Consider the following 46,574-nt stretch of genomic DNA (forward strand, 5'->3'; position numbering starts at 1 on the left):
TTTTAGTCGATGGGGGTCGAGAACGCGGAGGCCATGGCTTTGGTGGTGGCGAACCTGAAAGGACATTACGGCCACAAACGGACAGAGCCCCGGATTCCACTGGAATCCGGGCCTCTGTCCGTTTCTGCTGACAATGATGTAATTCAGACCGCCTGCAATGTGAGCCATGCTCCGACGACGATCACCATCGCGGCCGTGCCGACGGGTGCGTAATGCGACAGGGCGCGGGTGGCACGGCCGTCCAGGAATTTCTCGACGCGCTCGCGGGCTTTCACCAGCAGCAATCCGACGGCGGTGAGGGTCGTGGCCATGCCGAATCCGTAACCGAGGACCAGCAGGACGCCGAACCACGTTCGGCCCAGGGCCATGGCACCGAGGAGTACGACGAGCGCGGACGGTGACGGAACCAGTCCGTTGGCCGCGCCCATGCCGATCAGGCTTGCCCGGCTGTACCCGTGACCGTGCCCGGTTCCGTGCCCATGACCGTGTCCGTGGCCATGACCGTGCCCATGTCCGTGGCCGTGACCCACGCCGGCACCGACGAGTGCGGACTCGCGCGTCATGGCCGAGCGCAGCAACAGCACGCCGATCACGGTGATGATCAGGCCGCTGACCAGCCCGAGCCAGCGCAGCACCTGCTCGCCGGCGAACGCCGACGAAGCGCTGATGATCAGGCCGAGCACCAGCACGCCACCTGTGTGCGTGGCGGTGACCGACGCGCCGACGATGAACGCGTCCTTCGGCCTGCCCTCACGGCCGGCGAGGTACGCCGCGATGAGCGTCTTGCCGTGACCGGGCAACGCCGCGTGCGACGCGCCGAGGAGCAACGAGAGCAGCACAGCCAAAAATCCGAGCCACGGGGTGAGCTCGGAGCTGCCCAGGATGTCGTTCAGGGCGGACGCGGTGACGCTCAACGACTGGATGGGGGAGCCGGAGGCCTTCTTCGGTTCGGAACCGCTGCCGGGAGAGGCGTTGAAGGTGACGGACCGGACGTCCATCGGATTGCTGAGCAGGTCCTCGGGATACGCCCGGAGCTCGTTGCTGATGCTCTCGGTCGGCACGGACGAATCGGTCAGCTTGATCCCGGAACCGGCCGCGGTGATCTCGCGCCAGCCCACCCGGTCGATGTTCGACACGTCGCGGAACTGCAGCTGAGCCGGCCGGTCGAGGTCGACCTTGGCGGTGAACTCGCAGACCAGGCGGGTCGTGGAGAGATCCGCCTGGCCTTTGGGGTGATCCTTGGTGGAGCTGGAGAGCGTCCAGGTGATGCGACGCCCGTCCACTGTGGACTCATCGGTCTTCGCGACCTCGACACACCACTGCTTCGCATCCCGCGCCTTCAGGTTCTCCTGCAGCGTCGGGATCTCCGCGACGTCGACCACGGATCTCAGGTCGATGCGGTCCGGGTGCAGGTGCAGGCCGTGGTAGTGGTTGACGCTGAAGTTGCCCAGCGGGTGCGCGGACGCCTCGCCGTGGATGAAGAAGATGCCCGCCAGCAGGAGGGCCACGACCAGGACGGGCCGCACGACCCAGTTGGACAGACTCACCGGCCGCCTCGCAGCTCGGCGAGCTTGCGGCCCGCCTTCAGCGACTGCAGCGGGGAGAAGTTCGCGTTCAGCCGCAACGCCTGCACCAGGGCCTCCTGGGCTTCGGCGACCCGGCCCAAAGCAGCGAGGATCATGCCGCGGTGGTAGGAGAACGTGGCGTTCTGCCAGCCCAGCGCGTTGGCGCGGTCCGAGTAGGTGAGCGCTTCGGCGTCGCGGCCGTTCACGTGCAGCGCCCAGGCCATCGCGTCGGCCACGAAGACGCTCTGGCGGCGGCTCCACTCCGCTTCGGCCCGGCGCAGCGCCTGCATGCCGTCGCCGCGGTCCGCGGCCACGAGAGCAGCGGCGAGGTCGTCGGACGCGCCCTGCGACTCCATCAGCCGCTGCTGCTCGGACAGCACGTCGTACTGCCGGGCCGCTTCCTCGGCCTTGCCGTTGGCCTCCAGCAGCTCCGCGTACTCCTGCAGGTACTGCGGCAGGGGAGCGCGCGCCACCAGCTTGCGGTAGGCCTCCAGGGCGACCGGGGCCTCGCCCCGTGCCACCGCGACCTTCGCCTTGCCCTGAGTGAGAGTCATGTCGTCTCCTCTCGCCGCCAGTCCCTGCTCGTAGTGCTGAGCGGCTTCGTCGAGCTGGTTGTGGTCGAACGCGAGTTCGCCCAGCCGGTACTGGCAGAACGCGATCTCCTCGGGCGTCGCGGCAGCGGTCAGCGCGCGCGTCATCGCGTCGCGGGCGCCGTCGACGTCGCCGTGGAGCTCGAAGTGGAAGGAAGCGCGGGCGAACGACGCCGTGTTGGGCTTGAGGTCCAGCATCTTCTGCACCGCGTCCTGGGCGCCCGCGTCGTCGCCGAGCTGCGTCAACGCGTCCGCCAGCACGCCGTACGCCTGCGCGGAGGACGGCAGTGCGGTGATGGCCTTGCGGGCCCAGTCGCGGGCCGCGGGGAAGTCGTGCCGGGCGTTGGCCAGCGTGCCCATGCCGATGGCGGCGAGGCCGGTGTCGCCCGCGTTCTTCAGCGCGCCCTCGGCCTTCGCGTAGTACGTCGGGTCGGCCGTGACGCGGGCCAGCTCCACATAGGACGCGCCGAGCTTCGCCCAGGAGTCCTTGTCCTGGGGCAGTTCGTGCAGTCGCTGCTGCAGCTGGTGCACCACGCGGTGCATCTCGTTCTGCTGCGCTACAACGGGAACTGCCTCCGGAGTCGGGGGCGCGCCCCCGGCCCTGCTGTCGGCAGGACCGGAGGCGGCGAGGTGGGCAAGCGCCGCGGTGACCAGGAGAACCACCGCGACGGCCTGCCGTTGTTGGTACTTCACTTCGAGTGCGACCCGTACTTGCGGATGTGCTGCTGCCGCTTGCGCCACAGGAAGAACGCGGCGCCGAACACGAGCGCGGAGCCCACCGCGGTGGTCATCGCCATCGGGTCGAGGTTGCCGATCTTGCCGACCGTGTTGACCGCGACGTTCGCCGTGTTGCCGTTGGTGTTGACGGCGGTGCCGTTGCGGGGCAGGCCCACGTACGGGAAGTTCGCCTCGAAGGGCTGGTCGTTCGCGTCGACCTTGTCACCCGTGGCGAGCGCGTCGACGAGCTTGCCGGACGCCGCGGCACCCTCCATCGCCTGCACGGCGATGTCCACCACGTCGTCGGTGAGGCGACGGCCGTTCGGGAAGCCCTGCGTGTCACCGGCGAGCAGGCCGAGACGGTTCGGGTTGGCGTTCGGGTCGATCATCAGGTTCAGCCGCAGCATCTCGCTGGGGCGGAACCGGTGCTGGTCGACGTCGGCGTTGTTGACCTGCGAGTTCAGGTCGGCGTTGATCTGCGCGCCCAGCTTCTTGGTGATGCCGGTCAGGAAGATCTCGGCCAGGTCGTCGCGCGGGCCCTGCGGTGCCGGGATCTTGTAGATGCCCTCGATCAGCTTGGGCAGCTCCGGGTTCACCACCCGGTCGACCAGGTCCTTCACGCCGGCGTCCTGGTCCGGACGCAGGCCGTTGAACGCGTCCTTGAGGCCCGCGGGGGCCACGACCTCGTTCACCAGCGGGTTGCCCAGGCGCGAGACCTGCACGAAGTCGCCCTGCGGCTCCGCCTTGCCCGGCGAGAGCTTCAGGCTGCGCCGCGACGTGGTGCTCCAGACGCCGATGTTCGGGTTGCGGTGCACGTCGTTCTTGAGCGCCAGCGCGTGCTTGGGCAGCTGGATCGCGATGGTGTTGACGTTGTAGCCGCGCAGGGTGTCCTGGCCGACCTCGCTCAGGTTGCCGCCGTAGAGCAGGTCGAACACGCGCAGGTCCGCGAAGAACGCGTCGTCGGACGGGCCGGCGTAGACCTTGCCGCCGCCGGGGATCTGCACGATCGCCTGGTCGCGCAGCTTCTTGTAGTCCGGCATCGACGCGGGCCCGTTGGGCGACGGCGCGACCGGGGCGTTGTTGGCGAGCTTGACCTTCTGGCCGTTCTGGTAGATCGCCTCGAGGTCGTAGCGCTGGCGGAACAACAGGTTCTCGTCGTCGAGCGAGTCCACGACACCGTTGGCGTACAGGAACGTGTTGTTCTTGCGCCGGTCGTCGTTGTGGAACATGAACCGCAGGATGACGTCGGGCTTGGCGTCACCGTCGTTGTCGACGTTGAAGTCGTACTGGGCGTCCTCGGCCCACGGGAAGAAGTTGGGGCCGCCGTTGGGCTCCTGGAAGCCCGACCAGTTGCCGACGAGCGTGACCGTGTCCTTGTGGTCCGGGCTGACGAACGCGTAAAGGTCCGTGTTGTCGACGGCCGGGTCACCCGCGATCAGCGGTGCTTCGCGGTGTGACGACGCCGTGGCGTTCGAACCGAACATGGCCGCGTTGAGCAGTGTGGCGGCCACCAGCGCGGCCGCAGCCACCTGGCCGCGCCGACCGCTGAGGACGTGCGGTGATGACATTTCAGGAGACCTTTCGGTAAGCATTTCAGGCGCTGTGCATGAGCAGCGACGGTTCGCTGGCGTGGCTTGAGGAGTGGTCGGTCCACCTCGCTTGGGTGAAGTCGCGGATGCCTTCGACCAGCCGGTCGACGTCCTGGTCCGGCCGCACCACCAGGCGCGCGAAACGGCTGCTCATGCCGAGCTTGTTGCCGCACTCGCGGATGAAGACCTGGTGCCGGGACAGCAGGTGGTCGCGCAGTTCGCGGCCGTCCATGCCGCCACCGAGCTTGACCAGCAGGAAGTTGGCCTGCGACGAGTACACGGTCAGATCGGGGATGCGGGAGAGCTCCATGCCCATGCGGTAGCGGTCCCGGCTGAGCAGCCGCAGGCTCTCGGCGTACTCGGCCTCGTGCTCGGCCAGCATGAACACGACGGTCTCGGCGAGGGAGTTGAGGTTCCACTTCGGCAGCGTCTGGCGCATCTTGCCCGCCAGTCCCGGGTTCGCCACCAGGTAGCCGAACCGGATGCCGTGCAGACCGAAGTTCTTGCCGAGGCTCTTGAGCACGACCACGTTGGGCCGGATGGACGCCTCGGCGGCGACCGACGGGTTGCGCTCGACCTCGACGAAGTCGATGAACGACTCGTCGATGACGACCAGGTCCAGGTCGGCCAGCTCGTCCATGAACCGGACGATCTCCCGGCGCGACAGGTAGCCGCCGTCGGGGTTGTTCGGGTTGCAGATCACGGCCGTCCTGCTGCCGCGGGCACGGATGAACTTGATGTACTCGTCGACGTCGAGCTCGAAGTTGTTGCTCTCCTGGAGCAGGAACATGTCGACGCGCTTGTTGCTCTCCATCGGCTGGTCGGTCCACCGGCCGAAGGTGGGGATCGGGATGGCGATGCTGTCGTGGATCCACATGTGGTCCATCCACGTGATCAGCTCGGTGCTGCCGTTCGACATCGCGATCGTGGCCGGGTTGAGCCCGAGCACGGTGGAGAGCTGCTGCGCGATCTTGGACGAGTCGCTGGGGTAGAACTTCAGGACCGATTCGAGGTTCTTCGAGAGCTCCTCGAACATCTCGGGCGTGGGGAAGTACGGGTTGCACGGGATGCAGAAGTCGACGAGCTCACCGGCACCGGTCCGCGACAGCTCGAAGTAGGACGGGCTGTGCGCGGTCTGCTGGAACAGCCCCGCCGAGTCCACACCATGGCGCACGCGTTCGCTCCGTCCCTCGGTCCGTTGTTGACACCGGGGCATACGTGCCGATGTTCATCCCGGTTCACGGGTCAGTGTCGGGAAGGTCTCGACCAGGTCACGCGCGCAACCCGGAGCCGTCCGATGCATCGGCCCGGCATCGGCTCGGCGGGCGCGGGCTCGGCGGGTGATCGAGAGGTCGTCGCCGGCATGATCATCGACGTTCCCGGGACCGTGACTGTCCACACCGGACAGATCGGCGGAGTGGCCGTCGCCGGCGAACGCGGTTGCGGGGTGCGCCGGTCTGGTCACGGGTGCGCGAGCTGGGGATCACGGGGGCCCGGGTGGGCCCGGCGGCGGTCTGGTGGCCGCACCCGTCCGGGCACTCCGCGGCTCATCGCGGACGTGACGTGCGCCAACTCCTCGTCCACCACGCGAGTCACTACACGCACACGGGCGCGGTGGACTTCGTCGCTTTGCCCGACCTGGAGCACGGGTCTCGTTTGGGCGGCGGCCGATCGCGGAACCCCGGGCTTTGGCTGGTCAGCACGGCCGTCCGGGCCGCGACGAGACCGTGCCGCCGGGCTTTGTGACGCACCACCCAGGGCGGTTTCCACGTCCGTGACGAGCGTCCTGCGAAATATTGTCGGTCCAGGCGGATACCCTGCTGGCAGTCCGCACACAACCAGGGAGAAATACCCGTGACCGCAGAGACCCTGTACGGGGCCGACGACCTGACGCACCTCGAAGGACTCGAGGCCGTCCGCAAGCGGCCTGGAATGTACATCGGGTCGACCGACAGCCGGGGCATCAACCACCTCTTCAGCGAGATCGTCGACAACTCCACCGATGAAGGCGTTGCAGGTCATGCAACGAAGATCGTGGTCACGCTGCACGCCGACGGCAGCGTCCAGGTCGACGACGACGGCCGGGGCATCCCGACCGACGTGCACGCGAAGTCCGGTCTGTCCGGTGTGGAACTCGTCCTCACCAAGCTGCACGCAGGCGGCAAGTTCGGCGGCTCCGGCTACAAGACCTCCGGCGGCCTGCACGGCGTCGGCGCCTCGGCCGTCAACGCCCTCTCCCACCGGTACGACGTCACGGTGCGGCGTGGCGGCAAGGTGCACGAGATGTCGTTCGCGCACGGCGTGCCCGGCGTCTTCGACGGTCCCGGCCCGAAGGCGAAGTTCACGCGCCAGGCGGGTCTTCAGGTCGTCGGCAAGATGAAGCGCAACGAGTCGACCGGCACCTCGACCCGCTACTGGTACGACGCCCGCTACTTCGAGAACGGCGCCGCGCTGGACGTGGAAGCCGTCCGCCTGAAGATGCGCAACACGGCGTTCCTCGTGCCGGGCGTGACCTACGTGCTCCGGACGGCGCTGGAAGACTCGATCTCCGAAGAGGTCTTCCACTACCCGCACGGCCTGACCGACATGGTCGACTTCCTCGCGCCCGCCGGCGACCGCGCGGTCTCCGGCACCCTGGTGATCACCGGCTCCGGCACCTACTTCGAGAACGCCGCCGACGAGAACGGCGTGATGCGGTCCAAAGTGGAGCGTCAGGCCGAGATCGAGGTCGCACTGCGCTGGGGCACCGGCTACGAGCGCACCGTCGAGTGCTTCACCAACACGATCCGCAACATGCACGGCGGCACTCACCGCCGCGGCTTCGACCGCGCGGTGCTGAAGGCCGTGCAGGACGCGATCTCCAAGACGCGCGGGTTGTTGAAGCCCAAGGAGGACCCGCCGACGCTGGACGACGTGCTCGAAGGCATGACGGCCGTCATCCACGTCCGCATCCCCGAGCCGCAGTTCACCTCGCAGACCAAGGACGAGCTGTCCACCGCGGGCATCACCAAGGTGCTGCAGGGCATCGTCGACGCGCAGATCCGGGCGTGGACCGAGGACCGCAAGACCAAGACCGAAGCCAAGACGGTGCTGCAGAAGGTCGTCGACGCCTCCCGCGTCCGGCTCACCCAGAAGCAGCAGAAGGACGCCGCGCGCCGCAAGACGGCCCTCGAAGGCGCCGCGATGCCCGCGAAGCTCGTCGACTGCCGCACGACCGGGGTGTCCCGTTCCGAGCTCTTCCTCGTGGAAGGCGACAGCGCCCTCGGAAGTGCCAGAATGGCTCGCGTTTCGGAGTATCAGGCGCTGCTTCCCTTGCGCGGCAAGATTCTCAACGTGCAGAAGGCGTCGCTCGCCGACACCCTCCGCAACGCTGAGATCGCTTCCATCGTGCAGGTGCTCGGCGCCGGCACCGGCCGCACCTTCGACCTTTCGCAGATGCGATACGGCCGAGTGATCCTGATGGCGGACGCGGACGTCGACGGCAGTCACATCCGGACGCTGCTGATCACGTTGTTCGCCAAGTACATGCGGCCCGTGATCGAGGATGGCCGCTTGTACGCCGCCATGCCTCCGTTGCACAAGGTCATGACCCGCGGGCGCAACGCCGAAACGCACTTCACCTTCACCCAGCGTCAGATGGAGCAGACGGTCGCGAAGCTGGAAAAGGCGGGCAAGACGGTCGTCACGCCGGTGCCCCGGTTCAAGGGGTTGGGCGAGATGGACGCGGACGAGTTGTGGGAGACCACGATGAATCCCACCAGCCGTTCCGTCCGGCGCATCACGATGGACGATGCCGAAGCGGCTGAGGAAGCACTCGAACTGCTGATGGGCGAGAAAGTCGAGCCGCGCCGCAATTGGCTCATCGAGTCCTCCGCACGGGTCGACCAGTCGGCCATCGACCTCTGAGCCTTGAGACAGAAAGAGCTGGAACAGTCATGGCACGCCGCAAGGGACCCACGACCAGGGTCGACCCCGCCGCATTCGACCGCGCCGGCGCCACGGTTCTCGACAACTCGTTGAAGACGGAGATCGAGGACTCGTACCTGGAGTACGCCTACTCGGTCATCCACTCGCGGGCGTTGCCCGACGCGCGCGACGGCCTCAAGCCCGTGCACCGCCGCATTCTCTACTCGATGCACGACAACGGTCAGCGGCCCACTTCCCCATACGTGAAGTCGTCCCGCGTGGTCGGCGACACGATGGGTCGCTACCACCCGCACGGTGACACGGCGATCTACGACGCGTTGGTCCGCCTCGCGCAGGACTTCTCTCTCAACGAGCCGTTGATCGACGGGCACGGCAATTTTGGGTCCCCGGACGATGGGCCGGCCGCGAGCCGATACACCGAAGCACGCATGTCCCATGCGGCGATGCAGCTCGTCGGCGAGCTGAACGAGGACACGGTCGACTTCCGGCCGAACTACGACGGCTCGCTGGAGGAGCCGTCGGTGCTCCCGGCGGCGTTCCCGAACCTGCTGGTCAACGGCACGTCCGGCATCGCGGTCGGCATGGCCACCAACATGATCCCGCACAACCTGCGCGAGGTCATCGGGGCGGCGCGGTGGCTGATCACGCACCCGAACGCGGACCTCGACAAGCTCATGGAGTTCGTGCCGGGGCCCGACCTGCCGACCGGCGGCATCCTGCTCGGCCTCGACGAGGTCCGGAAGGCCTACGAGACGGGCCGCGGCGTGGTCCGCATGCGCGCGAAGGTCGAGATCGGGCTGCTGGAAGGTTCGCGCGGGCGCCAGGCGATCACGGTGACCGAACTTCCGTACGGCGTGGGTGCGGAGCGGATCGTCGAGAAGATCACCGACGAGGTCAACAAGTCCAAGCGGCTCACCGGCATCGCGGACGTCAAGGACCTCACCGACCGCGAGAACGGCATCCGGCTCGTCATCGAGTGCAAGGTCGGGGTGAACCCGCAGGCGCTGCTCGCGGACCTCTACCGGCTGACGCCGATGGAGCAGTCGTTCGGCATCAACAACCTGGTGCTGGTCGACGGGCAGCCGCAGACGCTCGGCCTGAAGGAGCTGCTGGAGGTCTTCCTCAAGCACCGCTACGAGGTCGTCACGCGGCGCACGAAGTTCCGCCGGCGCAAGCGCGAGGAACGCCTGCACCTGGTCGAGGGTCTGCTGCTGGCCCTGCTCGACATCGACAAGGTCATCAAACTCATCCGCAACAGCGAGAACGCGGCCGCCGCCAAGGACGGCCTGATGAAGCAGTTCAAGCTGTCGGAGATCCAGGCCGCCTACATCCTCGACACGCCGCTGCGCCGCCTCACCAAGTACGACAAGCTCGAGCTGGAGAGCGAGCAGGAGAAGCTCCGCGCGGAGATCGCCGAGCTGACCGCGATCCTCGACGACGAGACCGTGCTCAGGAAGCTCGTCTCCACCGAGCTGGCGACCGTGGCCAAGGATCTCGGCGGCGACCGGCGCACCAGCCTCATCGACGGCGACCTCAAGGAGGTGCTGGCGGCGTCCAAGCCCGCTGGGCCGCTGGAGGTCGCGGACGACCCGTGCCAGGTCATCCTCAGCGCCACCGGGCTCGTCGCGCGCACCGCGGCCGAGTCCGAGGAGGTGTCCGAGGGCAAACGCCGGGCGGGCCGGACCAAGCACGACGCCGTGTCGGCCGTGGTGCATTCGACGGCGCGCGGCCAGGTCGTGCTGATCACGAACCTGGGCCGCGGGTTCAAGACCGACGTGCTGCCGTTGCCGGTGCTGCCCGAGCAGAACGGCACGGTGTCGCTGAGCGGCGGCATGGCGGCGAGTGAGCTGGTGCCGCTGGACAAGGGCGAGAAGGTGATCGGCATCGTGCCGCTCGATCCCGGCGAGTCGCCCGGTGTCGCGCTCGGCACGAAGCTCGGCACGGTCAAGGTGTGCTCGCCGGAGTGGCCGGTGCGGTCGGACGAGTTCGAGGTCATCACGCTCAAGGACGGCGACGAGGTCGTCGGCTGCACCTGGCTCACCGACGGCAGTGAGACTCTCGTGTTCGTGAGCTCTGATTCCTCGTTGCTGCGCTACGACGCGAAACTGGTGCGGCCGCAGGGTCTCAAGGGCGGCGGCATGGCGGGCATCAACCTGAGCGGCGACGCGCACGTGGTGTTCTTCGGCGCGATCCGCACGGACGACGACGAGCACGGCGAGCCGATGGTCGTCACCTCGTCCGGGCAGAGCGTCAAGGTCACGCCGTTCAGCGAGTACCCGGCGAAGGGCCGCGCCACCGGTGGTGTGCGGTCGCAGCGGTTCCTCAAGGGTGAGTCGCACCTGGTGCTGGCGTGGATCGGCTCGCGTCCGGCGGGTGCGGACGAGAAGGGCGCGCCGGTCGAGCTGCCGGACATCGACAACCGGCGGGACGGCTCGGGGCACGCGCATCCCGGCCCGGACGTGGTCGGGCACCTGATCGAACGGGACTGAGAGCGGGGCGCGGCCGGGTCACAGCTCGGCCGCGCTCCTGCCTCCCCGGCCGCGCCGGCCGAGAGCCGCGGTGTCGGCCAGCGTGACGGTCGACGAGACGGTGAGCGGCATTCCACTGCGGAACGCCCGTGCGTCCGGCCAGTGCCGTGCCACCGCCGATCACCGCGCTGTCCGCGTCGACGTCTGCTCCCGCAGATACCAGCACCGCCGCAGTCTGAGCCCCGTTCGGGAACCCGGCGGGCCAGTCCGTCAGCACGTGCAGCATGGTGCGCCGGCAGCCGCGCTCGTCCACGATCCGCGCGGTCGCCAGATCAGGGTCGTCCGCCGGCGCGACCCGGTGAAGGTTGCCGTTGTGGATGGCGGTCGTCTTTCCGCGTTGCCGCACGGCACGTCGATCTCCGGACGTAGCATCCGTCGAAAGGACCTTGGGGGAGTCTGATGACGTTCGCGAAGCGCTTCGACCACGTCGGCATCACCGTCGCCGATCTTGACGCCGTGACGGCCTTCTTCGTCGGTCTCGGTCTGGAAGCAGGCGAGAAGATGCCGGTCGAGGGCGAGTTCCTGGACACCGTGATCGGCATGACCGGTGCCCGCGTCGAGATCGTCATGCTGCACGCGCCCGCGGGTGGCACGACGGTGGAACTGTCGAGCTTCACGCGGCCGGACCACCTGCCGGGTTCGCCCGCCGCGCCGGCCAACGAGCTGGGCCTGCGCAACGTCGCTTTCGAGGTGCACGACCTCCAGGCGGCGGTCGATCACGCCGCGGCCCAGGGCTTCGGCCTGGTGGGCGGGATCGGCGAGTACGAGGGCGTGTGGCGGATGGCTTACGTGCGCGGGCCCGAGGGAATCATCGTGTCGCTGGCCGAACAGATCAGGGGGACCTCATGAGCGTGACCGACGAACAGATCCAGGCTCTGGCCGCGACCGCGAAGCCGTTCAGCCTGGCCATCCTGCACTGGGCGAACAGGACCGCGGACAGCGCGGGCGCGATCGAGCTCGAACACCAGCGGCGCATGGTGTCGCTGCGCGCCGAGGGCACCATCGTGATCCTGTGCCCGGTCGCGTCCGACGACGTGTGCGGCGTCGCGATCATGACGGTCTCGCCGGAGGAGGCCGCGGAGATCATGGCCGCGGACCCCTGCGTGCAGGCCGGGATCATGCGCGTCGAGGTGCACCCGTGCCACGGCTTCCCCGGAGACGCTCTGCCCGTATGAGCGACCGGGTGGAAACCCGGTCGCCGAGGCTCTGGGGGAGATCGGATCCGATCGTTACGTTCGGATCATGATGGTGAGCCGTCGTTCCGTGCTGATGTCGCCCGCGCTGATGGTGCTCCCGTCGCACCGGACTCCCGCGCCGATCGCGTTGCAGATGTGGTCGTTGCACGAGCAGGCCGAGAAGGACCTGCTGGGAGTGCTGGGCGAGGTCGCGGAGATCGGTTACGTCGCGATCGAGAGTTATGAGCTGTACGGGAACTCGCCGAAGGTCGTGAAAGCGCGTCTCAACGCGCTGGGGCTCGGGTTGTGCAGCTCGCACGCGCCGTTCCCCTCGGGTCCGGACACAACCGAGATCCTCGATCAGCAGGCGGAACTGGGCGCGCGGACGCTGGTGTGGAGTCTGGAGCCGGAGGAGTTCGACTCGGTCGACGCGATCAGGCGCGGGGCGGAGCGGATCAACCAGGCCGTGGTGAACGCCGCCCGGTACGGCATGCGGATCGGGTATCACAACCACTTCGCGGAGTTCCGCAAGGTCTTCCACGGGCGCAGGGCCTACGACATCCTGGTGCGCGAGCTGGATCCGCGCGTCGTGCTGGAGCTCGACACGTACTGGGCCGAGGTCGGCGGGGTCGATCCTGCGAAGGTGGCCGCGTCGCTCGGCCGGCGGTTGGAGTACATCCACATCAAGGACGGGCCCGCGAAGGGCATGGACGACTACATGGTCCCGTACGGCACGGGCGTGATCGACGTGCCCGGTGTGGTGCGCGCCAACCCGGCGGTGAAGTGGAACATCGTCGAGATGGACCGCTCGCACCACGACATGTTCTGGCTGTTGCGGAACTGCTACGACTACCTGGTGAGCCGCGGCTTGGCCACCGGGCGGCGCAAAATATGATCCCGGGGTGCCGGACAAGCTGACCGTCGATCTGCACCCGGTCTTCCGCAGCGACCAGGACATCGCGCTGGCGGTGCGCACCGCGCTGTTCCGGGCCGCGGCGCAGCGGGTGCCGCTGGTCGAGATCATCACGGGCAAGGGGTCCGGCAAGCTCAGGAGCCGGGTGCTGGCGATGCTGAAGCAGCCCCACGTCAAGAAGCTGTACCGGCGGGTGGAGACGGCTCCCGGCAACGACGGGATGGTGCTGGTGCACCTGCGCTGAACCCGGGTCAGGTCAGGGCTGGGTCCGGCGCATCACGCGGTCGAGCAGCTCGGCGTCCTCCAGGCCCTCCTCGTCCGACGACGTGAGCGCGAGCAGGAAGACGATGATCACGCTGAAGCCGGCGCCGCCGATGATCAGCGACATGATCAGGTCCTCGGAGTTGTCCGCGATGACCGAGGCGCGCTGGTTGACCACGACGCTCATGGCGTGCATGCCGGTGTAGTGCATGCCGGTGACGGCGAGGCCCATCACCAGGGAGGCGCCGAGAACGGCGAGCGGGCCGCTGACCTCCCTCGTGAACCAGAGGGCCGCGGTCGCGGCGACGACGGCGATCGCGATCGAGAGCACGACGACGGCGGTGTCGTAGCTGATCTCGGCGTTGATCTCGATCGCCGACATGCCGGTGTAGTGCATCGCGGCCACCCCGAGCCCGGTGACCAGCCCACCCGCGGCGAGTGGCCAGAAGCGGTCGTCGTTGTTGCGGCGCAGCGCCAGGATCAGGCCGATGCCGACGACCACGATGGCGACGATCATGCTCAGCAACGTGACCGGGATGTCGTAGGCGACGTTCGCGCCCATCCACGTGCCGAGCATCGCGGTGAAGTGCATGCCCCAGATGCCGAGGCCCCCGATCGACACCGCCGCCACCGCGAGCCACCACTTGCGCGACGTCCCGACCGCGCTGCGGGCGCGCTCGCTCGACAGCAGGCCGAGTGCCGAGCCGAGACAGGCGACCAGGTAGGCGATGATCGGTGTGGAACTCCCCATGTCCATGCGCGAAATGGAAACATTTCGCGCCAATGGACCGCAATAGCCTTCGCGGGTGAATAGGGGAATTTAATAGGTGAAGCCGGGCGGAGATTCTTCGGGTATCTCCGCCCGGCTTTCGGCTGTGTTCAAACAATGGGGGGTCAAACGACCTGCCGCGTGACGGCTGGGGAATGCTCGGCGCTCAACCGACGAAGTCCCAAGTCACGCCGGACACGTTGCCCAGGTCGTGATTCGCCAGGGCGCCGAACGCCGGCTTGCTGAGGTCGAGGTGGGTACGCGCGCACGACGGGCACATGTCGCGCACCGGCACCGTGATCGTCTTTCCCTTGTACGTGACCCGGACCGACTTCTTGCAGATCGGGTCCTTGTTGGGGTTGGAGTTCGTGAACCAGGACTTCGGCACGGCCACGAGCATCTGCGTCTTCGCGTTGATCTGCGTGCCGCAGGCGCCATATCCGCTGTCGTCGTACCAGGTCATGTTCCCGTTCTGCGCGGCAGAGGCCGTGCCGAAACCCGGGAAGAGGAAAACGACGAGTGCGGACAAGACTGCAGTGAATCGCATGGGTTCCCTCGTGCTGTTGGGCGGCGGGGGCTGTCCCAAACGATCCAGAGTTAAGTCTGGGGAATCACCTAGTCGATTCTTGCGCCATGCACCTTCGCTTCTGCGATAATGCGCTCCGCTTCGTCGATGGCGACATTTCGCAGTTCTGCCAGGGCTCGCATGGCCTCGGCCCGGCGTGCCGACATGGCGAGCCGGAAGTCCTCGCGAATCTCCTCGCGCTTGGCCGCGGCCTCCTGGTCCAGGTTGCGGGCGCGCTGCTCTGCCTCGCCGACGATCATCAACGCCTTGAGCTGCGCGTCCCTGATGACTTCCCGGCGTTCTTCCTCGGCCAGCGCGACCATCCGGGCGAGCCGTTCCGGCAGGCCCTTCGGGTCGATGGGGGTGAGGCAGATGCGGTGCAGGCCGTCCTGCAGCCCCGCGTTCTCCTCCTGAACGGACATCAACCTGCTGGCCAGGGCGTCGGCCCTGGCTTCTGACGCGTCCCGGTCGGCGGTGACGAGGCGAAGCTCGGCCTCCAGCTCGGCGACGTAGTCGTCCACCTCATCGCGGTCGTAGCCGCGCCAGCGCAGCCCGAACCACGTGCGCAGCGGTACGAGCTCTGTCCTGCTCTCGACACTCACTTGCCGTCTCCTCTGCCTCCCGCGAGTCAGTCTTGACAAGGGGTACGTATGAGGTGCGGCATCGGTTCTAACGGGTTCACCAGGCACAATGTGGACGTGAACAACAAACTGTGCCCCTGCGGCACCGGCCAGTCCTATGTGGACTGTTGCGGTGCGCTGCACTCCGGGGCCCGCACCGCGGCCACCGCCGAGCAGCTGATGCGGTCGCGCTACAGCGCTTTCGCCGTGTCCGATGAGGACTACCTGCTGCGCACGTGGGCTGCGAAACACCGCCCCGCGAGCGCCGGGATCGACGCGACCGACCGCTGGCTGAAGCTCGAAATTCTGTCAACGGAAAACGGCGGATTGCTGCAGAACGAGGGTGTCGTCGAGTTCCGGGCGCACTACGTCGGGGGCATCGTGCACGAGCGGAGCCGGTTCGTCCGGGAGAACGGCCAGTGGGTTTACGCGGAGGCGCTGTCATGACCCCCGCCGGCATGACCACGGTGACTGTTCTGAGCAGGTTCAACGGCCCGCCCGGGATGGGCAACGGCGGTTACTCCGCCGGTCTGCTCGCCGCGCACGTCGACGCCGCGACCGTCAGTGTCCGTTTGCGCAAGCCCGTGCCGCTCGACCGCGAGATGGAGGTCCGCGGCGGCGACCTGCTCGACGGCACGACCGTGATCGCGAGCGCCGAGCCCGCCACGCTCGACCTCGACGTTCCCGCTGTTCCGACGCTCGACGAGGCGCGCAAGGCGGCCGCGAAGGTGCCGTGGCGGGAGAAGCACCCGTTCCCGACGTGCTTCGGGTGCGGTCCCGGTCGCGAGGACGGCATCGCGGCGCTGCTCGGCCCGCTGGACGGCCGCGAGGAGTGGGCCGGCGTGTGGCGGCCGAGCGACCTGCTGCCCAACGACGGCGTGCACGTGCTGCCGGAGATCGTCTGGGCGGCGCTCGACTGCCCGTCGGCACAGCCCGTGGCCCCGGACGGCGGTCCGGCGTTCGTGCTGGGCACTTTTGTCGCCCAAGTGGAGCAGCCGGTGGAACTGGGCGTGGACCACGTGCTCATCGCGTGGGAACTTGGCCGGGACGGACGCAAGGCTTACTCGGCGTCAGCCATCATCGGGCCTCACGGAGTGTGCGGAAGAGCGCGCGCCGTGTGGGTCTCGATCGGATGAGACCAAATCACCTGACTGGGTGACGGGCGTGCGCTGCGTCTTGGTAGCGTGCACGACCGTTGCCCGGTTAAGCCGAAAGGGCGAGTGAACGGGATGGCACGGAGGTGATCAGGCGCTTGATGGGCCGACGTGCCGCCGCCCATGGCGACCAAAAGACGCAGACCCGCGGTTCGCAGGGTTCGAACCCCGCGACGAACACGGATCTGTACCCCGTCGAGCAGCCACCGGCAGCAGCGCCGCCGCCGGAGCCCTTGCCGCAACGGACGCCGTTCGCGGCGAACTTCGTCGGCGCGACGCTCGTCGTCTCCGCACCTGAGGGGCCGAGCCAGGCCGCGTCCGGCCTCGCCCGCACCCTGCCGGTCGACCGGGGCCGCACCGTGGTCGTGGTCGACTTCCCGAGCGGCGACCAGAGCACCTTCTGGCCGCACGTCGTGACCGCGCTCGGCGGCCGCGGGCCAATCAGGCTCGCGGTGTCGCACGCGGGCACCATGCGGCCTACCGCACCGGCGCAGTGGCTCGCCGAGCAGCTGCAGTCCGAGGTCGTGGCGCCCGACGGCGTGCTGACCACCGTGCCCGGCGCGGCGTTCGTCGTCGGCACCCAGGGCTACGGCAGCTGGGTGCGGTTCCAGCCGAACGCGTCGCCGATGCCGTTCGGCCGCCGGTTCCCGGTGCCGCAGTGGGAGGCGATGGACCCGAACTCGCCGTGGCCGACGGGTGAGATCGGCGTCTCCGAGCCCATTCCGGCCGGGCTGTGGCTGCGCGCTCAGCAGCCGCCGTTCGACCCGGCCGCCCAGGACGCGCGCCCGATCGTGGCGCTGCCGTGCCGCGACAACGTGCTGACCGTCGTGGTCGGCGGGCCCGGCCAGTCGGCGATCCCGACCGACGAGGTGTGCCGGCTGCTGACCGCGCTGCCCCAGGCGGCCCGGTCGCGCGTGCGGCTCGTCCCGTACGGCATCGACACCGCGCTCGGACAGCTGGTCGCGGACCAGCTCGGCGAGCCGATCGCGATGTTCACCGGTCTGCCGGTCGGCAACCTGCGTTCGGGTGGACCCGCGGTGATCGCGGTCGACCCGCGCGGGCAGCAGACGTGGCGGCCGTTCGTGACCGAGGTGGTGTGCTCGCCGCACGAGTCGGTGCCGGTCGTGTCCGGCTACCGCGCGCCGGTGCAGGGCCTCACCGAGGTCGAGCCCGGTGTGTTCTCCCTCGGCGACGGCGTTGTGCTCGAAGTCGTGCCGTCCGGTCTGTGGGTGCGTGAGCACGACGAGCCGTACAACGCGGCCGATGTGCGCTCTCAGCCCGTTGACCCGGAGTGGGCGCGTCTGACCGTGGGCACGCCGGGGCGCACCACGCCCGGTGCGGTCGCGGTGCACGGTGCTGCTCTCGTGGAGCGCCTTGAACCCGAGGTACGGAAGCTGCTGCGGGTCGTGTTCTGCGACTCCAAGGTGTCGGCACCTCCGCCACCGGCTCCGGCCACCGCCCCGGTCGTTCCGCAGCACGCCGCGCCCGCGCACGCCGTGGCCGAGGCCCCTCAGCCGACGTTCGGCACGCAGCACAACCCCTCGACGATCGGGGCTGCGCTGGGTGCCGCCGCCCAGGCGTTGTCGAACCGCGACTCGCCGGGCAACGGCACGGGCCTCTTCGCCGCGAACATCCCGGCCGAGCCCGAGCCCGCCTACGTGCAGCTGCCGCCGTCCGAGACCGCGACCGTCACGGTGTCGGCCCAGGTCGTGGCCGATGCCGAGGAGGCGGCGTTCCCGTCGGCCGATCCGGACGCGGCCGCTGTCCGGTTCCGGGTCGACGGTCCGCTGCCGAGCCAGCCGCTGGCGTCGTGGGAGCTTCCGGCCCAGAGCAACGGTGAGCGCGAGACCGTGCTGCCGGACCACAGCAGCTCGGATCTGGAGCGGGACGCCGTCCGGCGCGCTCTGGGCGAGCGCTACGGCGTGCACGCGGCGACCGTGTGCCGGCTGCTGGCCCAGCGTCCGGACGCCGAGGAGGACCCGGCCGCGTTCGAGGCCATGGTCACGGACCTGACGGCACTGCTGGCGTGTGTGTCGCAGGACGAGGACATGGTCGTCGACACGCTGCGCATGGGCCGGCTCGGCCGGCTGCGCCCGTACGTCGCGTGCATCGTGTCGGGCCTGAACCGCCTGCCGCTGCACAACGGTGTGGCGGCGGTGTGGGGGCAGAGCGGCCCGACCGGTCCGCGTCGCTACCGCAGCGGCGACGTGCTGGTGGAGCACGGCCTGCTCGACGCCATCGCGAACCCGGCGCAGCGCGTCGAGGGCGCCACCGAGTACCTGCTGTGGTCGGTCACCGGCCGCCGGGTCGAGGTGGCGGACCGCGTCGCCGTGGCCACCGAGGAACGTGTGGTCTTCCCGCCCGGCACGGCTTTCCGCGTGCTGGCGGTCGCCGACGCCGAGGGTGAGCACCCGCAGCAGGTGCTGATGCAGGAGATGGCCGGCGCCGCGGCGGACCAGGAGATCGCTTCGCTGCGGCCGAGCGTTCTCTCGCAGCTCGAACGGGCGGCGGCGAACCTGCGGGTGCTGCCGTCGGTCCCGGTGCCGGTGGAGGCTTGAGCCCCCACCTGGGCATCCGTTACGCCGAAGCCGCGGTCGGCTCGCTGCGCCTCCACCCACCGGTGGACTGCGACGGCGAGCCGGCCGGCGCGTTCGGGGACTCGCACACGCTGAACGTGTGGTCCACAGTGGACTCTGGTGCGCCGGTGCTGCTGTGGGTGCACGGTGGAGCGAACACCGTCGGCTCGTCCTCGCAGCCCGAGTACGCGGGTGATGTGCTGGCCTCGCACGGGGTGGTGTTCGTCAGCTGCAACTATCGGCTCGCGGCCGACGGATACGGTGCGTTGGAAGGGTTTTCGCACAACCGCGGGCTGCTCGACGTCGTTTCGGCGTTGAGGTGGATCCAGCGGAACATCGCGCGCTACGGCGGCGATCCGGGCAACGTCACCGTCGCCGGGCAGTCTTCCGGCGCGCAGACCGTGGCGTCGCTGATGGTGATGCCTGCCGCGAAAGGCTTGTTCCACAAGGCGATCGCGCACAGCTTGGCCGGGCGGTTCTTCACTCCGGACGAAGCTGTCGCGGTGCAACGGGCTGCCGATCCGGATGTCGTGCTCTACCAGCCGATCGTGGACGGCCTTTCGGTGCCGCGATCGCCGTTGGAAGGCCCGTACGACGTGGATCTGCTGGTGTGTCACACGGCTGACGAGGATCCCGAGCTGTTCCAGCGGCCCACTGTGCGGCTCGCGGACGAGCACGGGCGGGCGTTCCGGTCGATCTACGCGGGCCCGCCCGCGCATCACGGCGCGGACGTGCCGTCCATGTTCCGCGGCGACATCGCCGCGGCGTGGGCTTCCTTTGCCCGCAACGGTGATCCGGGCTGGCCGCTTGGAGAAGTGAAGCGCTGGGTCAGCCCTCGGTCGTGAGGCCGAGCGCGCCGTCGAGCCTCGGCAGGCACGTGCCGTCGCGCTTGTCGGTCGCCAGGAACTCGGTGAGGCAGCGGCCGATCTGCTCGTGCCCGAGAGCGTTGGGGTGGAACGATTCCTGCAACGCGTGCGGTGCGCGTTTGTCGTTCTTCAGGCCTTCCCAGTCGACGGTCAGGCGCGTGAACCACTCGTTCTGCGGCTTGCTCACGCACGCCTCGTGACCCTCGCCGGCGCGGGAGAGGTCGAGGAACCTCGCGTTGACCTTCTCCGCGGCCGTGCGCAGGCCGTTCGACAGCTCCGGCACCGCCTCGTCGACGACCCACTCCAGGTCGGAGGGGCGCAGCGGGCAGCCGGACAGGTTCTGCAGTGAGCGCGGCATCTTCGGCGAGACCGGCGCCGCGTAGGACTGGACGACCAGCTGGTAGTCGGCGTCCCGGTGGCCCGCGTCGCGCATCGTCTGGCGGATGGCGTTGAGCGTGTTCTCGACCTTGGGGACCATTCGCCGCACGCGCTTCGACCACTCCGCCGCCACCGACGACGTGCAGTCGCTGCGCTTGCCCCACGCCTCGAAGCACTTGTTGAGCACCTCGGCGAAGTGCGGGTCGTCGTTCGCGCCGATGGCGACGACGATCGCGGTGACCCGGTTCGACCCGGCGATCTTGCGCAGCTGTGGCAGCTGGTCGTTGCGCAGCTTGTCGGAGTTCGCGCCAGAGCACGCCAGGTTGATCTTCCGATCGGCCTGGATCTGGGCCTTCATGATCGACGCCGCGGTCGACCGGTGGCACCAGTTGCCGCCGTCCTCGCCGTTGGTGCCCGGCTCGTAACTGCCGGCGCCCTCACCGGACATCGTGCTGTCGCCGAGTGCCACGACCGCGGTCCTGGACTCGCGGTCGGGATCCGAGGGTGGCGGGAACGGGTGGTCGCTCACGATCAGCAGGATCGCGAGCAGGCCGATCACCGCGAGGGGCAGGACTTTCCGCATCGCCGGCGAGTTTACCGGCCGCGCGTGGCCCGGGAAACGCAGGCCGGGTCACCCGCCGCCCGCGAATTCGGCCACGGCAGGGCGTGCGGGTCCGATGTGGACTACCGGCGCGCACGTGGTTCGCCGGCTCACGCAGGTGGCCGAATGCGAGGGGGATAAGGCGTTGCCGCCACCACCCGTGGTGAGGAAAGTGGAGGTGTGGGGAATCTGAGGGAAATAGTTGTGGTCGGCTACGACCGCACGGCGCTGCTGGACCTGGCGGGACCGATCGAGGTGTTCCAGGCAGCGAACTACGGGGGCGACCGGTACCGGGTCACGGTGGCCACGCTCGGGGGCGGCCCGTTCACCGCGACGGCGGGGGTGCGGATCGAGGCGGGGGCGGACCTGCGCGCGCTCGACCGCGAGATCGACACGCTGCTGGTCGTCGGCGGCTGGGGGTACGACGAGGCCGCGTCGGACGCGGTGCTCACGAGCAATCTGCGGCGGCTCGCTCTTCGCTCGCGGCGGGTTGCCGGGGTGTGCACGGGGGCGGTGGTGCTGGCCGGTGCCGGGTTGCTCGAAGGGCGTCGGGCGACGACGCACTGGGCGTTCACCGGCGAGCTGGAGAACCGCGGTGTCGAGGTCGAGCCGGACGCGATCTTCGTGTGCGACGGCCAGGTGTCCACGTCGGCCGGCGTGACAGCGGGGATCGACCTGGCTCTGGCGATGGTCGAGCAGGACCACGGGCCAACGCTTGCTCGCAGGATCGCCCAGTACCTGGTCGTCTTCCTGCAGCGTTCGGGCGGCCAGTCGCAGTTCAGCGTGCACACGCGGTCGAAGCCGGTGGCGGACACGTCGTTGCGCGCGTTGCTCGACGACATCCACGCCGACCCGACCCGCGAGTGGACCGTCCCGGTGATGGCCCGCAAGGCGATGATGAGCGTGCGGCACTTCGCCCGCGTCTTCTCGCGCAACGTGGGCGTCTCGCCCGCCGCCTACGTCGAACGAGCTCGCGTCGAGGCCGCCGCCGACCGGCTGGCTTCGAGCGGTGACTCGTTGGACCTCGTCGCCCGTCAGTCCGGTTTCGGCTCGGCCGAGACCCTGCGAAGGGCCTTCCTGCGCGTGCTCGGCGTCTCGCCGGGCAGCTACCGCGCCCGTTTCCGGACCACTGGGGTTGCCTGATGGAAGCCACGTTCGTGCTCTACCCGAACATGACCGCACTCGACTTCGTGGGCCCGTTCGAGGTGCTCGGCTCCGTGCCCGTGGTCTCTTGCCGGTTCGTGGCCGCATCGCTCGACCCGGTGAAGTCCGACAACGGGCTCTCGGTCGTGCCGACCGACACGTTCGCCTCGTTGAAGTCGACCGACATCATCGTCGTGCCGGGCTCCGGGCACTGGCGGGAGCTGCTTGCGGACTCCGGTGGCGTCGTCGAGTGGCTGCGGGAGGTCCACCCGACGACGAAGTGGACGACCTCGGTGTGCACGGGCTCGACGCTGCTGGCCGAAGCCGGGCTGGTCTCTCGGGCGACCACGCACTGGGCGGCGCGCGAGGATCTGACCGCGCGGAACGTCGAGGTCAGCACCGATCGGGTCGTGTTCGACGGCAAGGTGGTGACCGGCGCGGGTGTCTCGGCGGGCATCGACATGGCGTTGCGGCTGGTCGAGGCCGAGTTCGGCGAGATGGTCGCGCAGGCCGTGCAGGTCGGCATCGAGTACGACCCGCAGCCGCCGCGCTCCTACTCCTCGATCCCGCCGGAGATCGCCGCGGGCCTCAAGGCCGCCTTCGACTCACGTCAGGCCTGACTGGACCGCGAACACGACGAGCTGGGCGCGGTCGCGTGCGCCCAGCTTCACCATCGCCCGCGACACGTGCGTGCGCACCGTCGCGGGCGAGATCACCAACCGAGCCGCGATCTCGTCGTTGGACGCGCCGGACGCCACGTGGCGCATGATCTCCCGCTCGCGCTCGGTCAGCTTGTCCAGGTGCGGCACGGGGCGGGCCGAAGCGCCGGACGCGAACCTGTCGATCACGCGGCGCGTCACGGACGGAGACAACAACGAGCCGCCGTCGGCGACCACGTGGACGGCGCGCAGCAGGTCGGTCGGGTCCGAGTCCTTCACCAGGAAGCCGGACGCGCCAGTCCTCAAAGCCTCGAACACGTACTCGTCGAGGTCGAACGTCGTGAGCATGACGATCTTCACCTCGGCACAGGCGGCATCGGCCGAGACGCGGCGGAGGACTTCGAGGCCGTCCATCAGCGGCATGCGGATGTCGAGGAACACCACGTCCGGCTTGACCGACTGGATCAGCGAGAGGGCTTCGCGGCCGTCGGCGGCCTCGCCGGCGAACTGGACGCCGTCCTCGGTCTCGATGAGGGTCCGCAAGCCCATCCGGACCAGCGGCTGGTCGTCGGCCACCACCACGCGAATCATGAGGGCAACGGTATCCGGGCGATGACCTGGAAACCGTGCGATGTGGAGACTTCGAGCGTGCCGTTCAAGGCCTCGGCCCGTGAGCGCATGCCGGTGATGCCGTGGCCCTCCACGAACGCGGCGGGCGTACCGGTGTCGGCGACCTCGACGACCAGAGATCCACTGACGCTGTAGACGCGGACCGACGCGGTGACGCCGGGGGAGGAGTGGCGCAGCACGTTGGTGAGCGACTCCTGCACGATCCGGTAGACGGCCATCTGGTGGTTGTCGGGCAACTCCGGAGCGTCCACCTCGACCGAGACCTCGAGACCCGCCTCGCGCATCCGGGAGGCCAGCGCGGGAATGTCGTCCAAGGAGATCGTTGGGCGCAAAGGAGCCGAGCCGCGCAGAGTGTCCAGTTCGGACCGCAGGCCGTCGAGCGCTTCCTTGGACGTGTCGCGGATCGCCTCCAGTGAGGCACGGGCCTTCGCGGGATCCTTGTCCAGCACGTACAACGCGACGCCCGCCTGCATGGCGATCACCGAAAGCCCGTGGCCGACGACGTCGTGGACCTCCTGGGCGAGGCGCAGGCGTTCGGAGACCACGGCGTGCTCGCGAGCGTCCACAACGGACCGGCGGCGCAGCTTCATCAGCACGCCGGCGGCGGCGGGCAGCAGGATCCAGCCCGCGGACCAGGTGATCCACGAGGTGACCGAGTCGTTCCACCACGGCAGGATCAGCAGTGCGTACACCAGCGCGCACCCGGCGGCCAGCTCCAGCGACGAGTACATGGCCACCGCGTACATCGCCGCCACGCCGCTGATCAGGATCGGCCCGAACGGGTAGCCCAGCGCCAGGTACACGGCGATGGACGAGGTGGTGAGCGCGAACGTCCACAGCGGACGAACCGAACGGAACAGCAGGCCCGCCGCCGCCACCGCGATGAGCAGGTAGGCCAGGACGTCGAGGTTGTGAGCGCCCTGCAGGCGTGCGGCGAACCGCGTGCCCGCGAGGCCGAAGAACAACAGCGCCACGGTCAGCGCGATGTCCTGCCATTTGATCCGCATGACGCTGACGATACGACCGAGCGCGTACGCAGATGTGCGTATCTTGATGACGCTCCGGAGCTGACGACCCGCGACGCCCGCGGACCGAAGCTAGTACCCATGATCGTGACGACGGAGAAGCTGACGAAGCGCTACGGCGACCGCGCCGTGGTGGACGAGGTCAGTCTGTCCGTGCGGCGGGGCGAGGTCTACGGGTTCCTCGGTCCCAACGGCGCGGGCAAGACGACCACGATCCGCATGCTGCTCGGGCTCGTGAAGCCGACCAGCGGAACCGCCAGAGTGCTGGGCGAGGCACCGGGCACCCCCAAGGCGTTGCTCAAGGTCGGGTCGCTGATCGAGGGGCCCGGCTTCTACCCCTACCTGTCCGGCCGCGACAACCTGCGGGTGCACGCGCACCGCCGCGGTGTGGCCAGGACGCACGTCGAAGCCGTGCTGGAGCAGGTCGATCTGAGCGGCGCCGCGAACGAGAAGTTCCGCCGGTACTCGCTCGGCATGAAGCAACGGCTCGGCGTCGCCGCGGCCCTGCTCGGCCAGCCCGAGCTGCTGATCCTGGACGAGCCGACCAACGGTCTCGACCCGGCGGGCATGGCCGACATGCGCGACCTGGTGCGCGCGCTCGCCGCCCAGGGGCAGACGGTGCTGCTGTCGAGCCACCTGCTCGGCGAGGTCGAGGAGATCTGCGACCGGGTCGGCGTGATCTCGCAGGGCAAGCTCGTCGCCGAGAGCACGGTCGAGCAGCTGCGCGGTGACACCGTGCTGCTGGTCAGGGCGGACCCGATCGAGAAGGCGCACGTGCTGATCGAGGGCAGCGAGCTGCGCGGCGACGTGCTGCACGTCCGGGAGGCAGACCCCGGCGCGCTCATCAGGACTCTCGTCCACGCCGACGTGGACGTGCAGGAGGTCCGGCCGCTGCGCCGGACGTTGGAAGAGGTCTTCTTCGAGATGACGGGAGTGGCGTGATGGGCAGCGTCAAGGCGGAGCTGCTTCGCCTGTGGAAGTGGCCGGCGACGTGGGTGCTGATCGGTGTCTGGCTGGTGATGACGCTGACGTTCGGCTACGTGTTCAACTACCTGGCCCTCAACGGCGGCACCAACACCCGCGGCCAGTCGCAGCAGCAGCTGATCAACGCGATGCAGCCGGAGAACGTGGGCGCGGCCGTCGTGCGCGGCCTGCCGATGTTCGGTGGCGCGATCATCCTGGTGCTCGCCGCGCTGGCGATCGGCTCCGGCTACGGCTGGGGCACCTGGAAGACGACTTTGACCGCCGGTCCGCGCCGGGTGTCGGCGATGGCGGGCACGTTGGGCGCGCTGGGAATCATCGTGGTGCTCCTGGTGGCGCTGACGTTCGTGGTGAACCTCGGCGCGTCGATCACGGTGGCGTCGCTGGAGGGCTGGGACTGGAGCCTGCCGGGCGTCGACGTGTGGAAGCCGCTCGTCGCCTCACTGCTGATCGCCGCGATGTGGACGGGGTTCGGCGTGTTCCTCGGCGTGATCACCAAGGGTCCCGCGCTGGCCGTCGGGCTCGGCCTGATGTGGGCGATCGTCACCGAGAACCTGTTGCGCGGCGTCGGTTCCCTGCTCGGCCCGGTCGAGGACCTGACCAAGGTCCTGCCCGGCGGTTCCGCGGGCAACCTGGCCGGCGCGGTCGGCGGATCCGGTGCTCCCGGCGTGCTGACCGACCTGAGCGGCACCACGGCGGCCCTGTTCCTCGTCGGCTACGTCGTGTTCTTCGTTGGCACGGCGACGCTGCTGAAGGTGCGCCGCGACCTCGTATAGGGCCACGGCGGCCCAGACCAGGCCCAGCGCGACCGCGACTCCGGTGGGGTAGTCGCGGTCGTGCAGTCCTGGGTTGGTCGACCCGCTGTGTTCCCGCCACAGCAACGGGAACGCGAGAATCGTGAGCACCCCGGAGACGACCAGCCCGATGCCGATCGACGGCCGTCTGATCACGAAGCCGGACGCTCCGACCAGCGGTGCGATCAGGAAGTCGTGCAGGACCACGCCACCGCCGAGCCAGATCAGCAGGTTGACGGTGATCTGGGGGAGCAGGAGCCAGGCGCCCCACAGGCCCAGGCCGACGCCCGCGGCGCCCAGGACGACTCTCGCGCCCACCTGAGCCCTCGTACCCGCGACACGAGCCGTCATGCCAGCACCTCCAGCGACGTGACCCACTTCGTCTGCAGCACACCCGGCCGGTTCGGCGCGATGAGCCGGCACGGATACCCGTGGTCCGGGCTGAGCTCCTCGCCGTTGAGCCTGAGCGCCAGCAACGTCAGCGGGTCCTGCGCGAACGCCTCCGGCAACGTGGTCTCCCGGTACAGCCCTTCCTGCTCCAGCGACCTGACCCTGATGTCGCCCTTCTCGACCAGGTCGGCGACCCGGACACCGCTCCAGGTCGCGTTCTGACTCCAGCCCTCGACGCACGCGATCGGCAGCTCGACGGTGGTCTGCGGCATGGCTTGGAGCTCCTGCAACGAGTAGCTCTTCGTGCCGGCCTGCAACCGCCAGCCTGATGGCACCACGATCTTCGCGTCCTTCGCCGTCCGGTTCACCGGCAACGCGCCGGGCGAGCGCCATGCCAGCACCGAGATGTTGCGCAGGAACGGCACCGTGACACCTGCCGTCGCGACCACCGCCACGCCCGTCGTCAGTGCGGTCGTGCGCAGGAAAGCCCTGCGGGACAAGATGGTCTTCTGGTCGGAGGCAGGTTCGAGAGTGCGCCTGATGACGGGGATCTTCACCGCGATGTGGACCAGCAGCGCGCCGATCGCGATCCACGCCACCGCGTAGTGGGCCGTCGGGAAGTAGAACGACCACGGGTAGTTCTGCGCGGCGTTGAACAACCCGGTGACCAGCTCGAAGAACGACGCCCCGATGAGCACGAAGATCGAGCCGCGTTCGAGCGCGTGCGGGACGTTCTTGACGAGCGGCCGTTCGAACAGCTTCGGGTAGACGCTCCACAACTTGGCCAGCAGCAACGGGATCGACGCCACCCCGGAGATCACGTGGATCCCCTGGGTGACCCGGTAGAGGTCGACGGGCCGGGTCGGCCACGGCCAGTCGTGCTGCACGCCGTGGCTGAGCAGCCCGGTGACGAAGCACAGCCCGAAGGTGATGCCGAGCCACGTCCCGACCCGGCTGGTCACGCCGGTGTGGTGCGCGGGCGCCTTGAACACCGGCAGCTTCCCGGGAAGTTTCACAGCTTCTCCCAACAGGCGAAGAACCGTCCGGCGCTTTCTCGCTGCCACAGCAGGAAGAACCCGTCGGCGGGCACCGACTCGGCGTCGCTCCAGGCCCACGGGAACCAGGCGCCGAGCGTGCCTTCCGTGCGCACCCGCGCCTGGCCGACCGTCTGCCCGGAGCCGGGCTGTTCGACCTCGGCGACAACGGTTCCGCTGGGCCTGAGCAGTTCCCTCGTGCGCTGCAGCAGCGCGGCCGGGTCGCCGCCGATGCCGATGTTGCCGTCGGCGAGCAGCACGTGGTGCCAGCGTCCCTCACCGGGCAGCAGGTCGAAGACGTCACGCCGGATCGCGATGCCGCCACGTGCGGTGGTGCGGCGGACCGCTTCCGGGGACACGTCGACGCCGAGCGCCTGGACGCCTCGGGCGAGCAGGGCGGCGACGAGCCGGCCGGGGCCGCAGCCGATGTCGAGGGTGGGGCCGGTGCAGGCGTCGAGGAGGATCTCGTCGCCGCCGTCGGCATCGGCCTGCCAGCGGTCGACGCTCAGTTCGCGCGGGTCGGTGCCGGGCAGGTCGAGCCAGCTCGCGTGACCTCGGAGGGCTTGGTCGAACATCATCGGGCCACCACCTCGTCCACCGTCGAAGCGCCCGCGAGCCGGCTGGTGGTGATCGTCGCCAGGGTCGCGGCGAATCGCCCTCCCGGTGCCTGAGCGGCCACCGCGCGGGCGTCGACCATCGTGTCCACATCGGACAGGATCGGCAGCTGGTTCACCTTCAATCCGTGCAACGCCTCGAACGTCCGCAAGCCCGTGTCGGTCTGCGACATCGGCACGTCGTGCAACACCGAGGCCCGCAACGGATCCCGCAGCCCCAGCGCCCACCAGCCGCCGTCCAGCGCGTACCCGAGCGCCGCCTCCTCGAACTCCGCGCACGACTCCAGCAGCGAAGGCGTCACCTGAGGCGTGTCCATCCCGATCTGCAGCACGGGCATCCCGAACCGCGCCACGTCGGCGTGCGCGTGCACCAGCCTCTCGGCGAACGTCCGGCCCCGCTGCGGAATCACCACGCACTCGGCCAGCGCGTCGCGCACGTCGTCGCGCCGCACGATCCCGGCCAGCGCCACCACGGGCACCGCGCCGGGAGTGTCCAGCGCGGCCTCCAGCGTGTCGAGCAACGACGCTGCCGCCACATCCGCAGCCTCGTCAAGAGACAACGGTGGGCACAGCCGGGTCTTCACCTGGCCCGGCACCGGCGACTTGGCCATGATCAGCAGACAGAACCTCATCGCAGCACCCCCGCCATGTCGCGCGCCGCCCGCAACGTGCCGCGCACCGAGCCCGACACCTTGGAGCGCGTCCCCGCCGCCCGCGGCCCGTAGGTCACGTCGACCTCGCGCACCCGCCAGCCCGCCGCCGCGGCGCGCACCAGCAGTTCCAGCGGGTAGCCGAACGCCCGGTCCCGCACGTCCAACGCCAGCAACGCTTCCCGCCGGCACACCCGCAACGGCGCGATGTCGTGCACGTCGAGTCCACGGCGCCGCAACAGCGAAGAGATCACGGCGTTGCCCGCCCGCGCATGCCACGGCCAGACGCCCGACGACACCGGCACCCGGCGGCCCACCACCAGATCGCAGGAGGCCAGCAGCGCGGCCATCGCGGGCAGTTCGGCCAGGTCCAGCGAGCCGTCGGCGTCCGCGAAGGCCACGAGCTCGGAGCTGGCCGCCAGCAACCCGGTGTGCACGGCAGCGCCATAACCGCGACGAGCCTCGTGCACGACCAGAGCACCACAAGAGGAAGCGACCTCGGGCGAGCCGTCGGTGGAGCCGTTGTCGACGACGATCGCGCGGTAGCCGGCAGGCAGGGAGGCGAGGACCGCGGGCAGTGCGGCGGCCTCGTCCAGGCAGGGCAACACGACATCCATGTGTCCACCCTGGACCATCGGAAAGTGTTGTGGTGCTTACAGAATTGTGACGCGTCGGCGAGTTCTTACGATTGTCTTGCGTGGCCTGCGGGCACCCGCGAGAGGCCCTAGGTTGGGCGCGGTGCGTCTAGTCATCGCGGGTCTGCTCGTCGCTGCCGCCGTCATCGCCGGATTCGTGCTCAACGCCAAGTATCCAGGCCTCACCTTCGCGTCCGCCGCGCCGATCTTCGGCGAGTGGGATCTGCACGCCGGGCCAGGCACGCCGGCAGCGGTCCTGATCGCGTTCCTGGTCGTCGCCAAGGGACCCGAGCTGGCGCGGCACCGGTTCGCGTTGCCGATCGCGTACGTGACGGCGGTGGCGTGGACGTTCTCGCTGGCGATGATCGACGGCTGGGACCGGTTCGTCACCAGGCTCACCACCTATCACGAGTACCTGCACGAGGTGCCGGGCATCACCGACGTACCGGCGATGCTCAGGACGTTCACCTCGCGCATCCTGGACTACCAGCCCGACTCGTGGACCACGCACACCTCCGCCCACCCGCCGGGCGCGACGCTCACGTTCGTCGCGCTGGACCGCATCGGGCTCGGGGGAGGGACGGTCGCGTCGATCTTCTGCGTGCTGGTCGGCGCGCTGGCCGTCGTCGCGGTTCCGAAAACCATCGGCGACAACGCGGTGCTGCCGTTCCTGGTGCTGTTCCCCGGCGCGGTGTGGGTCGGGGCGTCGGCGGACGGCATGTTCATGGGCGTCGCCGCCGTCGGGATCTACCTGCTCACCAGGTGGCCGCTGCTGGGCGGTGTCGTGCTCGGCTGGAGCGTTTTCCTGTCCTACGGACTGGTGCTGCTCGTCCCGCTCGCGCTCGTCGCGGTGTGGCGCCAAGGGGAGCTCGGTGTCACCGGCCGCCGGATCGCCCTGGCGGTCGGCGGCGCGCTCGCGGTGGTGGGAGTGTTCGCCGCACTGGGTTTCTGGTGGTACGAGGGCTACGAGCTGGTGAAAGTCCGCTACTACCAGGGCGTCGGCACCCCCAGGCCGTACTGGTACTGGGTGTGGGCCAACCTGGCGGCGCTCGTGCTCGTCATCGGCCCCGCCGGGGTCAAGGGCCTGCGCCAGGACAAGTGGATCATCGCCGCCGGCCTCGCGATCCTGGCCGCCGACCTGTCCGGCCTCAGCAAGGCCGAGACCGAACGGATCTGGCTGCCGTTCGCGATCTGGCTGCTCGCCGGCACCGCGAAGCTCGACCACAGGAAGAGGTGGCTCATCGCCCAGGCCGTCACAGCCCTGGCGGTGAACCACCTCATCCTCACGGAGTGGTGACCGGCTCCCGCTGCGACGCGAAAGCGAACTCCCGCACCCCCTCGGCGAACCCGACCTGAGCCTCGAACCCCAGCACGTCCAACGCTTTCGCGGGCGACGCGACGACGTGCCGCACATCGCCGGGCCGGGCCCCGCCCACGATCGAGGGCGTCGGCCCGTCGCACGCGTCGGCGAGCGCGAACGCCAGCTCACCGATCGTGTGCGGGGAGCCGGAGCAGACGTTCACGGCCTCGAAACCGGGCCGTGGCGACGACAGCGCGAGGAAGTTCGCCCGCGCCACATCGGTGACGTGCACGAAGTCCCTGCGCTGCCGGCCGTCCTCCATCACGCGCGGCGAGACGCCGTTCTGCAACGCCGACCGGAAGATCGACGCCACCCCCGCGTACGGGGTGTCGCGCGGCATCCTCGGGCCGTAGACGTTGTGGTACCGCAACGCCCACACGCTCCCGCCGGTCTGCCGCGCCCACGCGGACGCCAGGTGCTCCTGCGCCAGCTTGGTGGCCGCGTATGTGCTGCGCGGGTCCAAAGGCGCGTCCTCAGGCACCAGTTCGGGCACGAGGAAGTCTCCGCAGAAGCACCGGGGCTCGTACAGGCCCTGGTCGAGGTCCGAAGCCGACCGCTCAGCCCGCACGACACCGTGCGACAGGCACCGGTAGCGCCCCTCGCCGTACACGACCATCGACGACGCCAGCACCAGCCGCGACACCCCGGCCCGGTACATCTCGGCCAGCAGCACCGCCGTGCCGAGGTCGTTGTGCCGCGCGTAGGACGGCGCGTCGAACGGATCGACGCCGTGGCCGACCATCGCGGCCTGGTGGCACACGGCGTCCACAGTGGACAAAAGAGGTCGCAGCACGTCTGGTGAGGTCACGTCGCCGACGACAAGTTCGTGGTCCAGCTCCGGGAGAGAACCGTGCGCCTCGGGCAGCAGCGCGTCGAGCAGCACGCAGTCGTGGCCTTGCGCGGTCAGCTCGTCCGCGACGTGCGACCCGATGAACCCGGCCCCGCCGGTGATCAGTACTCGCATCCCTCGACCGTAGGACCGCGGGAGGTGCTGGGCGCTCCCGGAAGCGATGATGTCAGAACTCTGTAATGGGTGAGTCAGCAACCGTCATCGTCGGGTTCCCCGGCGAGCCATCGGCCGTGCAGTTCGTGCAGCACGCGGACGGCATCGTCCGGTTCGATGACACCGGCGCCCTCGTAGTCGAGGGTGTAGGACTTCCAGCCGAAGCCGGCCACGTCGACCTCGAACCAGCACCTGTCACCGCGGCACTGGAGTTCGTACTCCTCACCCGTCGGCACATGGCCTTCCAGCACCACCGGCGGTCCGTCGATCCTCAGCCAGGTCTTTCGCCAGCCCTGTTCGTTGAGCGCCGCGACGACGCGCTCCCACCCGGCCTCTCGGCGCAGATCCGCCGCGGTCGCGCGCGGCATGAGGAAGCTCAGCCGGAACGGCGGGCCGGACAGCGCCTCGACGATCTCACGGCCAACGGCGGTGTGCGGCACGTAGATCGACGACGGCTGCGGTCCGTTGGACTCCCGCGTCGACGCCTTCTGCTCGTCGGTCAGGAAGTCGGGAATCTCCCGGTCATTCGCGAACACGGTGACTGTCGCGCCGGACGCGTCCGGGCCGCGGAACTGCCCGTACTCGTTCTCGACCAGCCGGATGCCGAGCCGTTCCCCGACCAGCCGCACGGCCGTGGCGAGGTCGGAGTCCACCTTGATCGACACGGTTTGCGTGGACCAGTCGTCCTCGAAGTCGTCCCCCATGCGCCCAACATAGCCGCGCAACACGCCTCTGGCAGGCGGGGGAGGACCAGTTGCCCGGCTCCGGGTTCTTGACCGCGGAAGGCCCGTTCGGCCCGGTGGTGAACTCCGCCTCGCCGACCTCTGTGGACGAACCTGGGCAGGTCCGCGCACAGCGGTCAACGCAACCACTCGTGTGAGTGGTTCAGGTCGCCGGCAGCTCCACCACGAACCGCGCGCCACGCGGGAAGCGGTCCTCCACCCAGACCCGGCCGTGGTGACGGTGCACGTGCTCGCGGACCAGCGCGAGCCCGAGCCCGCTGCCGGTGTCGTCACCGCGGCTGCCGGGCCTGCCGCGCGCGAACCGTTCGAAGATCTGCTCCCGCAACGCTTCCGGCACGCCGGGCCCGTCGTCCTCCACCTCGATCCGGGCCACGGAGCCGTACTGGCGCACCGACACGAAGATCGCGCCGTCCGCGTGCCGTTCGGCGTTCTCCATCAGGTTCGCCAGCACGCGGTCGAGCCGCCGCCGGTCGCCCCGCACCGTCACCGGCGACGCCGACACCGGCACGGCGCGCCAGCGGGACGCGATCACGTGCTGCACCAACGCACTCAGGTCGAGTTCCTCGGGCTCGTAGTCGTCGGTCTGGTCGGCGCGCGAGATCTCCAGCAGGTCCACGACCATCCGGGCGAACCGGTCCACCTCCGAGGTGAGCAGTTCCAGAGCAGTTCCGGCGGTGCCCGGCAGGTGCTCGCGACGACGCCGCAGCACCGCGCCCGCGTTCACCATCGTCGTCAACGGTGAGCGCAGCTCGTGCGACACGTCCGACGCGAACCGGGCATCGCGCAACGCCCGTTGCTCCAGGGCGTGAGCGGTCGAGTTGAACTTGGCCGCCAGTGCGGCCAGATCCGGGTCGTCCTGGTCGGGCAGCCGGGCGCGGAGATCACCACCGGCGATCCGCCCGGCGGCGGAGTTCAGCTCCGCCAGCGGTTTCAGCGCCCGCTTCGACGCCCACGAGCCCAGTGCCGCGCCGAGCAGCGCGGACCCGATCGTGCCCGCGATCAGCACCGCGCTGAGGAAGCCGAACGTCCGGTCCAGCTGCTGCAACGGGAACAGCTCCACGTAGACCGAGCCGCCCGCCACCGGCCGCGTCACCGCGATGACCTCCAGCCCGGCCACCGTCAGCCGAGCCCGGCCCGGGGGATGCTCCACCAGGTCGGCGGGCAGCTCGGACGGCTCGACCTTGCGGCCCGCCGTCACCAGCCGTTCCGGGCTGAGCACGAGAATGGTCGAGTCCGGGCCGGTGGTGAGCCCGGCCAGCAGCTCGTCGAGGCCGGGCGAGGCCAGCGACTTCTCGACCAGCCGCACGTTGACCTCTGCCTGCCGCGCGGCGCTGGCTTCCCGTTGCCGCAGCATGTAACCGGAGGCGAGGTTCCAGGTCGCGAACGCCAGCACGCTCGTCACGAGCAGCAGGCCCGAGCCGAACGAGAGGGTGACGCGGCAGCGCAGCGAGAGTTTCACGACCGCATCCGATACCCGGTGCCGCGCACGGTCAGCACCAGCGCCGGGTCGTCCGGGTTGGCCTCGACCTTGCGGCGCAGTCTTCTTATGTGCACGTCGAGCAGACGGGTGTCACCAAAGTAGTCATATCCCCAAACCTTTTGCAGCAACTGTTCCCTGGTGACGATTCGGCCGCCCGCACCAGCGAGTTCCAGCAGCAGCCGGAATTCCGTGCGGGTCAGATGAACGCGTTCACCCGCACGGTGCACAAGACCTTCCTGCGGACGGATTTCCAGATCGCCGATTCGAACGGCTTCCCGGCCGGGTCCGCGTCTGCGCAACAAGGCGCGGATGCGGGCCGCGAGAACGCTGGCCATCAACGGTTTCGTGACGTAGTCGTCCGCGCCCGCCTCCAGCCCGGCGATCACGTCACGGGCGTCGGTTCGCGCTGTCACGACGATTATCGGCAGGTCACCGCGGGCTCTGAGGGTGCGCACGACCTCCAGGCCGTCGACGCCGGGCAGGGTCAGGTCGACCAGCATCACGTCGAACGACTCTGTCTCCAGACGTCGTAACGCGTCTTCACCCGAAGAAGCCTCGTCAACGGTGAAACCCTCGTCGGACAAGGCGAGGCTCAGCGCCTGCCGGATTCGCTCGTCGTCTTCGACCAGCAAGACCCCTACGCACACAACGACTCCACTGTGTGAGAGCCGCGGCGACGGCGTCTCACACAGTGGAGTGAAAGTCGATCAAAAGCAAGAACGTTTCGGCTCAGAATGCTGTCAGGGTGATTTTTGCCGAACGCGGGTTCGGTTCGTGGACAAGTGACTCGAAGGCGCCGACGTCATCGAACGCGAACCCGTACGCCTTCCCGTCGACCATGTTGGCGTGCACGATCCGCGAGTAGTGGTTCGTGATCGAGCGCGTGTAGAACTGGCTCGCGTCGTAGGTCGGCTGGGTGTGGATGAAGCCGAGCGTCGAGCGGTTCAGCGCCGCGCACAGCGACCGCGAGATCGCGCCGACGTCGTTGTTCGGAGCCGCGAGCCGGCCGTCGCAGTTGAAGACGTCCCGCGTCGACGGCTGCTGGAACGACGCGACCTGCTGGCCGGCCGTGTTGGTGAAGTTCAGGACCCCGCCGCTGGTGCGGCCGGTGAACTTGCGGTTCGGCTCGTTCTGGAACGGCACCACGGTCAGCGGCGTGTTCTGGTAGGTCGCCCAGGTGCTGCTGACGTAGCTGGAGAAGTACGAGCTGGAGAACACGCCCGCGTCGAGACCCTTGCTGGGGTTCAGGACGCGCAACCGCGTGCCGTCGCCCCGCGTGTAGACCAGCCGCGCCCAGTCGCCGCCGAGCTGCTGGTGCTGGTCGAAGACGCGGTTGCGACCGCCCGCGACCAGCTGGCCGGTCTTCTTGGTGGCACCGGCCTGTGACGTCGCCTCGACCGCGTGCGGCACGCTGAACATGTCGACCTGCGAGCTGTTCAACCACAACCCGCCGCCGTTGTAGGTGAACTCGCTCCAGTCGAACAGGATGTCGCGGTTCGGGTCGCCGCCCGCCCACGGCGCCGGCTGCACCAGGCCGTTGGGGACGAGACCGAACTTCAGCTTGTCCCGGAAGGACATGTAGAGCCGGCCACCCGCGAGGTTGATCGGGATCTGCAGGGTCCTGCTACCGCCGTTGGCAGGACCCGGGATCGAGACGTCCGGCGCGGGCACGGGTGGGACCGCGCCGCCGGACCAGGCGGTGAACTGGCCGTTCGCGTTGACGTAGCCGAGCCTGCCGTTCATCTCGCCGGTGATGTACAGGAACACGGCGTCGCCACGGCCGGAGTTGTTCGTGACGGTGAGCGGGAGCAGGTTCGGTGGAGCAGCTTGCACAGGTGCGGACATCGTTGTCAGCCCTAGTAGGGCCGATGCCGCGAGCAGCAGGAGCTTGCGCATCGACTATCTCCTCACTGAGACAGGGTGTCGTGAGAGCGCTCTCATACTCAGCGTGAAGGTGTTGATGTGTCAAGAATGGTCTTCATGCGCGCGCTGACGGTTGATCTTGCACGAGCGGGATCTTTGTCGATCTCCGAACTACCTGATCCCGTGCCGGGACCTGAGGACCTCCTGGTGGAGGGCCTGGCGATCGGAATCTGCGGGACGGACCGCGAGATCGTGCGCGGCGAGTTCGGCACTGGCGGAACTCTGGTGATCGGGCACGAGTCGCTGGGCCGGGTGATCAGCGGGCCGGGGTTCGCGCCCGGCTCGCTGGTGGCCGGCGTGGTGCGACGGCCTGACCCGGTGCCCTGCGTGGCGTGTGCGCGCGGGGAGTTCGACATGTGCCGCAACGGGCAGTACACCGAGCGCGGGATCACCGGGCTCGACGGGTACGGCTCGACGTTGTGGACGGTTCCGGCCGCTTATGCCGTTGGTGTCAGCTCGTCGACAGGTGTGCTCGTCGAGCCGTTGTCAGTGGTCGTGAAGGCTTGGGAACGGCTGGATCAGCTCGCGCTCTTCCCCTTCGAGAGCGTGCTGATCACGGGTGCCGGGCCGATCGGGCTGCTGGCGGCGTTGATCGGAGTGCAGCGCGGGTTGGACGTGCACGTCCACGATCTGGCGTCCGATGGTCCGAAGCCTGATCTGGTCGAGTCGCTGGGCGCGACCTATCACCGCGAGCTTCCTGACCACCAGGTCGTCATCGAGGCGACCGGCGCTCCGAAGCTGGTCGCGCAGCTGCTCGGACGGGAGCTCGTGTGCCTGACCGGCGTGCCCTCCACCGAGGTGGTGCCCGTCGACATCGGACAAGCCAACCGGGACCTGGTGCTGCGCAACGGGATCGTGTTCGGGACGGTCAACTCGAACGTGCGGCACTACCAGGAGGCCGCGGCGGTGCTGGATCGGGCGGACGACGCGTGGGTGTCGTCGTTGATCACTCGACGAGTTCCGCTGGAGTCCTGTGCGGAGGCGTTCGAGACCCGGCCCGGCGACGTGAAGGTAGTGCTGGAGCTGTGAGTGCGGCCAGCGCCACGACCGCGGCGGCCAGCAGGAGGGCGTGCCGGTAGCCGTGGTGGAGCAGGGGAGTGGCGATGAGCGGGCCGATGATCTGGCCCGCTGAGTAGCCGGTCGTGAGGACGGCGGCCGCGCGCGGGAAACCGAGGTCGGCGCCGAGCTTGAACGACGCGGCCGCGATCATCAGGAACGTGCCTCCGAAGAGGATCACGGCGATCAGGGCCGCCGCGGTGCCGCCGAACAGCGCGGGAAGGGCGATGCCCACGGCTTGGACCGCCAGCAGCAGCGGCAGATTCCGGACGCGGGTCGTCACCGAGAGAGCCGCTGAGACGCCGACGAGGATCCAGGCGGCGCTGCCGAGGGGACCGCTGATCGCGGCGACCAGGAACGTGCCGGCGATGATGTAGCCGACGCCTTCGAGGGTGTAGCTGGTGAACAGCGCGCCGAAGCCCTTTGTCCTGGAGGCGGGGGGCGGTGGTTGCGGGTTCCTCGGTTGCAGCGACCAGGCCGAGGCGGTGAGCAGGACGGACGAGGCCGCCGCCACCCACCAGGCGAACCTCCACTCGGCGTGCGCCAGCACGATCAGCCCGGACAGCGCGATACCGACCCCGACTCCGCTCAAGCCCCAGCCCGGTCCCGCGTTCACCGCCGCCACGAACACCAGCGCGCTCGCGACCCCGGCCAGCAGGCGCAGCACGAACCACGCGGCGAAGCTGTGCGTGAGCGGCATGACGGCGAGTGTGGCCACGAGCAGCACGAGGGCGACACGGTTCGTCGCCCGTGAAGGCGCCCGCACGATCGTGGCGAGCGCGCCGACGAAGTAGCCCAGGTAGTTGGCGGTGGCCAGGCTCGCGGCTCCGGTGGCGCTGAGCCCGGCCTGAGCGGTCATCAGGGGCAGGATCGGCGTGTAGACGAACCGCCCGATCCCCATGGACGCCGCGAGTGCCGCAGCGGCCTGGCGGGCGCTCACGAACGGCCCGGGTCGTTCGGGTGGGGCTGCACGGCGGTGACCTGGAAAGCCATCCACGGGCTCAGCGGGAGCGTGCCGAGGACGTTCGCGTGCAGGTCGTCCTCGTCGTCGGCCTGCCACAGGCCGATGCTGCGCATCTCGCCGATCGGGCGCCACAGCCGCACGAGGTTGCCGTTCGCCGCGAGTTCCTTGGCTCGGACGGCTTCCAGCGCGCGCAGTGAGTCCACTTCGGACTGGCTGGTGCCGCCGGGGATCGTGGTGGTGATCTCGACGATGAACTCTCTCATGGCACCCATCGTGCGACTGCGCGCGTGTGAAGCGCCACGACCGGCTTTCTCCTGCGTGAGAGCCTGAACCTCCTAGGATGCTGAGCGTGGAACTGCGTCAGCTCCGGTACTTTCTCGCGGTTGCCGAGGAGCTTCACTTCGGCCGGGCCGCGGCGCGCCTGCTGATCGCGGGACCATCGCTGTCGCAGCAGATCAAGGCGCTCGAACGGGACCTCGGCGTGCCGCTGTTCGCCCGCGACCGCCGCACGGTCGCGTTGACCTCTGCTGGAGCCACGCTGGTCCCCGAGGTGCGGGCGTTGCTGGAACGGGCCGACGCGCTGCAACGGCACGCGCAGCAGTTGTCCGGCTCGCAGCCCGTGCGGCTCGGGTACGTGAACTGGCTGCCACCTGACCTGGGTGCGCGCACGGCCGGTGTCGCGCAGCTCTACATCGACGCGTGGGTCGTCCCGTCGCACGCGCAAGCCGCACGGGTCGCGGACGGCAGCCTCGACCTGGCCGTGTGCTGGATTCGCAACGAGGACATCGGTCAACTCGGCCTGAGCGCGCAGCTGCTCGGCGCTGACCGGCTCTACGCGGTGTCGGTGGGCACCGACACGAGTCCGGTGCGCGCCAAGGACATCGCGGTGCTGGTCGACGACGACGTCACGTCGTGGCAGTCGTGGAACGAGTACGCCGAGGAGTTCGCCCGGGACACCGGCGCGCGAGTGGTGCGCATCCACAACGGGGCGATCACCGGGCCCGCGTTCTTCGACCACGTCCGGTCGTGCACGACGCCGGTGCTGAACTCGCCGAAGGGCCAGACCTCGCCGCTGCCACCGGATCTCGTGCAGCGGCCGGTGATCGACCCCGAGGTGCTGTGGACGTGGTCGCTGGTGCGGCGCGCCGACGAGGTGCGGACGGGCGTGCTGGCGGCCGCCGAGGCCATCACGCGGCAGGTGGGCGACCTCGGGCTGCACCGCGAGGGTGTCTGGCTGCCCGCGGACGACCCCTGGCGTGCGGTGGAAGGCTGAGCCTCCCACGAAGGAGAAAACGAGTCGCAATTCCGGGAAATCAACCGGAAGCGCGGGGAGTTGTGGCTGTCAGTTCCACTTCTTCTCCTTCGAAAGTGAGCCAGGGAAATGACGAACAAGGTGGCCGTGATCACGGGAGCGTCGCAGGGAATCGGTGAGGCACTCGTCCCGGCTTATCGAAAGCTCGGTTATTCGGTCGTGGCGGTCTCGCGGTCGATCGAAGCCTCGGATGATCCCGAGGTGCTGGCGATCCGGGCGGACCTGTCGAAGCCCGGCGAGGGCGCGCGGGTCGTGAGCGAAGCGCTTGCGCGGTTCGGCCGCGTCGACACGCTCGTCAACAACGCCGGGATCTTCGTCGCCAAGCCGTTCACCGAGTACACCGACGAGGACTTCGCGAACGTCATCGGCACGAACCTGCTCGGGTTCTTCGACATCACCCGCAGCGCGGTCGGCGCCATGAACGGCGGGCACGTGGTGAACGTGTCGACGACGCTCGTCGACCACGCGCTGTCCACTGTGCCGTCGGCGCTCGCGTCGCTGACCAAGGGCGGTCTGAACGCCGTCACGAAGTCGCTGGCGATCGAGTACGCGACGAAGGACATCCGCTTCAACACGGTCGCGCTCGGCATCATCCGCACGCCGATGCACGCGCCCGAGACCCACGAGACCCTGGCCGGGCTGCACCCGGTCGGCCGGCTCGGCGAGATCTCCGACGTCGTCGACGCGATCACCTTCCTGGAACAGGCCGGCTTCGTCACGGGCGAGATCCTGCACGTCGACGGCGGCCAGAGCGCGGGGCACTGATCATGAGCATCGAACAGGTCATGAACCGGTGGAAGGACGCCGTCGACGCGCACGAACCCGAGCGCGTGGCGTCGAACTTCACCGAGGACGCCATTTTCCAGGGTCTGCACCCGTACGGCGTGGGCAGAAAAGCGGTCGCCGAGTACTACGATTCGCAGCCCATCGGCATGAAGGCCGAGTACGAGGTACTGGAAACGCGGGAGCTCGCCGACGATCTGACACTCGGCTATTTGGACGTCGATTTCTCGTTCGTCGATCGCCCGACGATCACCGTGAAGCTGAGTGTGCTGATCAAGGGAGACCTGATAGCGCACTACCAGGTCTCCCGCCTCGCCTAGTGCCTGCGCGGCTCCCGGCCGGACGGTGAAGGCGGCCGTTCGAGCTCGGGAGCCTTCGGGATCGGCATGGTCACCGGGGTGTCCGCCGTGATCGTGATCGGCTCGCCGTGGTGGCTCGTCCTGAACTCGGTGCCGTCCACGATCCGGTAGGTGGCCTCGGTCTCGCACACGTCGATCGCGATCCTGGTGCCCTGGAAGGCCATCCGGAACGAGAACCGGGTGAGCGCGCCCGGCAGCCGCGGCGCGAAGGTCAGCTCGCCGCCGTGGTCGCGCATGCCGCCGAACCCGGCCACCAGCGCCATCCACGCGCCCGCGAGCGAGGCCATGTGCAGGCCGTTGTCGACGTTGCTGTGCAGGTCGTGGAGGTCGGTGTAGACGGCCTCGACGAGGTAGTCGAACGCCAGGTCCAGGTGGCCGACCTCCGCGGCCAGCACGGCCTGCGTGCCCGCCGACAACGACGAGTCGCGCACGGTGCGTGCCTCGTAGTAGGCGAAGTTGCGGGCCTTCTCCTCGGGCGTGAAGACGTCACCGCGCACGTGCATCGCCAGCACGAGGTCCGCCTGCTTGATGACCTGACGGCGGTACAGGTCGAAGTACGGGAAGTGCAGCAGCAGCGGGTACTTGTCCGGTGGGGTGTTCTCGAAGTCCCACTCCGCGTGCCTGGTGAAGTTGTCCGCCTGCGAGTGCACCTGCAGCATCTCGTCGTACGGGATCGCCATGGAGTCGGCGGCACGACGCCACGCGGCGATCTCTTCAGCTGACGCCTGAGCCTTGTCCGGGTGGCGTTCCGCGGCCTGGGCGGCGGAACGCAGGTTCTGCTGGGCGATCAGGTTGGTGTAGACGTTGTTGTCGACGATCGCCGAGTACTCGTCCGGCCCCGTCACGCCGTCGATGCGGAAGCCGTCGTGCCGGTCGTGGTGGCCGAGCGACATCCACAACCTTGCCGTCTCCACCAGGATCTCGGTCGCCTCGTCACGTTCGAAGTCCTCGTCGTTCGTGGCGTTGAGGTACTGCTGCGTGGCGTAGGCGACGTCACCGGAGACGTGGAACGCGGCCGTGCCCGCCGGCCAGTAGGCGCTGCACTCGGCGCCGTTGATCGAACGCCACGGGAACGCGGCTCCCTTGAGCCCCAGCACGTTCGCACGGTCGCGAGCTTTGTCCAGAGTGGCGTGACGCCACCGCAGCGCGTCGCGGGCCGCGTCCGGCAGCGTGTAGGTGAGCACCGGGAGCACGAACATCTCGGTGTCCCAGAACGCGTGGCCGTCGTAGCCGGGTCCGGTGAGGCCTTTGCCCGGAATGGCACGGGACTCCCCGCGGGCACCGGCCTGCAGGATGTGGAACAACGCGAACCTGATCGCCTGCTGCAGCTCGTCGTCGCCCTCGATCTCGATGTCCGCGACCTGCCAGAAGTCGTCCAGGAACTCCCGTTGCTCCTTCAGCAGCCCGTCCCAGCCGGTCTGACAGGCACCGGCGAGCGCGGCCTCGACCTGCGCTCGAAGTGCTGGGGTGGAACGCTTTCCGGACCAGCCGTAGCCGAGGTACTTGGTGAGCTTGAGACAGCTGCCCGCCTTGACGTCGACCGCTGCGGTGAACCGAGCAAGATCCGGTTCGGCGTGGATGTCCGTGCGGGGATCGCTGTAGCCGTTTTCCTGGCCATCGCCGATCTCGATCTCGTGGTCCATCGCGGCGGCCATCCGCAGGCCGGACACCTTGGTGTGGTGGCACAGCACGGCCCGCATCTTCTCGGCCATGGTGAAGTCGTTGACCAGCGGGGTGTCCAGCGCTGCGGCGACGCGCGGATCGTTGGTGCGCTGGATGATCGGCTCGTTCGCGAGCAGGTCGGACTGGACGACGAGCTGCACGTCGTCCATCGGCTCGACCTCGTACCGGATGGCGGCGACCGCGCGCTGCGTGAACGACACGAGCCGTTCGCTGCGCACGATCACCCGGCGGCCGGTCGGCGACTCCCAGACCGTGCGGCGGCGCAGCGTGCCGGAGCGGAAGTCGAGGACGCGTTCGTGCTCGATCGCGTTGCCGTAGCGCATGTCCAGCGGCTCGTCCTCGACCAGCAACCGGATGATCTTGCCGTCGGTCACGTTGACGACGGTCTGGCCGGCCTCGGGGTAGCCGTAGCCCGCTTCCCCGTACGGCAGCTGGTGTTCCTCGTAGAAGCCGTTGAGGTAGGTGCCCGGCAAGCCTCTCGGTTCGCCCTCGTCGAGCGTGCCTCTGAGCCCGATGTGGCCGTTGGCCAGCGCGAACGTGGACTCGGTGCGGTGCAGCTGGTCGACGGCGAGGCCCTGCCAGCGCAGTGCCCACGGTTCGATCGTGTAGCTCATGAGAGGAGCTCGTCGAGCTCGTTGACGACCTGGTCGGCGCCATTGGTCTTGAGAGCTTCCCTCTGGTTGCCGCGGTCGACGCCCACGACGAAGCCGAAACCGCCGTCGCGCCCCGCTTTCACGCCCGCGAGCGCGTCTTCGAACACCGCTGCGTGCTCCGGTGCCGTCTTGAGCCTCCTGGCGCCTTCGAGGAACGAGTCGGGCGCCGGTTTGCCCTGCAGGTTCGACGCGGTGATGACGTTGCCGTCCACCAGTGCGTCGACGTAGTCCAGAAGGTCGCCCGCGCGCAGCACGCGCATGGCGTTGGCCGATGACGTGACGACGCCGATGGGGATGCCTGCTTTGCGGGCTTCCTGGAGGTAGCGGACGGACGCGGGGTAGGGCGTGATGCCCTCCTCGTCGATGATCTGGTTGACCAGGTCGTTCTTCTGGTCGCCGATGCGGCGGATCTCCTCCTCGGACGGCGTCAGGCCGCGCGAGGCGAGGAAGCTGCGGACGCCGTCGTAGCGGGGCTTGCCGTCGACGTAGGCGAGGTAGTCCTGCTCGCTGAACGGCTGACCCATGCCTTCGAACGTCTGCTTCCACGCCTTGCGGTGCAGGACCGCCGTGCTCGTGAGCACGCCGTCGAGGTCGAACAGCAGCGCTGTGATCCGCTCCGGGATGCCGAGGCTCATGCTTCGATCATGCACCCGTCTCGACGTCCTCGCCGCGTTCCTCAGGACGTTCTTCCTCAGGACGTTCTTCCTTGAGGCGTTCGTCGAGCGGGCGCGGGTGGGCCTGCTCGTACTCGGTCATCCCGTACTTGTTCGACTCGGCCCAGCCCTCCTCCGGCTCGGTCTCGAGCGGGTCGTGCGTGATGTTGTCCTCGTCGAGGGCCTCGAAGTCGTCACTGTCCTCGGAGATGTACGCGCCACGGTCTTCGCTCATGGCGTTGCTGTACCCAGTTCGGCGCTATCCGATGCTTTGGCCGACGAGCGAGCCGATGCCGTACGTGACACCCATGGCGACCAGTCCACCCACGACGTTGCGGACGACGGCCCGCCGTTTCCCGGCGCCGCTGAGCCTCGCGCTGACGAAACCGGTCAGGGCGAGGGTGATGATCGCGACGACGACGGTGACCGGGACGCGGAGGCTGACCGGTGTGAAGGCGATCGCGGCCAGGGGGAGGAGCGCACCGATGGTGAAGCTGATGAAGCTCGCGATGGCGGCGCCCCACGGGTTGGTGAGCTCGTCCGGGTCGATGTGCAGCTCGGCCTCGGCGTGGGCGGCCAGGGCGTCGTGCTTGGTGAGCTGCTTGGCGACCTCTTGCGCCGTTTCCGCGTCCAGGCCCTTGTTCTCGTAGATCTCCGCGAGCTCCCGCAGTTCCTCCTCCGGCATCTCGCGGAGCTCCCGGCGTTCCTTGGCCAGGAGGGCGCGTTCGGCGTCGCGCTGGCTGCTCACGGAGACGTACTCGCCGCTGGCCATGGACATCGCGCCCGCGAAGAGTCCGGCCAGGCCCGCGACCAGGATCTGAGCCCTGTCGGTGGTGGCGCCCGCGACGCCCACGACGAGACTGGCGGTGGAGACGATGCCGTCGTTCGCGCCGAGAACGCCCGCGCGGAGCCAGTTCATCCGGTCGCCGGTGACCTCGTCGTGAGGCTCGTGGTGTGCCATTTTCGGAGGCTAACCTGGAGATCATGCTTTCGTGGCAGACCACGCCGTTGCGGCTGGTGGACGTGCCGGTGCCCGCGCCCGCTCCGGGGGAGTTGCTGGTGCGGGTGCTCGCTTGTGGGGTGTGCCGGACGGATCTGCACGTGGTGGACGGGGATCTGCCGGTGCATCGCCCGTCGGTCGTGCCGGGGCATCAGGTCGTGGGTGAGGTCGTCGTCGCCGCTGACGGGTTTGTCGTCGGTGAACGGGTCGGGATCGCCTGGTTGCGGCACACGTGTGGTTCGTGCCGGTTTTGCCTGCGCGGTGCCGAGAATCTCTGTCCGTCGTCGCTTTACACCGGGTGGGACGCGGATGGTGGATATGCGTCTTATGCGGTCGTTCCGGCTGACTACGCGTTGCGGCTGCCCGTTGGGTATTCGGCTGAGGCGGTGGCGCCGTTGTTGTGCGCCGGAATCATCGGATATCGGGCGTTGCAGCGTGCCCGCGTTCCGGACGGCGGGCGGTTGGGGATCTACGGGTTCGGCGGGTCGGCTCATCTGGCATTGCAGGTCGCGGTGGCGCGTGGGTACGAGGTGCATGTCGTGACCCGGTCCGAGGCTGCTCGTGCGCTGGCGATGTCGTTGGGGGCTGCTTCGGCCGCTGCTGCCGCGCCTCCGGTCCTGCTGGACTCCGCGGTGCTGTTCGCGCCGGTCGGGACGTTGGTGCCGGCCGCGTTGGAGGCGTTGGACCGGGGTGGGACGTTGGCGATCGCCGGGATCCACCTGTCCGATGTGCCGGTTCTGAACTACTCGCGGCATCTTTTTCAGGAGCGGGAGATCCGGTCGGTCACGGCGAACACCCGTGCCGACGCTGCCGAGTTCCTGTCGTTCTGCGCGTCGAATCGGCTGTCAGTGGCTGTGCAGCCGTATGCGCTGGCTGACGCGAACTTGGCGCTGTCGGACCTCCGTGCGGGCCGCGTGACGGGCGCGGCTGTGCTCGTGGCGTGACGTTTTCCCTGGTCAAAGGCTGGGTATGCGGTTTTTGTCAGACCCCCGTGGCATCCTGTCGAACAGGTGTTCGTCTGTGGTGCAGGAGGTAGGTCAAGATGCAGATCGATCCCCGTCGCTGGCCGGGCCGCGTGGTGCCTACCACTGACGCCGACGTGGACATCGCCGTCGAGTCGCTGGTCACGCGCGCCTCGTGGCCGGACGCGGACCGCCGCTGGGTCCGGCGCACGCTGGAGCCGTGGTTCAAGCAGGGCTGGAGCGTCGACGCCGTCCTGGTCGCCATCGACACCCGCCCGGACGGCACCCGCCAGGGCCGCCCGCGCTCGCGTTCGCAGGTGGCGCACGAGTTCCTGCGCGCCCGGATGATGGTGTGGACAGACGACGGCGCACGCCTCGCCCGCCCGCCGTTGGCCGGCATGTCGCTGGGCGAGTGGTTCCGGGTGAACCGCCGCAACGCCCTGCTGCACGCCCGGCGTTCGTCGAGCGCTCTGACGTCCGAGGGCGAGCGCGCACGGGCGGAGTCGCGCGCCCTGGCCCACCGCCGCGACCCGGTCGCACGCAGCCGCGAGAAGGCCCGCCGCCGGGTCGAGGCGCTCGACAGCCTGCTGGTCCCCGGCCAGGAGGCCCCGTCGTTCGCCGACTCGTGGCGGCTGGTCGCCGAACTGATCCCGGTGCCCCGCGTCTGCTCGGCGTGCGGCCACGTCCGAAACGAGGTGACACGCCCGGCCCACCGCGTCGCGTAGTTCCATTTACCTGCGACTTCGCCGAACAGCGGTTTAGGCCGGTCGGCCCAGGGAACACCGGACGAGTTTCTTGTTTCCTGCCTGAAGGGGCCGACATGCTCGAAGTGACGCCGATGGCCGCCGAGGTCATCAACGAGCTGACGTCGCAGTCAGCCACCGACGACGGCGTCGGCCTGCGCTTCGCCCTCGCGGTCGAGCAGAACAGCCAGGCCGCGCTCGAACTGTCCCTGAGCGAGCCCGTCGACGGCGACGAGGTCGTGCCGGCCCCCGCCGGCGCCAAGGTCATCATGGAGCCGGCCGCCGCCCAGTACCTGGAGGACAAGGTCCTCGACGTGCGCGAGGACTCCGAGGGCAACCCGGCCTTCGCCATCGGGCGTCAGGACCAGCCGACCTGACCGGCTCACGCTTCCGCCGTGGTCCGGAGATTTCGGGGTGATCACTTGAGATGGCACACCCGCCCCCGCTCCAGCTAGCTGGGGGCCCACCGCGTGAAGGAAGGGGCTGGGCCTCTCCGCGGAGGGCCCAGCCCGTTTCCGCGCACACCTGCCGGAACGACAGAAGCGCCC

At 69.0% G+C, this 46,574-nt stretch carries 48 protein-coding genes; 22 read left to right on the forward strand and 26 right to left on the reverse strand.

What is annotated here, in order from left to right:
* Nucleotides 1-143 precede the first annotated feature (143 nt).
* The 4 genes from ABZX92_RS22195 to ABZX92_RS22210 are packed head-to-tail and all read right to left on the reverse strand — an operon-like array spanning nt 144 to nt 5,635.
* Nucleotides 144-1,547, reverse strand: coding sequence for a High-affinity nickel-transporter (locus ABZX92_RS22195; protein WP_355562380.1), 1,404 nt, complete (start codon nt 1,545-1,547; stop codon nt 144-146).
* A complete protein-coding gene (locus tag ABZX92_RS22200) occupies nt 1,544-2,848 on the reverse strand; it encodes a hypothetical protein (RefSeq protein ID WP_355562382.1) in 1,305 nt (434 codons plus the stop codon). Before ABZX92_RS22200 ends, ABZX92_RS22195 begins: the two co-directional genes overlap by 4 nt.
* Nucleotides 2,845-4,440: a DUF4331 domain-containing protein gene (locus ABZX92_RS22205; protein ID WP_355562385.1), complete on the reverse strand. Its 1,596-nt coding sequence runs from the start codon at nt 4,438-4,440 to the stop codon at nt 2,845-2,847. Before ABZX92_RS22205 ends, ABZX92_RS22200 begins: the two co-directional genes overlap by 4 nt.
* A gap of 25 nt (nt 4,441-4,465) precedes the next feature.
* A complete protein-coding gene (locus tag ABZX92_RS22210) occupies nt 4,466-5,635 on the reverse strand; it encodes a histidinol-phosphate transaminase (RefSeq protein WP_355562388.1) in 1,170 nt (389 codons plus the stop codon).
* A 680-nt stretch (nt 5,636-6,315) separates the two neighbouring features.
* Here ABZX92_RS22210 and ABZX92_RS22215 point away from each other — a divergent pair.
* A complete protein-coding gene (locus tag ABZX92_RS22215; protein WP_355562391.1) occupies nt 6,316-8,367 on the forward strand; it encodes a DNA topoisomerase IV subunit B in 2,052 nt (683 codons plus the stop codon).
* A 29-nt stretch (nt 8,368-8,396) separates the two neighbouring features.
* The gene (locus ABZX92_RS22220; protein WP_355562394.1) at nt 8,397-10,877 is read left to right on the forward strand and encodes a DNA topoisomerase (ATP-hydrolyzing); all 2,481 of its coding nucleotides are present in this window, start codon (nt 8,397-8,399) and stop codon (nt 10,875-10,877) included.
* An 18-nt stretch (nt 10,878-10,895) separates the two neighbouring features.
* Here the strand turns inward: ABZX92_RS22220 and ABZX92_RS22225 are convergent, their stop codons facing one another.
* Nucleotides 10,896-11,030 carry a hypothetical protein gene (locus tag ABZX92_RS22225; RefSeq protein ID WP_355562397.1) on the reverse strand — a complete coding sequence of 45 codons (135 nt, stop codon included), beginning with the start codon at nt 11,028-11,030 and terminating at the stop codon, nt 10,896-10,898.
* Nucleotides 11,031-11,315: 285 nt separating this feature from the next.
* Between ABZX92_RS22225 and ABZX92_RS22230 the strand changes: the two genes are divergently transcribed.
* The 4 genes from ABZX92_RS22230 to ABZX92_RS22245 all read left to right on the forward strand — a co-directional run bounded on the left by ABZX92_RS22230 (nt 11,316) and on the right by ABZX92_RS22245 (nt 13,248).
* The gene (locus ABZX92_RS22230) at nt 11,316-11,765 is read left to right on the forward strand and encodes a VOC family protein (protein WP_045312474.1); all 450 of its coding nucleotides are present in this window, start codon (nt 11,316-11,318) and stop codon (nt 11,763-11,765) included.
* Complete coding sequence (locus ABZX92_RS22235) at nt 11,762-12,091, forward strand: hypothetical protein (RefSeq protein WP_355562400.1); 330 nt, start codon at nt 11,762-11,764, stop codon at nt 12,089-12,091. The genes ABZX92_RS22230 and ABZX92_RS22235 overlap by 4 nt, the downstream gene beginning before the upstream one ends.
* Nucleotides 12,092-12,158: 67 nt before the next feature.
* The gene (locus ABZX92_RS22240) at nt 12,159-12,986 is read left to right on the forward strand and encodes a sugar phosphate isomerase/epimerase (protein ID WP_355562403.1); all 828 of its coding nucleotides are present in this window, start codon (nt 12,159-12,161) and stop codon (nt 12,984-12,986) included.
* A gap of 7 nt (nt 12,987-12,993) precedes the next feature.
* The gene (locus tag ABZX92_RS22245; RefSeq protein WP_355562406.1) at nt 12,994-13,248 is read left to right on the forward strand and encodes a Smr/MutS family protein; all 255 of its coding nucleotides are present in this window, start codon (nt 12,994-12,996) and stop codon (nt 13,246-13,248) included.
* A gap of 12 nt (nt 13,249-13,260) precedes the next feature.
* Here ABZX92_RS22245 and ABZX92_RS22250 read toward each other — a convergent pair whose 3' ends face one another.
* From ABZX92_RS22250 to ABZX92_RS22260, 3 genes are all read right to left on the reverse strand, one after another.
* Nucleotides 13,261-14,022, reverse strand: coding sequence for an MHYT domain-containing protein (locus ABZX92_RS22250; RefSeq protein ID WP_355562409.1), 762 nt, complete (start codon nt 14,020-14,022; stop codon nt 13,261-13,263).
* Between the two features lie 178 nt (nt 14,023-14,200).
* The gene (locus ABZX92_RS22255; RefSeq protein WP_355562412.1) at nt 14,201-14,563 is read right to left on the reverse strand and encodes a cysteine/serine endopeptidase inhibitor; all 363 of its coding nucleotides are present in this window, start codon (nt 14,561-14,563) and stop codon (nt 14,201-14,203) included.
* An 86-nt stretch (nt 14,564-14,649) separates the two neighbouring features.
* A complete protein-coding gene (locus ABZX92_RS22260; RefSeq protein ID WP_052684728.1) occupies nt 14,650-15,201 on the reverse strand; it encodes a DivIVA domain-containing protein in 552 nt (183 codons plus the stop codon).
* Nucleotides 15,202-15,297: 96 nt separating this feature from the next.
* Between ABZX92_RS22260 and ABZX92_RS22265 the strand changes: the two genes are divergently transcribed.
* The 4 genes from ABZX92_RS22265 to ABZX92_RS22280 all read left to right on the forward strand — a co-directional run bounded on the left by ABZX92_RS22265 (nt 15,298) and on the right by ABZX92_RS22280 (nt 19,794).
* Nucleotides 15,298-15,666, forward strand: coding sequence for a YchJ family metal-binding protein (locus ABZX92_RS22265; RefSeq protein WP_355562414.1), 369 nt, complete (start codon nt 15,298-15,300; stop codon nt 15,664-15,666).
* Nucleotides 15,663-16,355 carry a hypothetical protein gene (locus tag ABZX92_RS22270; protein ID WP_355562417.1) on the forward strand — a complete coding sequence of 231 codons (693 nt, stop codon included), beginning with the start codon at nt 15,663-15,665 and terminating at the stop codon, nt 16,353-16,355. Before ABZX92_RS22265 ends, ABZX92_RS22270 begins: the two co-directional genes overlap by 4 nt.
* A gap of 104 nt (nt 16,356-16,459) precedes the next feature.
* On the forward strand, nt 16,460-18,931 hold the full coding sequence (locus ABZX92_RS22275; protein ID WP_355562420.1) for a hypothetical protein: 2,472 nt from the start codon (nt 16,460-16,462) through the stop codon (nt 18,929-18,931).
* Nucleotides 18,928-19,794 (forward strand): carboxylesterase family protein, encoded by an 867-nt coding sequence (locus tag ABZX92_RS22280; protein WP_355562423.1) that lies wholly within the window; start codon nt 18,928-18,930, stop codon nt 19,792-19,794. Before ABZX92_RS22275 ends, ABZX92_RS22280 begins: the two co-directional genes overlap by 4 nt.
* Here the strand turns inward: ABZX92_RS22280 and ABZX92_RS22285 are convergent.
* The gene (locus ABZX92_RS22285; protein WP_355562426.1) at nt 19,778-20,776 is read right to left on the reverse strand and encodes a GDSL-type esterase/lipase family protein; all 999 of its coding nucleotides are present in this window, start codon (nt 20,774-20,776) and stop codon (nt 19,778-19,780) included. The genes ABZX92_RS22280 and ABZX92_RS22285 overlap by 17 nt on opposite strands.
* A 198-nt stretch (nt 20,777-20,974) precedes the next feature.
* On the opposite strand from ABZX92_RS22285, the gene ABZX92_RS22290 reads away from it, so the two are divergent.
* Complete coding sequence (locus tag ABZX92_RS22290; protein WP_355562429.1) at nt 20,975-21,937, forward strand: DJ-1/PfpI family protein; 963 nt, start codon at nt 20,975-20,977, stop codon at nt 21,935-21,937.
* Complete coding sequence (locus tag ABZX92_RS22295) at nt 21,937-22,557, forward strand: DJ-1/PfpI family protein (protein WP_355562432.1); 621 nt, start codon at nt 21,937-21,939, stop codon at nt 22,555-22,557. The genes ABZX92_RS22290 and ABZX92_RS22295 overlap by 1 nt, the downstream gene beginning before the upstream one ends.
* Here ABZX92_RS22295 and ABZX92_RS22300 read toward each other — a convergent pair.
* A complete protein-coding gene (locus ABZX92_RS22300; RefSeq protein ID WP_355562435.1) occupies nt 22,543-23,187 on the reverse strand; it encodes a response regulator transcription factor in 645 nt (214 codons plus the stop codon). The two genes, ABZX92_RS22295 and ABZX92_RS22300, sit on opposite strands and share 15 nt — an antisense overlap.
* Entirely contained in the window at nt 23,184-24,233 is a 1,050-nt protein-coding gene (locus tag ABZX92_RS22305) for a histidine kinase (RefSeq protein ID WP_355562438.1), read from the reverse strand. The genes ABZX92_RS22300 and ABZX92_RS22305 overlap by 4 nt, the downstream gene beginning before the upstream one ends.
* 99 nt (nt 24,234-24,332) lie before the next feature.
* Here ABZX92_RS22305 and ABZX92_RS22310 point away from each other — a divergent pair, with 99 nt between their 5' ends.
* The gene (locus tag ABZX92_RS22310) at nt 24,333-25,193 is read left to right on the forward strand and encodes an ABC transporter ATP-binding protein (RefSeq protein WP_355562440.1); all 861 of its coding nucleotides are present in this window, start codon (nt 24,333-24,335) and stop codon (nt 25,191-25,193) included.
* Entirely contained in the window at nt 25,193-26,008 is an 816-nt protein-coding gene (locus tag ABZX92_RS22315; protein ID WP_355562443.1) for a hypothetical protein, read from the forward strand. Before ABZX92_RS22310 ends, ABZX92_RS22315 begins: the two co-directional genes overlap by 1 nt.
* 365 nt (nt 26,009-26,373) lie before the next feature.
* Here the strand turns inward: ABZX92_RS22315 and ABZX92_RS22320 are convergent, their stop codons facing one another.
* From ABZX92_RS22320 to ABZX92_RS22335, 4 genes are read right to left on the reverse strand one after another with little or no spacing between them, the layout of a single operon-like run.
* Complete coding sequence (locus tag ABZX92_RS22320) at nt 26,374-27,432, reverse strand: molybdopterin-dependent oxidoreductase (protein ID WP_355562447.1); 1,059 nt, start codon at nt 27,430-27,432, stop codon at nt 26,374-26,376.
* Entirely contained in the window at nt 27,429-28,028 is a 600-nt protein-coding gene (locus tag ABZX92_RS22325; RefSeq protein WP_355562450.1) for a class I SAM-dependent methyltransferase, read from the reverse strand. Before ABZX92_RS22325 ends, ABZX92_RS22320 begins: the two co-directional genes overlap by 4 nt.
* A complete protein-coding gene (locus tag ABZX92_RS22330) occupies nt 28,025-28,696 on the reverse strand; it encodes a DUF2064 domain-containing protein (RefSeq protein WP_355562452.1) in 672 nt (223 codons plus the stop codon). Before ABZX92_RS22330 ends, ABZX92_RS22325 begins: the two co-directional genes overlap by 4 nt.
* Nucleotides 28,693-29,331: a glycosyltransferase family 2 protein gene (locus ABZX92_RS22335; RefSeq protein ID WP_355562453.1), complete on the reverse strand. Its 639-nt coding sequence runs from the start codon at nt 29,329-29,331 to the stop codon at nt 28,693-28,695. Before ABZX92_RS22335 ends, ABZX92_RS22330 begins: the two co-directional genes overlap by 4 nt.
* Before the next feature lie 121 nt (nt 29,332-29,452).
* Here ABZX92_RS22335 and ABZX92_RS22340 point away from each other — a divergent pair, with 121 nt between their 5' ends.
* Nucleotides 29,453-30,646 (forward strand): hypothetical protein, encoded by a 1,194-nt coding sequence (locus ABZX92_RS22340; RefSeq protein ID WP_355562456.1) that lies wholly within the window; start codon nt 29,453-29,455, stop codon nt 30,644-30,646.
* Here the strand turns inward: ABZX92_RS22340 and ABZX92_RS22345 are convergent.
* From ABZX92_RS22345 to ABZX92_RS22365, 5 genes are all read right to left on the reverse strand, one after another.
* Nucleotides 30,633-31,673, reverse strand: coding sequence for an NAD-dependent epimerase/dehydratase family protein (locus tag ABZX92_RS22345; protein WP_355562459.1), 1,041 nt, complete (start codon nt 31,671-31,673; stop codon nt 30,633-30,635). The two genes, ABZX92_RS22340 and ABZX92_RS22345, sit on opposite strands and share 14 nt — an antisense overlap.
* A gap of 74 nt (nt 31,674-31,747) precedes the next feature.
* On the reverse strand, nt 31,748-32,416 hold the full coding sequence (locus tag ABZX92_RS22350; RefSeq protein ID WP_355562461.1) for a hypothetical protein: 669 nt from the start codon (nt 32,414-32,416) through the stop codon (nt 31,748-31,750).
* Between the two features lie 181 nt (nt 32,417-32,597).
* A complete protein-coding gene (locus ABZX92_RS22355) occupies nt 32,598-33,914 on the reverse strand; it encodes a HAMP domain-containing sensor histidine kinase (protein ID WP_355562464.1) in 1,317 nt (438 codons plus the stop codon).
* Nucleotides 33,911-34,582: a response regulator transcription factor gene (locus tag ABZX92_RS22360; protein ID WP_355562467.1), complete on the reverse strand. Its 672-nt coding sequence runs from the start codon at nt 34,580-34,582 to the stop codon at nt 33,911-33,913. Before ABZX92_RS22360 ends, ABZX92_RS22355 begins: the two co-directional genes overlap by 4 nt.
* Nucleotides 34,583-34,664: 82 nt before the next feature.
* Complete coding sequence (locus tag ABZX92_RS22365; RefSeq protein ID WP_355562469.1) at nt 34,665-35,831, reverse strand: beta-1,3-glucanase family protein; 1,167 nt, start codon at nt 35,829-35,831, stop codon at nt 34,665-34,667.
* Nucleotides 35,832-35,906: 75 nt separating this feature from the next.
* Here ABZX92_RS22365 and ABZX92_RS22370 point away from each other — a divergent pair, with 75 nt between their 5' ends.
* The gene (locus ABZX92_RS22370; RefSeq protein WP_355562505.1) at nt 35,907-36,887 is read left to right on the forward strand and encodes an alcohol dehydrogenase catalytic domain-containing protein; all 981 of its coding nucleotides are present in this window, start codon (nt 35,907-35,909) and stop codon (nt 36,885-36,887) included.
* On the opposite strand, the gene ABZX92_RS22375 is transcribed toward ABZX92_RS22370, so the two are convergent.
* Entirely contained in the window at nt 36,805-37,854 is a 1,050-nt protein-coding gene (locus ABZX92_RS22375) for a YbfB/YjiJ family MFS transporter (protein WP_355562472.1), read from the reverse strand. The two genes, ABZX92_RS22370 and ABZX92_RS22375, sit on opposite strands and share 83 nt — an antisense overlap.
* Entirely contained in the window at nt 37,851-38,141 is a 291-nt protein-coding gene (locus ABZX92_RS22380; RefSeq protein ID WP_355562475.1) for a muconolactone Delta-isomerase family protein, read from the reverse strand. Before ABZX92_RS22380 ends, ABZX92_RS22375 begins: the two co-directional genes overlap by 4 nt.
* A gap of 86 nt (nt 38,142-38,227) precedes the next feature.
* On the opposite strand from ABZX92_RS22380, the gene ABZX92_RS22385 reads away from it, so the two are divergent.
* The 3 genes from ABZX92_RS22385 to ABZX92_RS22395 all read left to right on the forward strand — a co-directional run bounded on the left by ABZX92_RS22385 (nt 38,228) and on the right by ABZX92_RS22395 (nt 40,293).
* Nucleotides 38,228-39,151, forward strand: coding sequence for a LysR family transcriptional regulator (locus ABZX92_RS22385; RefSeq protein WP_355562478.1), 924 nt, complete (start codon nt 38,228-38,230; stop codon nt 39,149-39,151).
* Between the two features lie 108 nt (nt 39,152-39,259).
* A complete protein-coding gene (locus tag ABZX92_RS22390; RefSeq protein WP_355562481.1) occupies nt 39,260-39,955 on the forward strand; it encodes an SDR family oxidoreductase in 696 nt (231 codons plus the stop codon).
* Nucleotides 39,956-39,957: 2 nt separating this feature from the next.
* On the forward strand, nt 39,958-40,293 hold the full coding sequence (locus tag ABZX92_RS22395) for a hypothetical protein (RefSeq protein ID WP_355562484.1): 336 nt from the start codon (nt 39,958-39,960) through the stop codon (nt 40,291-40,293).
* Here ABZX92_RS22395 and ABZX92_RS22400 read toward each other — a convergent pair.
* Genes ABZX92_RS22400 through ABZX92_RS22415 form a run of 4 tightly spaced genes read right to left on the reverse strand, consistent with a single transcriptional unit; the run spans nt 40,290 to nt 44,282 of the window.
* Complete coding sequence (locus ABZX92_RS22400) at nt 40,290-42,629, reverse strand: glycosyl hydrolase family 65 protein (protein WP_355562487.1); 2,340 nt, start codon at nt 42,627-42,629, stop codon at nt 40,290-40,292. The two genes, ABZX92_RS22395 and ABZX92_RS22400, sit on opposite strands and share 4 nt — an antisense overlap.
* On the reverse strand, nt 42,626-43,303 hold the full coding sequence (locus ABZX92_RS22405; RefSeq protein WP_355562491.1) for a beta-phosphoglucomutase family hydrolase: 678 nt from the start codon (nt 43,301-43,303) through the stop codon (nt 42,626-42,628). Before ABZX92_RS22405 ends, ABZX92_RS22400 begins: the two co-directional genes overlap by 4 nt.
* Before the next feature lie 7 nt (nt 43,304-43,310).
* Complete coding sequence (locus tag ABZX92_RS22410) at nt 43,311-43,556, reverse strand: hypothetical protein (RefSeq protein ID WP_355562493.1); 246 nt, start codon at nt 43,554-43,556, stop codon at nt 43,311-43,313.
* 24 nt (nt 43,557-43,580) lie between these two features.
* The gene (locus ABZX92_RS22415) at nt 43,581-44,282 is read right to left on the reverse strand and encodes a VIT family protein (protein WP_355562495.1); all 702 of its coding nucleotides are present in this window, start codon (nt 44,280-44,282) and stop codon (nt 43,581-43,583) included.
* 23 nt (nt 44,283-44,305) lie between these two features.
* Between ABZX92_RS22415 and ABZX92_RS22420 the strand changes: the two genes are divergently transcribed.
* The 3 genes from ABZX92_RS22420 to ABZX92_RS22430 all read left to right on the forward strand — a co-directional run bounded on the left by ABZX92_RS22420 (nt 44,306) and on the right by ABZX92_RS22430 (nt 46,403).
* On the forward strand, nt 44,306-45,265 hold the full coding sequence (locus ABZX92_RS22420) for a zinc-binding alcohol dehydrogenase family protein (RefSeq protein ID WP_355562497.1): 960 nt from the start codon (nt 44,306-44,308) through the stop codon (nt 45,263-45,265).
* A 98-nt stretch (nt 45,266-45,363) separates the two neighbouring features.
* Nucleotides 45,364-46,008 (forward strand): hypothetical protein, encoded by a 645-nt coding sequence (locus tag ABZX92_RS22425; RefSeq protein WP_355562500.1) that lies wholly within the window; start codon nt 45,364-45,366, stop codon nt 46,006-46,008.
* Between the two features lie 95 nt (nt 46,009-46,103).
* Nucleotides 46,104-46,403: an iron-sulfur cluster biosynthesis protein gene (locus ABZX92_RS22430; protein ID WP_355562503.1), complete on the forward strand. Its 300-nt coding sequence runs from the start codon at nt 46,104-46,106 to the stop codon at nt 46,401-46,403.
* Nucleotides 46,404-46,574 lie beyond the last annotated feature (171 nt).

This window comes from Lentzea sp. NPDC006480 (genome assembly GCF_040611995.1).
Lineage (GTDB): Bacteria > Actinomycetota > Actinomycetes > Mycobacteriales > Pseudonocardiaceae > Lentzea.

Excerpts from the sequence above, each read along its gene's own strand:
- ABZX92_RS22205 (WP_355562385.1), bottom strand. The coding sequence starts at position 4,440 with ATGTCATCACCGCACGTCCTCAGCGGTCGGCGCGGCCAGGTGGCTGCG.
- ABZX92_RS22220 (WP_355562394.1), top strand. The coding sequence starts at position 8,397 with ATGGCACGCCGCAAGGGACCCACGACCAGGGTCGACCCCGCCGCATTC.
- ABZX92_RS22230 (WP_045312474.1), top strand. The coding sequence starts at position 11,316 with ATGACGTTCGCGAAGCGCTTCGACCACGTCGGCATCACCGTCGCCGAT.
- ABZX92_RS22235 (WP_355562400.1), top strand. The coding sequence starts at position 11,762 with ATGAGCGTGACCGACGAACAGATCCAGGCTCTGGCCGCGACCGCGAAG.
- ABZX92_RS22240 (WP_355562403.1), top strand. The coding sequence starts at position 12,159 with ATGATGGTGAGCCGTCGTTCCGTGCTGATGTCGCCCGCGCTGATGGTG.
- ABZX92_RS22250 (WP_355562409.1), bottom strand. The coding sequence starts at position 14,022 with ATGGACATGGGGAGTTCCACACCGATCATCGCCTACCTGGTCGCCTGT.
- ABZX92_RS22270 (WP_355562417.1), top strand. The coding sequence starts at position 15,663 with ATGACCCCCGCCGGCATGACCACGGTGACTGTTCTGAGCAGGTTCAAC.
- ABZX92_RS22285 (WP_355562426.1), bottom strand. The coding sequence starts at position 20,776 with ATGCGGAAAGTCCTGCCCCTCGCGGTGATCGGCCTGCTCGCGATCCTG.
- ABZX92_RS22295 (WP_355562432.1), top strand. The coding sequence starts at position 21,937 with ATGGAAGCCACGTTCGTGCTCTACCCGAACATGACCGCACTCGACTTC.
- ABZX92_RS22300 (WP_355562435.1), bottom strand. The coding sequence starts at position 23,187 with ATGATTCGCGTGGTGGTGGCCGACGACCAGCCGCTGGTCCGGATGGGC.
- ABZX92_RS22305 (WP_355562438.1), bottom strand. The coding sequence starts at position 24,233 with ATGCGGATCAAATGGCAGGACATCGCGCTGACCGTGGCGCTGTTGTTC.
- ABZX92_RS22310 (WP_355562440.1), top strand. The coding sequence starts at position 24,333 with ATGATCGTGACGACGGAGAAGCTGACGAAGCGCTACGGCGACCGCGCC.
- ABZX92_RS22315 (WP_355562443.1), top strand. The coding sequence starts at position 25,193 with ATGGGCAGCGTCAAGGCGGAGCTGCTTCGCCTGTGGAAGTGGCCGGCG.
- ABZX92_RS22325 (WP_355562450.1), bottom strand. The coding sequence starts at position 28,028 with ATGATGTTCGACCAAGCCCTCCGAGGTCACGCGAGCTGGCTCGACCTG.
- ABZX92_RS22330 (WP_355562452.1), bottom strand. The coding sequence starts at position 28,696 with ATGAGGTTCTGTCTGCTGATCATGGCCAAGTCGCCGGTGCCGGGCCAG.
- ABZX92_RS22335 (WP_355562453.1), bottom strand. The coding sequence starts at position 29,331 with ATGGATGTCGTGTTGCCCTGCCTGGACGAGGCCGCCGCACTGCCCGCG.
- ABZX92_RS22345 (WP_355562459.1), bottom strand. The coding sequence starts at position 31,673 with ATGCGAGTACTGATCACCGGCGGGGCCGGGTTCATCGGGTCGCACGTC.
- ABZX92_RS22350 (WP_355562461.1), bottom strand. The coding sequence starts at position 32,416 with ATGGGGGACGACTTCGAGGACGACTGGTCCACGCAAACCGTGTCGATC.
- ABZX92_RS22365 (WP_355562469.1), bottom strand. The coding sequence starts at position 35,831 with ATGCGCAAGCTCCTGCTGCTCGCGGCATCGGCCCTACTAGGGCTGACA.
- ABZX92_RS22370 (WP_355562505.1), top strand. The coding sequence starts at position 35,907 with ATGGTCTTCATGCGCGCGCTGACGGTTGATCTTGCACGAGCGGGATCT.
- ABZX92_RS22380 (WP_355562475.1), bottom strand. The coding sequence starts at position 38,141 with ATGAGAGAGTTCATCGTCGAGATCACCACCACGATCCCCGGCGGCACC.
- ABZX92_RS22390 (WP_355562481.1), top strand. The coding sequence starts at position 39,260 with ATGACGAACAAGGTGGCCGTGATCACGGGAGCGTCGCAGGGAATCGGT.
- ABZX92_RS22395 (WP_355562484.1), top strand. The coding sequence starts at position 39,958 with ATGAGCATCGAACAGGTCATGAACCGGTGGAAGGACGCCGTCGACGCG.
- ABZX92_RS22400 (WP_355562487.1), bottom strand. The coding sequence starts at position 42,629 with ATGAGCTACACGATCGAACCGTGGGCACTGCGCTGGCAGGGCCTCGCC.
- ABZX92_RS22405 (WP_355562491.1), bottom strand. The coding sequence starts at position 43,303 with ATGAGCCTCGGCATCCCGGAGCGGATCACAGCGCTGCTGTTCGACCTC.
- ABZX92_RS22410 (WP_355562493.1), bottom strand. The coding sequence starts at position 43,556 with ATGAGCGAAGACCGTGGCGCGTACATCTCCGAGGACAGTGACGACTTC.
- ABZX92_RS22415 (WP_355562495.1), bottom strand. The coding sequence starts at position 44,282 with ATGGCACACCACGAGCCTCACGACGAGGTCACCGGCGACCGGATGAAC.
- ABZX92_RS22420 (WP_355562497.1), top strand. The coding sequence starts at position 44,306 with ATGCTTTCGTGGCAGACCACGCCGTTGCGGCTGGTGGACGTGCCGGTG.
- ABZX92_RS22425 (WP_355562500.1), top strand. The coding sequence starts at position 45,364 with ATGCAGATCGATCCCCGTCGCTGGCCGGGCCGCGTGGTGCCTACCACT.
- ABZX92_RS22430 (WP_355562503.1), top strand. The coding sequence starts at position 46,104 with ATGCTCGAAGTGACGCCGATGGCCGCCGAGGTCATCAACGAGCTGACG.